Below are 57,500 nucleotides of genomic sequence, written 5' to 3'. Positions count from 1 at the left end.
GCAGGAAATTTGAGAGGAGCTGTCCTTAGTACGAGAGGACCGGGATGGACGCACCGCTGGTGCACCAGTTGTTCCGCCAGGAGCACAGCTGGGTAGCCATGTGCGGACGGGATAAGCGCTGAAAGCATCTAAGCGTGAAGCCCCCCTCAAGATGAGATTTCCCACAGCGTAAGCTGGTAAGACCCCTTATAGATGATGAGGTGGATAGGTTCGAGGTGGAAGCGTGGCAACACGTGGAGCTGACGAATACTAATCGGTCGAGGGCTTAACCAAAGATAGACTGGATGTCCTGTGCGTCATGTTTCTTTTGATTCAGTTTTCAAGGTATAATAGAAAAACCCCCTTATCCAATCCAATTGCAAGCTGGATAAGGGGGTTTTTGTTACTAAGGGAAAGTTTATGTAGAATACAAACCGATTCCCTGTCGCTCATATTTAATAACGTACGATTTTTTTTCGTTTTTCCATTTCTGTATACGTAATACTGTAACGATCCGAGGTATACTAAGCGTAATATGGTAACTGAGCATTAAAAAGCCGTATTGTACGCTCCACCATGCTGTAACCAACAAGCTGACAGCCGTGCCGATAGAGAAAAACATCCACTCAATTTGCTGGTAATTGGAGATGGATAAAGGTAATTTTGTCCTCCATCCGCCCCAAGGAGATAAAAACCCATCAATGTGCCAACACATTGGAAGCGATGAGACAAAGCAGTAAAGGAAGAATGAAATTCCCTGAAGTATCCATATGATTATAAAATATCCAAAGGAATATAATAGGTGCTGGCTTGTAGCATTAAAGTATCGTTCGGCGACAAAAAGCAGGAAAAATATAAGTAAGGCCTGTAAAATCATCATGGACGGCTTCCAACGGTAGCGGTAATGAAGGGTATGGCTGTAGATTGTTGACTTTTCCTTTTCCAGTCTTCCTTTATCATTTTTTTCCTGTATCAATTCTTAATACCTTCCTTAAATAATGTACAAATTCTTGCTGAAGATAAGCAGGCTACTATTTTCTTTATCGGAAAAGGAGTGGGGATTTTGTATGATAAAATAGACCCCGAGATTATTGTACCTTTAGCTACCCCTGACGGTATTAAGGCCATCATTTTAGGAGTAAAAAGTATTCGTCCAAAAGAAGTAACACGGTTGCGACGTTCTTTAAGCAGAATGAATGTGCCTTTGCTTATGATGCCGGTTAAAGAGGCCCAAGTAGTAAAAAATGTATATTGTTTTTATCGCCTTGGTCTTTTGCAGGAAACGGAATTATATCAGCACTGCCAAGAACACGGGGCTGATTTTATTATGGTGCGCAGGGCTTTGGGGTTAGATCCCGCTATTGGACAGACAAGGGAACAGGAGAATGGAGAGTTGATTCTTAATTGGTTATTGAAGACCGCTTCCTTATTTTTTGCTTTTCGAATTGAGCGTGATTTTAACAAAAAAAGTGTTGGAAACGTTTCGTTAGGTGTCTGGGGAAATGCGGAGACTCCATTCGTGTATGAAGCGGTTACATCCTTACACTTCTTAGGGGCTGATATTCATTTATTTTCTATGCATGATGAAGATAAAGACGACATGAAATTTCCCTGTATTTTGTATCAGGACAAATGGAGGGCGCTTCAAGGAGTCGATGCGCTTATCATTTTAGAAAAACAGCAAGCTTTCGTTTCGATACCTGTTAAAGAATGGTATATAAGAAGAAGTTTGATGAAACAAAACATTGTAATTGATGTTTGTAATTTATATGAGCCGGAGGAAATGGAGCAAATAGGGTATCAATATATTAGTTTTGGCCGTTTTTATGTATAAAAATAAAAAGAATAGGGAAAAATAGCTGAAAAAAGATGAAGGTGATAATTGATGACGGAGCAGGAAGACCATAGCTGCATTGTATGTGGTCATGAGGAAGAACGAGGAATCTTTATTTTTCGATCATTTGTCTGCCATCGGTGTGAACAGGAGATCATAAAAACAGATGCTTCCGAAGATAGATATCATTTTTTTATTCGTCAAATGCGAAGAATATGGTTGAAACAAAACGCGTAAGCCCTTCTTGAAATCAAGGAGGGTTTCTTTTATGGTGAGAATTGGGACAGACGAAGGGGGAAATCATGATGAACCATACAATTGCGCCGCTATACGCAGCGCTTTGCGCATACGAGAGAAACAGGCATATATCACTGCACGTACCCGGACATAAAGATGGGAACGTATTTGATAAGGAAGCGGACAATCATTTCTACTCCATTTTAAAAATAGACGCAACAGAAGTGAGCGGGCTTGATGATCTTCACCATCCTGCCGAAGTTATTGCCGAGGCACAGGAGATGGCTGCGGATGCTTTCGGTGCCGCTGAAACATTTTTTCTTATCGGAGGCTCCACGGCGGGCAATCTTGCCGCTGCTCTTACGCTATGTGCTCCTGGAGATACGATCCTTGTCCAGCGCAATGCTCATAAATCGATCTTTAATGGTTTGTTGCTGGCTGGCGCGCGCCCGGTGTTTATTACGCCTTATACTGAACCGGATACACAGGTAGCGACAGGAATCAGTGCAACACATGTAAAAGTAGCCCTTAAGAAATATCCGAGTGCCAAAGCGGTCTGGATTACCAATCCTAATTATTACGGTATGGGACAAAATGTGGCAGAAATTGCGGAAGCTTGCCATCAAGCGGGAATCCCGCTCATTGTAGATGAAGCGCATGGTGCCCACTTTAGTCAGGCATTGAATGTTCCAGATTCTGCTTTAAAAGCAGGAGCTGATTTGGTCGTTCAATCAACGCATAAAATGCTTCCTGCCATGACTATGGCGTCCATGCTGCACATACAGGGAACCCGCATTCCACGAGAAAAATTGAAACGGGTACTTTCAATGATACAGTCAAGTAGCCCTTCGTATCCGTTGATGGCTTCGCTGGATGTGGCACGCCGCTATCTTGTGACAAAAGGAAGGAAACAATTAGTCGCTACAGTAGAAAAGCTTGAACAAGCACGGCTCGATCTTACTAGGAAACTTGAGTATCTTTTTATCTGGTCCGAAATAGATGGGAAAACGGTATATACTCGTGACCCGTTAAAATGGGTGCTGACAAGCCGCCATTTTAACGTTACCGGGTACCAGTTACTTGAATGGCTGGAGGAAATGGGGATTGTAGCTGAGATGGCAGATCTGCGTAATGTTGTCCTTGTTTTTCCCATTCATAATGAGGTGACTCAAATAGAAAAGGTCATAAACGCCGTTTTGCAACTTGAAAAGAAGCTGGCTAACATGCCGGGAGAAAGACGGACACGGAACCGTACCAACGCTTTTTTTACGAGACCTGGGCGATTGGTTAAGCCATCGATCTCTTTGCAGGAAGCCTTCCATTTCCATAAAAAACGCGTGCCGCTTGAACAAGCCATTGGATGGTGCAGCGCGGAAATGGTCATTCCTTACCCGCCTGGTGTTCCGCTGCTTGTACCCGGGGAAAAAATTACCGAAGAACATGTTAATATCATACAGGAGATAAAATGGGCAGGAGGGTATTTTCAGGGGACGTCCGATGAAACAGTAGAGGGAATCTTTGTACTGGTCAGCCTGTAGTTTTTTGTATATGATAACATCATACGAAATAAGGGAGGAGTGCGCCGTTGAAGGGTTGCTTTGTCACATTTGAAGGGGCTGACGGAGCGGGCAAGACTACACAAATTAAGCTATTGTACGAGTTTCTCCGTGAACAGGGCCACAATGTTCTACTGACCCGGGAGCCTGGGGGCACAGGCATTAGCGACAGCATCCGGGCGCTGCTCTTAGATCCGAAAAACAGCGAGATGAGGCACCAAACTGAAGTGTTGTTATATGCTGCGTCGCGGGCTCAGCATGTCCGTGAAAAAATTATTCCGGCGCTGGAAGAAGGAAAAATTGTATTATGTGATCGATTCGTTGATGCCAGTCTAGCGTATCAAGGCTACGGCCTTGGGCTGCCGCTGGAAGAAATCATAAATATTAACCAGTTTGCTACTGGTGGATTGACACCGGATATAACGTATTTTTTGGATCTACCAGCAGAGATTAGCCGCGAGCGTTTAAAGCAGCGTTTTGCAGCTTATAAGGGACCGGATCGTATTGAAAGTAAACCGGCTGAATATCATCAAAAAGTAAGACAAGGGTTTGCGGAAATCTGTCGTAAATACGCGGATAGAATTGTAAAAATCAACGCGGCGCGCAGCATTGAGACAATACAGAAAGAAGTGCGCGATCATTTTCTGCATTATCTGACAAATAGACAGTAACGCTTTCCCTTTTCACAATAGGCCAGCGGAAAAAGCTGATTTAGTAGTAACAAATAAAGTAAAGAAAAGGGTGGATTTCATGCGAATTGGGGAAAATATGCCGCTCGACAAAATACAGGGGGTTGAACCGAAGCAGAAGGTGTTGCCTCAGTATTACGTCGAATTTGACGAGGTTATGCAGTTCCAAAGCGGACAATTGGACATAGAGAAATTCAACAGACTCATCGAAAAAATTGACAGGCAGGGAGAACGGTTAGCCCGTTCCCGCACGATTAAAGATTTGAAAGAATATAAAGCGCTTGTCAAAAGCTTTATGGAAGAGGTGGTCAAACACGGGGTCGCGTTGGAAGAACGCCACGGTTTTAACCGTCGCGGCCGCAGCAAGGTATATAAAATGATTACCGAGGTTGATAAAAAGCTTACGGAAGTAACGGATGCCGTATTGAAAAAAGAGAAGAAGAGTATCAGCATTTTAGATACAATAGGCGAAATTCGGGGCCTGCTTATTAATATGTACATGTAAGCAAACCAAACGAAAGAAGTGTGGATTGGTACCATGTGGAGCGAGTTTCCAGCGCAAAAACAGGTCGCTGAACTATTATATCGCAGCCTAAAACATAATCGTTTATCGCACGCATATTTGTTCTCTGGCCCTAAAGGGGCGGGCAAAAAGAAAGTGGCTAAACATTTCGCCAAGGCTATTTTTTGTCTGAAGCAGAATGGAGATAGTTGCGGCATATGCAAAAATTGCCGTTTGATTGAAGAAAGAAATCATTTTGACGTCCATTGGATTGAACCGGAGAGAAACATCATTCGAATTAAGCAAGTTGAGGACTTGCAGAAAAAATTCTCCTACAGGGCGGCAGAGTCCAGCCATAAAGTATATATTATGGATGAAGCCGACAAAATGAACCAGGAAGCCACCAACAGAATGCTGAAATTTCTCGAAGAACCTCCGCAGGGGGTTGTTGCCATTCTATTAACCAGTCGAATACAGGATATTCTTCCTACTATTCTTTCCCGCTGTCAGATTATTACATTTGCAGCTCCCTCGCCTGAAATCATTGCCAAAGAACTCGAGCAAGCGGGCGTAAAGCCTGGTCTGGCTCGCGCTGCAGCGCAGATCGCCAACGATGTTGAAGAGGCACGTAGACTTTGTGAAACAGAATCGTTTGCGCAGTTGAGAAGCCTAGTGATACAATTAAGTGAGGACATCCTTGAAAGGGGCACATATGCCCTTGTCACCATTCATGATAAGTTTCTCAAACAAGAGAAGGCGACTGACAAAATCGACCTGTTTCTTGATTTGTTTTTGCTCTGGTTTCGTGATTTGTTGTTTTTTTCACTGGGAAAAGAATCCCAGATTACGAATAAAGATCAGATGGAGCCCATTCAGAAACAGGCACTGCGTATGAGTCAGCGTAGACTTGTGGATGGAATGGGGACAATCCTGGTAACAAAAAACAGGCTTACGCATTATGCGAACCTGCAGTTATCCTTGGAAGATATGGTGCTTCGTCTGCAGGAGGGATAACATTTTGTTTGATGTTGTAGGTGTCCGCTTTAAAAAAGCGGGGAAGATATATTATTTTGATCCTGGTGATTTCTCGATTGAAATCAACGATTTTGTGATTGTGGAGACCGCGCGAGGCGTGGAGTATGGGCAGGTGGTTATCGGGCGTAAGCAGGTGGACGAAAATGATGTTGTCCTACCACTGAAAAAAGTATTGCGCATTGCTGATGAGCAGGACCGTTTTCAGGTGGAAGAAAACAAGCGGCTGGCAAAGGAAGCGTTTGGCATCTGTCAGGAGAAGATTGCTGCGCACAACCTAGAAATGAAGCTGGTCGATGTGGAATATACGTTTGACAAGAACAAAATCATCTTCTACTTTACGGCAGAAGGACGTGTCGATTTTCGTGAACTCGTCAAAGATTTAGCCGCTATTTTCCGCACGCGTATTGAGCTCCGCCAGATTGGTGTTCGTGATGAAGCGAAGATGCTTGGCGGAATAGGGCCTTGTGGTCGCATTCTCTGCTGCTCCACGTTTCTCGGCGATTTCGAACCGGTGTCCATCAAGATGGCGAAAGACCAGAATTTGTCGCTGAATCCTGCGAAGATTTCCGGTTTGTGTGGACGGCTTATGTGCTGTCTCAAATATGAAAGCGATAACTATGAGAGCGCGAAAGAAGAGCTTCCGGACATAGGAAAAGAAGTGGTGACAGCGATGGGGTATGGTCGTGTTGTCGGTCTTAACATCTTGGAGAAAAAAGTTCAGGTGGATCTATATGAAGCGGAGCGAATTATGGAACTGCCTTTTGAAGAGATTAGCGTAGTGGAGAAGGTGCAGTAGAGAACAACTGAGGTGGGGATTGTGAACAAACAAAGCATGTTTCACCAGCTCGCTTTGATTGAGGAAAAGGTCGGAGGGCTATACGAGGAGATCGGCCACTTGAAGAACGCGATGCTGGAGCTTATGGAAGAAAATAAAAATCTCTTGCTCGAGAATCAACACCTTAGGGAGCGGTTGCAGCAGCGGGAAATCGAACTGGAAAAGAAGGAAAAGCTCCAGAGCAGTGTCATAAAGACGCGAAAGGATAAAAAGAAAAGGTTGGTTGTCGGTGAAGGATATGATAACCTGGCACGTTTGTACCAGGAAGGTTTCCATATCTGCAACGTGCATTACGGAAGTGTACGCACGGATGGAGATTGCTTGTTTTGCCTAGCTTTTTTAAATAAACAAGGATAACGGAAACGACCCGAGTTGTACGCGGGTCGTTTTTTAAACACTTTTCATTTTTGGCGAGCATAAGCCTCCGAATTTTTCTCATTCATAGAAAGGAACTCTTATGGTAGAAAATGTAAGGTTGTATTCGGATGAACGAATTGATGATTTGCTAACCAAAGATATGAAAATTATTCAGAGTAAACAAGTATTCTGCTTTTCGCTTGATGCCGTGCTGCTGGCCCGCTTTGCTTCTCTTCCGATAAAAAGGGGTCGGATTATTGATTTATGTACCGGCAACGGCGTCATTCCTCTGTTGTTAAGCGTGCGTACAGAATGTCCGATTGATGCCGTAGAGATACAAGAGAGGCTTTACGATATGGCCAAGCGCAACGTGGCGCTGAATGGGTTAGAAGACAGAATTACAATTTATCATGGGGATGTAAAAGAGGCACTCACATTTCTGCGGAATGGGAGTTATGACGCCCTGACATGTAATCCACCGTATATGCCGGTTGTTGGTGGGGAGAAAAATAAAAGCAGCCATGTAGCAATCGCACGCCATGAAATCTTACTGACGCTTGAAGAAGTGATTCGCATAAGCAGCAAGCTAGTTCGCCCAGGCGGAAAAGTAGCATATGTACACCGTGCCGGACGTTTGGGAGATTTAATGACGTTGATGCGTAAATACCGTATCGAACCGAAACGGATTCGGCTCGTCTATCCAAAACCAGGGATGGAAGCCAACATGGTATTAATTGAAGGAATTCGGGACGGAAAACCTGATGTAAAAGTACTTCCACCATTGATCGTTTATAAAGAGAACGGGGAATACTGTGACGAAATTCATTCGATTTATTATGGCGACAGGAAGGAGGAGTAGGTATGTTTGTACAGAAAAGCTTTGCTTCCGGCGATCATGACGGAAAGGGCAAGCTATATCTTGTAGCAACTCCTATAGGCAATATGGATGATATGACCATTCGTGCCATTCGCGTGCTTCAGGAAGTGGATATTATCGCAGCGGAGGACACCCGGCAGACACGCAAGTTGCTTAACCATTTTGAAATTGGGACGCGACTTATTAGTTATCATGAACATAATAAAGCAGCTAGTGGGCCGGAAATTATTCGCTTATTAAAAATAGGAAAATCGATAGCGCTTGTAAGCGACGCTGGGCTTCCGGCGATCTCAGATCCGGGGCAAGAGTTGGTTCGAGATGCGGTTGACGAATCCATTCCTGTAATCCCCGTACCGGGAGCAAACGCCGGGCTGTCCGCGTTGATTGCCTCCGGACTGTCGACAGATCGTTTTTTGTTCCGTGGTTTTCTTCCGCGTGATAACAAGGAGCGCCGGAAGGAACTAGAGCGACTTCGTTCATATCCAGAAACGCTTATTTTCTATGAAGCGCCGCACCGTATCATTAAAACTTTGGCTGAAATAAGGGAAGTGCTTGGTGAACGCAAAGTGGCGCTAGGGAGAGAATTAACGAAGCGCTATGAAGAATTTGTGCGGGGAGAGATAATGGAAGTGCTTGATTTTCTGAACGAGCAGGAGGAAATCCGCGGCGAATTTACCGTTATCGTAGAAGGAAATGAAGGAGAACAGGGAGCAGGCCAGTTAGAGCAATGGTGGCAAGGACTCGACATTGTATCCCATGTAGATGTTTATATTGAAAAAGGGTTGACGAAGAAGGAGGCGCTGAAGCAAACAGCAGAAGAACGTGGACTTCCTAAGCGGGAAGTGTACAACGCTTATCATCAGAAAGAAAAATAAGCTTCCCGATTGTTAGGAAGCTTATTTTTCTTCATTTATGTTATGCTTTTTGCGTGGGTATTTCAGATATGCAGGAACCACAGATAATTTTTCCTTTGTACGTTATCGTATTTTCTGTGCTTCCACAGAAGATGCAGGCTGGCTCGTATTTTTTTAACATGATGCGTTCGCCGTCAACATAAATTTCAAGAGCGTCTTTTTCTCCAATACCCAATGTACGACGGAGTTCGATTGGAATTACGACACGACCTAATTCATCTACTTTTCTTACAATACCAGTTGATTTCATGTTTACTATATCTCCTCTCGTAATTACCCGAATTTATTCATTATTTTTATCGTCAAAATTCGACATACTTTCTTTATCACTATCCTAACAGCATTTTTCGATGAGGTCAACCATTTACTGGGATTATACTATAAAAAAATCTCAATATATGTAAAAAAATACTAATAAAGGAAATATAGTGTTTAAAATGTAATATATGTATAAAATATATAACAGTATATAAGACTGAATTTATTTTAAATTTATACCTTATTTTAAAATAATACAAAAATATTCTGTGAAATAGATAAATCTTGATGCAGATTTTTCGACAAAAACACAAACACTCGTAGTTATTAATTCGACAAAAAAGGGAATAAAAGGATAATATAGTGAGGGATTAACATAAGACTTGACGAAGACTGACAGGTAAGGTATAGAATAAAAGGAAAAGGAAATCATATATTATGGATAATATATGCAAAACGATGATGGGAAGAGTAATCGCGTGTACTTTTTACAGAGAGCCGGGATGGGTGGAAACCGGTAAAAGGAGCGGGATGAAGATGGCCCCGGAGTTTTTGCTTTCGAGCGCATGATGCGTTAGGGGGCAACGTTTCCCGCGTTACGGGATTGAGCCTGTCTTCTTTTGACTGGAAAGCTAGGAAGACAGGGAATTTGGGTGGTACCACGAGAGCTTCTCGTCCCATATGGGGATGGGGAGCCTTTTTTCATAGAAAGCGAGCGGGCAGTGCTCGCAAGTTTTCTTCCTCATTTTTTTGGTGAAAGGATGAGTAAGATGAGTAAACCAACGTATTACATTACATCACCGATTTATTACCCGAGCAATACGCTTCATATCGGAAATGCTTATACGACAATCGCCTGCGACGCGCTGGCCCGTTATAAGCGTTTACGTGGATACGACGTGTTTTATCTCACAGGCACGGACGAGCATGGACAGAAGCTGCAGCAACGCGCCGCGCAGGAAGACAAGCAACCGTTGGAATTTATTGATCCGATTGTTGATTGGATTAAGGACTTATGGGAACGCCTTGATATTTCCTATGACGATTTCATTCGTACTACCCAGAAGCGTCATAAAGATGCCGTGCAGAAGATCTTCCAAAAGCTTGTTGATAAAGGCGATATCTACCTAGGCGAATACGAAGGTTACTACTGTGTGCCTTGTGAAGCGTTTTGGACGGAGCATCAGTCGAAAAAGGATGGAGAACATATTTGTCCAGATTGTGGACGCCCAATTTCGCTTGTGAAAGAAAAAAGTTATTTCTTTCGTATGTCGAAATACCAAGATCGGCTTTTGAAATACATCGAAGAGCATCCGGAGTTTATTCAGCCAGAGTCCCGCCGCAATGAGATGGTAAATAACTTCCTTAAGCCGGGTCTGGAAGACTTGAGCGTATCCCGCACATCATTCGACTGGGGCATTAAGTTGCCGAACGACCCTGAGCACGTTATCTATGTCTGGATTGATGCGCTGACGAACTATATTACCGCGCTAGGATATATGAGCGAAGATGACACGAAATTTAACAAATATTGGCCGGCTGATGTCCATATGATCGGTAAGGACATTCTTCGCTTTCACACGATTTATTGGCCAATTATTCTAATGGCGCTTGACTTGCCATTACCGAAGAAGGTATTTGGTCATGGTTGGCTGCTTATGCCAGATGGAAAAATGTCGAAATCGAAAGGCAATGTTATCGATCCAAAATTTTTGATCGAACGTTACGGTTCCGACTCGATTCGCTACTTCCTGTTGCGTGAAATTCCGTTCGGTCAAGATGGCGTATTCACGCCGGAAGCATTTATCCAGCGTTTGAACTTTGATCTAGCGAATGACCTTGGCAATTTGGTGAGCCGGACGGTAGCGATGATTGAGAAATATTTTGAAGGCGTGCTTCCGGCTCCGACCGCGCCGGAAATGGTGGATGAAAACCTGCGCAATGTGGCGCGTCAAGCAGTTACTGGTCTCGAAGAGCACATGGACGAAATGCGGTTTGGCGGTGCGTTGAACAGCCTATGGGATCTGGTGAGCCGCACAAATAAATATATTGATGAAACAACGCCATGGGTGCTGGCAAAAGATGAAGCCAATAAAGAACGCCTTGGTACAGTTATGTACAATCTGGCGGAAAGCATTCGTATTATTTCTATTGCTTTGCAACCGTTTATGACACATGCACCGCGCAAAATTTGGGCGCAGCTGGGTATTACGGGAAATGAAGATATTACAAGCTGGGAGTCGGCAAAAGAGTGGGGAGCGCTTCCGGCCGGCATAAAAGTAAACAAGGGTGATGCGTTATTCCCACGCCTTGATCTGGAAAAAGAAATTGCCGTTATTGATGAGACAACGGCAGCAGCGCGTAAACAGGCGGAAGAAAATAAGAAAAAGAAGGAACAGGCGCAAGCTAAAACAGAAGAGAAGCCAGCCGTACCCGAAATCAATATCGATGACTTTATGAAAGTGGAATTACGCGTGGCGCAGGTTATCGAAGCGGAAAAAATTCCGAAAGCAGATAAATTGTTGAAGCTGCAACTGGATCTCGGCTATGAAAAACGCCAGGTCGTATCCGGTATTGCCAAGCATTACAGTCCGGAAGACCTTATCGGCAAGAAAGTGATCTGCGTCACTAACCTTAAACCGGTAAAGCTGCGTGGTGAAATGTCGAATGGAATGATTTTGGCCGCATCTGAAGGAGACAAACTCACTCTTGCGACCGTTCCTGACAGCATGCCGAACGGGGCGATTGTAAAATAGGTGTCTGGACCCAAAAGGAGGCTGTTATAGTGCTGTTTGATACACACGCCCATTTGAATGATGAGAAATTCAATGAAGATAGGGATGCCACAATTACCCGTGCACGGGAAAGCGGTGTTTCTTACATTTGCAATATCGGGTACAACCGGGAGACGATTCGTACGTCTCTCGAGTTGGCCCATAAATATGACTTTATCTACACTGCCATTGGCTGGCACCCTCAGGATGCCAAAACGTTGACAGATGAAGATCTTGAATGGATTGAGAACTTGGCACGCGAAGAGGAAAAAGTGGTAGCTATCGGCGAAATTGGGCTGGACTATTATTGGGATACATCACCGAAAGATGTGCAGCAGGAAGTATTCCGCAAGCAGATTCGCCTTGCCAAAAAATTGCAGCTTCCAATCATTATTCATGATCGGGAAGCGCATCAGGATATTGTTCATATTTTGCGTGAGGAAAAAGCGGAAGAAGTAGGCGGGATTATGCACTGCTTTTCTGGTAGCTCAGAAATGGCCCGGCAATGCATAGATATGAATTTCTACATTTCGCTTGGTGGGCCGGTTACGTTCAAAAATGCTAAGAAGCCAAAAGAAGTGGCGGAATGGGTGCCGCTTGACCGGCTATTGATTGAAACGGACTGTCCGTATTTAACGCCGGAACCATACCGCGGCAAGCGCAATGAGAGTGGATATGTACGGTATGTCGCCGAAAAAATCGCAGAGATCAAAAATATTTCTTTCGAAGAATTAGCTCAAATTACGACAGAAAATGCTAAAAAATTATTCCATATTCAGGAATAGTCGAAGCATTTCTAAGATTTTCTGCCTCAAGTATATCAACGGTTGAGAGATTTTTTTGGATCTTTTATCCCATTGAAATTCTGCAAGATTTGTAGAATCTCATGTAAAAAACTGGTTTGACAAATTTTCAGAGGATCGTCTACAATGACTCTCAACCGTTTAAGGAGGCAGATAGACTTTGGAACAAAATCATATTCAGTTGGATTTTTGGAAGAATCGTATGTGGATTCTTCTGGCCGCTGTTGCGATGATTGTTATCGTAAGTCTTGTGTTTTTGTTTAATTCATGGAAAACAAAGAAGATTACTTTCATAAATGATGGCAAAGTAATGACCGTAAAAACCAAATCTAAAACGTTGGGAGATTTTCTGGCTGAGAAAGGGATAACGCCGGGGAAGTTCGATGAATTGAATTTCGGAATGGAGACGGTGTTGACGGATGGTATGGAGGTAAAATACATACCGGCAAGAAAAGTAACAATTAACGTAGCGGGTCAGAAGAAGCAAGTGATGACGGTAAAACGCCAGGTCAAAGATATTCTGGCGGAACAAAAAATCAGGCTTGGGCCGCTGGACAGAGTAGAACCGGCGTCTGGTCAGGCTGTAAAAGAGAACCAAACAGTGACGGTCACAAGAATCACCAAGAAGATCGTGAACAATGAGAAAACGGTAGCCTTCAGTACAAAAGAGCGTAAGGATAACACAATGCCGCAGGGAGAGCGAAAAGTTATCCAACAAGGCCAGCAGGGAAAAATTTTGGAACGGTATGAGGTTGTTTATGTCAATGGCAAGCTGGCTTCTAAGAAGCTTGTCGATTCCGAGGTGCTGCGCGACTGGAAAGACCATATCGTAGCCGTTGGAACGATGCGGATGATAGCTGCGTCACGTAGTGGCTCTAGACTGGAGGGAGGAGACTTTACTCCACGCAGAACGCTGCGCGTTAGAATGACTGCATATTCGCCGCATGCATCTTCAACCGGCAAGAATCCGGGCGATGCGGGATACGCGATTACCGCCACGGGAGCGACCGCGGAAGAGGGAAGAACCATTGCAGTAGACCCGGATGTCGTACCTCTTGGCTGGTGGGTTTATATTGAAGGGTACGGTTTTCGTAAAGCTGAAGACACTGGGGGCGCTATCAAAGGCAACCGTATGGATTTGTTTTTTGAATCCGAACAGGAAGCCCAAGACTTTGGCGTCCAGTACAAAACGGTGCATGTTATCGGTCCTAAAAAACCAAATTAATTGTATGATACAAGCAGGGGAAAACGGGTTTTTCCCTGTCTTTTTTGTGAAAAGAGGAAATAGATGTGATGATTAAAGAAGTCATTGTAGTTGAAGGCAAATCTGATACTGTTGCGATTAAACGAGCGGTTGAGGCGGATACAATCGAAACGGGCGGTTCGGCTATTCCTGAGCGGGTAATTGACCGAATTCGCAGAGCGCAAAAGACAAGGGGCGTCATTATTTTCACTGACCCCGACTATCAGGGGGAGCGGATTCGCAAAATTATTAGTCAGGCCGTTCCCGGCTGCAAGCATGCGTTTATTAGAAAGGCCGACAGCCAGGGCAAACGGAATTTGGGTGTAGAGTACGCGTCACCGGAAGCGATCCGCAAAGCGCTGGCGAAGGTACGTACAGAAGCGGAGGCGCCTAAAGAACAAATCACAATAGAGGATATGATTGATGCTGGCTTGATCGGTGGTGCACAGGCAAAGGAACGTCGCATACTGTTAGGAGAAAAACTGGGGATTGGCTACGCCAATGCCAAACAGCTTCACAAGAGGCTTTTAATGCTGCAAATTACGCGGGAAGAATTTGCGGAAGCGCTGGCTTGGGTGGAGGCACAGGAGGAACGGAAATGACCATACGCGATATTGCAACACCAACAAGAACCAAAGAAATTCTGAAAAAGTACGGATTTTCTTTCAAGAAAAGCTTAGGACAAAATTTCTTAATCGATTTAAATATTCTGAGTAAAATTGTGGCTGCGGCCGAGCTTACGAAAGAAAAAGGCGTACTCGAAATCGGCCCCGGTATTGGTGCATTGACCGAACAGCTTTCCCGGCAAGCGGGACAAGTGGTGGCGATCGAAATTGATCAGCGCCTGCTACCGATTCTGAAGGACACGTTGTCTTCATATCCACATACGGAAGTCATTCACGGTGACGTACTCAAAATGGATGTAAAGTTGTTAATCAAAGAAAAATTTAAAGAGCAAAAAAAGGTTAGCGTTGTGGCGAATTTGCCGTACTATGTCACTAGTGCGATTTTGATGAAGTTACTGGAAGAGAGGCTGCCGCTTGAAAATATTGTCGTAATGGTTCAAAAGGAAGTGGCAGAAAGAATTTCCGCGTCTCCTGGTAGCAAAGCGTATGGTGCGTTGACCGTGCTGGCACAGTTCTACGCAGAAGCGGAAATAATTACCGTTGTGCCACATAGCGTCTTTATTCCGCAGCCAAATGTCGATTCTGCGGTATTGCGCCTTCGCATTCGGGAACGGCCAGCTGTTGAGGTGGTAAGCGAAGCAATATTTTACCGCGTAGTGAAAGCAAGCTTTGCGCAACGTCGCAAAACTCTTTCGAACAACCTTATGAACAATTTATTTGGCAAAGATAAGAAAGAGAAAATGCTGCAGGTGCTTAAGGAAGCGGGAATTGATCCGGCAAGACGCGGGGAAACGCTGTCGATTGAGGAATTTGCCCGGCTAAGCAACATCATAGCCCATGCGTTTGAGGGGCAATAAAAGGCGAACCCTTTTTCCCGGCAAGCATACGATGTGAGGAAAAGGGGGTTTTTTATGTTTCCCAGTCAGAAATTGCGTGTCGGGGATATTGTGGCTCGGAAGTCGCACGGATGTGATTTATTGTTTCAAATTGTTGATATTAATCAGGAAAAAGGCACATGCTCGCTCATTGGTTTGGATTACCGTCTGATGGCAGATGCACCGCTCAGCGATCTTGTAAAGGTAACAGAAGAGGAAATCGCAAAAATACGGAGCAAATCTGAGCAGAAACATATTGAAGCAATGCGAATGATTGAGCAAGAACGACGCTCTGCACGTGAGAGGAATATGTGGCGCCAGGTAAATTATATAAAGGAAATGGGTGGTTCATTTGATTGGCCGGGCAAAGTGCTTCATGTTGATGGAGACAAAAATTATTTGAAGAAATGTTTAACTGTATATGAGCAATTAAAAGTACCTGCTGTCGGCTATCATATTCCAGAAAAAGATTTCCCTCAACAAATTATTTCTATGCTGGAAAAGCACCAGCCGGATATTTTGGTGCTAACCGGACATGATGCTTTACAGAGCAAGCGCGGGCCGGCGGATGATTTGAATAGCTACCGTAATTCCAAATATTTTGTCCAGGCGGTAGAAAAAGCTCGGATGTTTCAGCAGGGCAAAGACAGCCTTATCATCTTCGCGGGAGCTTGCCAGTCCTATTTTGAAGCTATTTTAAACGCGGGCGCCAATTTTGCCAGTTCACCCAAGCGTATTAACATCCATACTCTCGATCCTGTATACATAGCCGAAAAGGTGGCGTATACATCGATTCAGCAATCCGTAAACATATTTGAGATGGTCAAGAATACGATTACCGGAATCGAGGGTGTAGGAGGTATCGAAACAAAAGGTTGCTTTCGTTTCGGGATTCCGAAGCCGCATTAACACTCCATACGCCTGAAATTATAGGATTATTGGGTCGTTAGCGTCCATCTTTCATCCCACGATGAAAACCGTGGGATGAAAGAAAGCGTTGCTTTATAAAGCACAACCTTTTTCTTATTTTTTTGATTTTTAAGATTTATAAGCGCTTTCTTGATAAAAAATTGTTGACAGCTTTTCTGTAGTCTTGCTATAATTTTCAATTTATTTGACATACTATAATGGTGGTGATATACTTACATATAGTGAGGTGGTCTGAATGGCGAGAAATACGTTACACGATATAAAACGTAGTTTAGATAATCACATTGGAGAACGGATTTTACTCCGTGCCAATGGCGGACGTCGTAAGACCGTGGAAAGAACGGGTGTACTGGAAGAAACATACCCGTCAGTGTTTATTGTGAAGTTGGATGAGGACAAACATGCTTTTGAGCGTGTGTCATACAGTTATGCGGATGTGCTTACAGAGACGGTGGAACTTACCATTTGCCGTAACAATGAACATATTCGCATTTCGCTTGAACAGTAATATACAGTAGGATTTTATATCCTGCTGTTTTTTATTTTGCTTTCTTACGTATACTATGCGTACGGGAAATAAAGGGGGCTGTATGTACATGGCACGCAGACGAGGGATTATGTCGGACAGACTCAAGTATGAGTTGGCTAAAGACCTTGGATTTTATGAAACGGTTCAGCGGGAGGGCTGGGGCGGCATCACGACCCGCGACGCGGGGAATATGGTGAAGCGGGCCATCCAGCTGGCCGAAGAAGCGCTTGCAAAACAGAATCCCGGCAAATAACATTTTTCCCGACTAAGGCCAGGCAATGTATGCCTGGCCTCTTCATATTATGCGTATTATATTGCTTCCACGTGGAAAAGGGAAGCGATTAATGCTAAAATAAGCAAAGCATAAAGTGGAAGGGAAGAAAGAATTGGTGAACGATGTTTACCTTATGATAAAAGCTCCGGCAAAAATTAATTTAACGCTGGATGTATTGGCAAAGCGTCCGGACGGCTACCATGAGATTGAAATGGTAATGACGACAATCGACTTAGCCGATCGATTGACCATTTACCCGCGGAAGGAAGACAAAATTACGCTTGATTGTAACGTAAGCTACTTGCCTCTTGATGAGAGAAATCATGTATACCAGGCAGCCCGGCTGGTAAAAGAACGTTTTGGCATTAAGCGTGGGGTTCATATTTATATTGACAAGCAGATTCCGATTGCAGCTGGCCTTGCGGGCGGAAGCAGCGATGCGGCAGCTACTATCAAAGGATTGAATCGCTTGTGGAATCTGAATATGAGCATGGCGGAGATGGCCGAGCTAGGCTCGCATATTGGTTCTGATGTTTCTTTTTGCGTGTATGGAGGAACTGCATTGGCACGTGGGCGAGGCGAGAAAATTGAACCGTTGCCGTGTCTGCCCCCTTGCTGGGTCATTTTAGCAAAGCCGCCTATTGGTGTATCAACCGCAGAAGTGTACGGAGCATTACGGGTGGAGGAACTGAAAGAAAGGCGAAAGTCCAGTGAAATGATTGCGGCGATTCGTCAGGGGGATTTTGTCGGTGTATGTCGCGCGTTGAACAATCATTTAGAAGCAGTGACGCTGAAAATGCATCCTCAGGTACGTCAGATTAAAGAAAGAATGTATCGTTTTGGTGCAGATGGTGTTTTAATGTCGGGAAGCGGTCCAACGGTGTTTGCGCTGACGGAGCATGAATCGCGCATGAACCGGGTTTATAATGGACTGCGTGGTTTTTGTAAGGAGGTATATGCCGTGCGTATTTTAGGAGAAAATAACGGGTAGCACTTGCGTAAATCCGTACATAAGTGGTATATTCACTTCATAATATTCGGTTTTTAATACGGAGGAGCGTACGTAGATGAAAAAGTTAAGGAGAAGTGCACGGCTGGTAGATATGACGCAGCACTTGCTGGCTCGTCCCCATAAATTAATTCCGCTAACTTTTTTCGCGGATCAATACGGAGCTGCAAAATCATCAATTAGCGAGGATTTGTCAATCATTAAAGAATTGTTTGAGTTAGAAGGAGTCGGACTGCTAAAGACAGTTGCAGGAGCAGCGGGCGGAGTGAAGTACATTCCGATGATGAACGCTACGGAAGCACGAACTGTTGTAGAGGATTTGTGCGAAATGCTGAAAAGTCCGGGCCGTTTGCTGCCAGGTGGCTATCTTTACATGGCTGATTTGCTAGGGGAGCCGGAAGCATTGTCCAAAATTGGTAAAGTATTTGCTTCCGTTTTCGCGGAAGCGGAGGCCAATTATGTGATGACAGTGGAAACAAAAGGAATTCCACTGGCATATGCCACAGCACATTACTTAAACATTCCGGTTGTGATTGTACGCCGTTATAGCAAGGTGACTGACGGCTCCGTAGTAAGTATTAACTATGTATCCGGTTCAAGCAAACGCATTCAGACGATGTCTCTTGCCCGCCGTGGATTGCCTGAGCATTCTAAAGTTCTCATTATTGACGACTTCATGAAGGCTGGTGGCACCATTCGGGGAATGATGGATTTGTTGGAAGAATTTAAGGCTGAAGTAGTAGGTGTTGGCATTTTTATGGAGACGGCTAATGTAAAAGAGCGTTTGGTGGATGATTATATTTCGCTGCTGCGGATGACGGAAGTAGATGTGCGCGATAAAGAAATTCGTCTTGAATTAGGAAATTATTTTAAAAAAGAAATATGAATGAATGTTGGAGGGATCTTCATGGAACAAATTTCTACTAATCAAGCTCCAGCGGCCATTGGCCCTTATTCTCAAGCCGTGAAGGTAGGAAACTTTATTTATACGTCAGGCCAAATTCCGTTAACACCCGAAGGCGAATTAGTAACAGGTGACATTGTAGCCCAAACGCATCAAGTATTCGCTAATCTGAAGGCTGTGCTGGCGGCAGCTGGCGCTACGTTGAATAATGTAGTAAAGGTAACCGTTTTTGTGAAAGACATGAACGACTTTGCCACTATTAACGAAATTTATGCAGAATACTTCGGCGAGCATCGTCCAGCTCGTTCTCTCGTTCAAGTAGCACGGTTGCCAAAGGATGTTTCCCTAGAAATTGAAATGATAGCAGCAGTATAAGATAAATAACATGTCAATAGGGTAAAATGCTGAAATTGTAAAAAACTTAAAAAATTTTTGTGGATATAGAAGGATTTTTTTCCACCTTTGTTGAATTACAGTTATCAAGCTTCTGATAATTGGTAAAAGGTGGTGAGCAGACATGGAAGTGACGGACGTAAGACTTCGTCGCGTAAACACGGATGGTCGCATGAAAGCGATTTGCTCAATTACGATTGACAATGAGTTTGTTGTGCATGACATTCGTGTTATCGACGGAAACAACGGTATGTTTGTGGCCATGCCGAGCAAACGTACTCCAGAAGGAGAATTTCGCGACATCGCGCATCCTATCTCTTCGTCTACTCGCGAGAAAATTCAAGCTGCCGTATTGGCTGAATATGAGCGTGTAGGGAATAATAATACAGAAGAACTCGTGGAAGAAGGAGCTTAATTTTATGGTTTCAAAGGGGCCTTGCAGAGAGGGGCCCTTTTTCTTGTGGTATAGGAAAGTATATGTTTGGAAACTGGTAATCCCCCAGGAAAACAAATAGGTTGCAGAGGCAAGATAGGTACGACTACTCGCCTATTCCTTGAAAGGAAAAGGACGGGCTTGTTTTTGTCCCTCTTTTTCTCTGTATCTTGAAATAGGAAAGCAATTAAGATATAGTCATTGTGGAACTTATCAAAATGGGAGGATACCATGTCGGATAAATTTGCGGTTGTATTAGCTGCTGGTCAAGGAACACGAATGAAGTCGAAGCTGTACAAGGTACTGCATCCCGTTTGCGGTAAGCCAATGGTTCAGCATGTAGTTGACAGCCTTAAAGAGCTGGACATGGCTCGTATCGTTGTCGTGGTGGGGCATGGAGCTGACAAAGTAAAGGAACAGCTGGGAAATGCAGTTGAGTATGCAATGCAGGAAGAACAGCTGGGAACCGCTCACGCCGTGATGCAGGTAGCTCCAATTTTAAAAGGAAAAAAAGGAACGACGCTTGTTCTGTCCGGTGACGAGCCGCTAATCAGCTCTGAAACACTTTCTGCTCTGGTAGCTCATCATGAGGCAAAACAGGCTGCCGGAACAATTTTAACCAGAATTATGGACAACCCTACGGGCTATGGCCGCATTATTCGCGGTGAGGACGGGGCTGTGGAACGAATTGTCGAGCAAAAGGACGCGAATGAAGAGGAACAGCGCGTGAGAGAGATCAATACGGGCACGTATTGTTTTGATAATGAAAAGCTGTTTTCCGCTCTTGAGAAAGTTGATAATAATAATACGCAAGGCGAGTACTACCTAACCGATGTAATCGAGATCCTTAAAAAACAAGGCGAGCGTATTGAAGCATCTGTAACGGAAGAAATAACCATTGGTGTTAATGATCGGGTAGCGCTCGCAAAGGCGGAAGCGCTTATGCGAGAGCGCATTCTTACTAAACACATGAGAGAAGGCGTTACCATCATCGATCCATCCAGCACATATATTGAAACGGATGTGGTGATTGGGCGCGATTCTGTGATTTACCCGGGTACGTTGATTGGCGCTGGCACCGTTATCGGTGAGGAATGTATAATTGGTCCGCATAGTCAATTGAAGAACTGCCAGGTGGGCGACCGCGTGGAAATTAAGCACTCTGTGCTGATGGATAGTCGCGTGGACAGCGATGCCACGGTGGGTCCGTTTGCATATATTCGCCCGCATTCCCATATTGGTGAAGGGGCGAAAGTGGGTGATTTTGTCGAAATTAAGAATACGTCTCTGGGCAAAGGAAGTAAAGTTTCCCATCTTACGTACTTAGGTGACGCCGAAATCGGAGAGAATGTAAATGTTGGTTGCGGTACCGTTACAGTAAACTACGATGGTGTAAACAAGTACAAAACGATTGTTAAAGATCGTTCGTTCATTGGATGCAACGTAAATCTTGTAGCGCCGGTAACGGTAGGCGAAGGCGCGTATATAGCGGCGGGCTCCACAGTTACGACAGACGTTCCGGATGGGGCGCTGGCAATTGCCCGCGAACGCCAGATTAATAAAGAAGATTACGCAAAGAAAATTATAAAGAAATAAGTTATGAAAGGTATGGAGGTTTAACAGGAGTATGGCGAATTATCGCGACCCAAAGTTAAAGGTATTTACTTGTAATTCTAATCCGGCTTTGGCGAAAGAAATCGTAGATCATATTGGTCTTCCAATGGGAAATGCGCAAGTTGTTCATTTTAGCGACGGTGAAGTACAGATTAAACTGAATGAGAGTGTACGTGGTGCTGACGTATTTGTCATTCAATCCACCTGCGCGCCCGTAAACGAACATGTGATGGAACTTCTTGTTATGGTGGACGCGCTGAAGCGTGCTTCAGCAAAGAGTATCAACGTGGTCATGCCTTATTATGGATATGCCCGTCAAGATCGCAAAGCGCGGGCGCGTGACCCGATTACGGCAAAATTAGTGGCGAATTTGATTGAAACGGCCGGAGCGCACCGCGTGATTACAATGGACCTCCATGCCACGCAGATTCAGGGATTTTTTGATATTCCAGTGGATCATCTGCTTGGGGTGCCGATCCTTGCTAAGCATTTTATTGAGAAAAAACTGGAAGATATCGTTGTTGTATCTCCAGACCATGGTGGTGTGACGCGTGCGAGAAAACTTGCTGAGCGTCTAGAGGCACCAATCGCCATCATTGACAAACGCCGCCCGGAACCGAACGTAGCGGAAGTAATGAATATTGTCGGTAATATTGAAGGTCGTACAGCAATTATTATCGATGACATCATTGATACAGCAGGAACCATTACGCTGGCGGCGAACGCTTTGATGGAAGCGGGAGCCAAAGCGGTATATGCTTGCTGTACGCATCCGGTATTATCTGGCCCGGCCATTGAGCGCATTCAAAATTCCAGCATTAAAGAACTGATTGTAACGAACACAATCCCGCTTGGATCTGAAAAGCAAATCGATAAAATTAAAGTACTATCTGTAGCACCGATTATCGGAGAAGCGATCATTCGCGTACACGAAGAATTATCGGTAAGCAAGCTGTTCGATTAATTTTTTCCTTGTTTTGTGATTGATCCCTTCTTTTATTGGGTAAGGTAGATAATGATATTGCTATGAACCTTACAATAGGAGGGGATAATAATATGGCAATGGAATTGAAAGCTCAAAAAAGGAAATTGGGATCGCACTCGATTCTAACAGAGTTACGCGGCAAAGGCCAAATTCCTGCCGTCTTATACGGAGATGGTAAGGAGAGTGAGCCGATTGCGGTTGAAGAACGTGAATTTATCCAGATTGCTAATCGTCAGGGATTACATCACGTCATCAAGCTAAATGTAGATGGAATTTCTTACAATGTCATGGTTAAAGACGTACAGAGCGACCCAATTAAAAATAAAGTGCTCCATTTGGATTTCAACAAGATAAATATGAACGAAAAAATTGACACCACCGTGGTGGTTGTCCTCGAAGGAGAGGCCGAAGGCGTAAAGAACGGCGGCGTCTTACAGCATATGTTGCGTGAGCTAACGATCAGTTGCTTGCCTAGCGAAATTCCGGATAAAATTACCTTTAATGTTGAACATTTGCAAATTGGCGATTCGGTGACGGTAAGCGATCTTACTGTCCCAGATGGTATCGAAGTGAAGCATGAAGGTGATGAAGTGGTGCTGAGTATTGTGCCGTCGCAGGCTCAGCCAACAGACATAGCCGCTGAAGAAGCCGAAGCGGACGCAGGAGCGGCGGATAGAACCGATGCAGAGAATAGCTCCGGCGACACGGCGCCGGATAGAGGATAAACGTTGCGAAAAAGCGTAACCGGTCGGTTGCGCTTTTTCAATGTTATAAAATAAGGGGAGAATGGTATGAAAATAATCGTGGGGTTGGGAAATCCGGGCCAGCAGTATGAAATGACCAGACATAATGTTGGCTTTTGGGCCGTTGATCTTCTTGCGGAAGCGTGGGATATTCCGTTAAGAGAAGGAAAGTTCAAAGGATTGATTGGCGAAGGCAGGGTCGGAGGCGAGAAAGTGCTTCTTGTCAAGCCCTTAACATATATGAACTTGTCCGGCGAATGTGTTGGTTCGCTTATAAGTTTTTACAAGGTTGATCCAAAGGAAAGTTTGTTGGTGATTTATGATGATCTCGACTTACCATGCGGGAAAATTCGTCTGCGTACCAAAGGAAGTTCAGGCGGACATAACGGGATGAAATCGTTGATTGCTCATCTGGGCACAGAAGAGTTCAAGCGTATTAAAATTGGTATCGGACGCCCTGCCCCAGGAAGAAAAGTCGCAGACTATGTGCTTTCCACATTTCCACCAGAGGAACTGGCCGAAGTGCAGGAAGCGGTTAAGAAATCAGCGGAAGCGGCGAAAACATGGATGGGTATGTCATTTTTGCGCGTGATGAATCAATTCAATTAATGAATCTATAAATGCACTGTATGTCACACTTACCTTCTGGAAAGAATAAGAATGAGCATATCGTATTTCCGGGAGGCATAAATATGAAGATACGATACATTTGTCCGCATTGCGGTATGTTGTATGCGGCCATCGACCATCCCGAAGCAACAGAAGAGCGCCTGGGGTTTCATTCCTTGACCCCCGATGAGAGGAAACATATAATTAGCTATGAAGCAAACGGGGATATTGTGGTAAGCATAACATGTGAATATTGTAGTGAAGCCATCCACCGTTATCCTGAGCTTACGTATCCTTTGCAATAAAGCAGACAGGGCCTTGGCTTTTGCGCTAAGGCTTATTTTTGCATTGATTTTATTTGTAATTTCTTATAAGGAGAGGAGGAAGGGTGATTGCAGGGTCTGGTAGAAAGATTTAAGCGTGACAGCGAATTCGAGGCGATTGTGGAAAGCTTCGAAAAAGGGTTGCGCGAACAGTTAGCATCCGGGTTAAGTAACTCGGCCCGTCAGATATTTTATGCCGCACTTTATCAGAAAATGGAGCAACCTCTGGTAATTGTGACGCACAATATGTTCCAGGCTCAGAAAGTATATGATGATATGAGCCAGTTGATTTCCCCTGATGAGCTATGGCTGTATCCGGCTAATGAAATGGTTATCTCAGAAGTATCCATTTCTAGCCCGGAGACGCTTAGCCAGCGAATTGAAGTATTGAACGCTCTTTCCGCAGGAAAAAAAGGCGTGCTTATTGTTCCATATGCCGGAGTGCGCCGTTCGGTCGTGCCTGTAGATGAGTGGAGGCAAGCCCAGTGTTCCATTAAAGTTGGAAGCGAAATTGAATTGGATAGTTTTCTAGCAAAGATGGTAGCGCTTGGATATGAGCGGGTAGAAATGGTAGAAGCGCGTGGCGAGATTAGCGTTCGTGGGGGAATTATCGATATTTTCCCCGTATACACGGCAAATCCGGTTCGGATCGAATTGTTTGATGCGGAGGTTGACTCTATCCGGACATTTGATATTTCCACCCAGCGTTCCATTGAAAATTTATCCGAAGTGGTTATCGGCCCAACCCGGGAGGTCTTTGGCGATAAAGCGGTGTTTAACCGAGCGGCGGAAAGGCTTGAAGAGCATATGAGCCGTGCATTGCCCAAGGTAAAAGACATTCAGGCGAGAGAGAAAATTTTGGAAAAAGTCGGATGGGAGATTGAACAGCTTCGTCAGGGTCATTCATTTACGGGAATCTATAAATATATTTCTTTTCTTTATCGGACAAATGAAACACTGATAGATTATATGTCATGTTCTCCGCTTGTCGTGATTGATGAGCCTTCCCGTATTGTAGAGGCGGCCGCTCAATTGGAAAAAGATGAAGCAGAATGGAAGACGACATTAATACAGCAAGGGGAATTTCTTCCTGATATTGAATTATCTCATTCACTGGAAGACATTATTGCGCCGAAAAAATGGAAGATTCTTCATGCCTCACTTTTTTTGCGTCAGGTGCCGAAAACGAATCCACAGAACGTTGTGAACTTTAACTGTAAAGCGATGCAGAATTTCCACGGTCAGATGAATGTGCTTAAAACGGAAATGGAACGTTGGAAGAAAGCCAAGGCCACCGTAGTATTCTGCGCGGCAGATGAAGAACGGGCGCGCCGTTTGGAGCGCGTATTTCATGACTATGATATTGAAGCGGATATTATCCTTTCACCGGAAAAAGCGCTGGAAAGTGGAAGACCGGTTATTACCCTTGGCAATCTGCAAAGCGGATTTGAACTTCCGATGCTGCACCTCGTAGTGATTACAGAAACCGAAGTGTTTACCCAGAAGCAGCGCAAAGCAGCAAAGACGCGGAAAAATTTGAGCAATGCTGAGCGCATTAAAAGCTACACAGAGCTTCGGGTTGGAGATTATGTTGTGCACGTAAATCATGGTATCGGAAAATATTTGGGGATTGAAACGCTTAAAATTAATGGTATTCATAAAGATTATCTTCATATTAAATATGCTGGCAATGATAAGCTATATGTTCCGATTGAACAAATCGATCAGGTACAAAAGTACATCGGCAGTGAAGAAAAAGAGCCGAAAGTATACAAATTGGGCGGAAGTGATTGGAAAAAAGTTAAGAGTAAAGTCCGCGCTTCTGTGCAGGATATTGCCCAGGACTTGATTCGTTTGTATGCGGAGCGTCAGCAGGCAAGAGGATACGCCTTTAGCAAAGATGGAGAAGAGATGCGTGAATTCGAAGCGATGTTCCCTTATGAGGAGACGGAGGATCAGCTTAGGGCGATTCGTGAAATTAAAGAAGATATGGAGAAGCCGCGTCCCATGGATCGTTTGCTTTGCGGTGATGTTGGCTATGGGAAAACAGAAGTGGCTATTCGCGCCGCATTTAAGGCCGTCATGGATGGAAAACAGGTAGCTGTGCTTGTTCCAACGACGATCCTCGCTCAGCAACATTATGAGACGTTCCGGGAAAGATTTGCCGATTACCCGGTTAACATCGCAGTTATTAGTCGGTTCCGTACCCGGAAAGAGCAGAACCAGACGATCAAGGGATTAAAAGACGGAACGGTTGATATTATCATCGGTACGCATCGTTTGTTGTCTAAAGACGTGGCATTCAAAGATTTAGGCCTGCTTATTGTCGATGAAGAACAGCGTTTTGGTGTTACACACAAGGAAAAGTTGAAGAAGTTAAAGACAAATGTGGATGTTTTGACATTGACAGCGACTCCGATTCCGCGTACACTGCACATGTCGATGCTTGGCGTGAGGGATCTGTCGATCATTGAGACGCCGCCGGAAAACCGTTTCCCGGTACAGACATACGTTATGGAATACAGCGGTGCGCTTGTACGGGAAGCCATTGAACGCGAATTAGCGCGTGAAGGACAGGTTTATTTCCTTTATAACCAAGTTCAGGGTATTGAACAGATGGCAGACCAAATTCGCATGCTTGTTCCGGAAGCGCGAGTGGTGGTTGCCCATGGTCAGATGAGTGAAACGGAACTTGAATCTGTCATGTTGAGTTTTTTGGAGGGCGAGGCCGATGTCCTTGTCAGCACAACCATTATTGAGACAGGTGTGGACATTCCAAATGTAAATACGCTTATTGTAACAAATGCTGACCGTATGGGACTGTCACAACTGTATCAGTTGCGCGGGCGTGTGGGTCGCTCCAATCGGATTGCGTATGCATACTTCACATACCAGCGTGATAAGGTGTTGAATGAGGTTGCAGAAAAGCGTTTGCAAGCGATTAAAGAGTTTACGGAACTAGGCTCTGGGTTTAAAATCGCGATGCGTGACCTGTCTATTCGTGGCGCGGGGAACTTGCTTGGAGCGGAGCAACACGGCTTCATTGCATCCGTTGGTTTTGATTTGTACAGTCAGATGCTGAAGGATGCGATTGAGGAACTGAAAGGTGAGCCGAAGAAAGAGGAAGAAGTGCATCCGGAGATTAATTTGACGATCGATGCATTTATTCCGTCCGACTATATTCAGGACGGAAAGCAGAAAATCGAGATGTACAAGAAGTTCGCGGCCGTTTCTTCTTTTGAAGAAATTGATGAATTAACAGAAGAACTGGAGGATCGCTTTGGTGATATTCCGCAAAGCGTTCGGAATTTGTTGCTGGTGTCCAAACTGCGCGTGCATGCGAGAAAACATCGTATTGTGGAGATCAGCCAAAAGGGAGATACGATTCAACTTGTCTTCCACGAAGATCAGAGTACTAAAGTGGATTGGGGTGACCTCTACGAAATTAAGGGGCCTCTTCTGCGGAGAATTACGCCCTCGCGTCAAGGGCAACAGGTTGTGGTCGGCATAAAGGTCAAAGGGCTAAATCATGAAGAAAGTATTGAGCTTGTGGAGAATTTCCTCATGCAATTCGATGAATTAAAAAAGAAACAAGAAGGCGAGGCAGTAGCTGATGTGGCCAACTAAAACGTACGGGAGGTTGATTGCGGTAGGCGTTCTGACACTAACTGTACTTGCAGGATGCGGAAAGAACGACCCCGTTGTCGCCAAATATGACAACAACAAAGAAATTACGGAATCGGCATATAAGAATTACGTAGAAGTGATCAAAGCCATTGATCCGGGTATGGCGGGGGTGATTGACGCGGGAGATAAAGAAGCGTTGACATCAGTGCTTCATTACCAGATCATGAGCAGGCATATTGCTGATCAGGTGAAAGAGACTGATGAAATGAAAAAAGAAGCGAACCAGAATTTTTCTCAATTTGAGGAATTTGCTAAGCAGCAACTTGCACAATCGGAGAAAATGGATCAGTTCTACGCCAATCACAAAGTAACGGAAGAAGAGTTGAAGGATTTTTTCCTTGATCAGGTAAAAATGATTTCTTATTTTTCCAAAGATATTAAGGAAGAAGACAAGAAAAAGGAATATGAACAGGCAAAAAAATTGGGATACCTAACCCAGGTAGATGTACGCCATATTCTGATTGGCACGGACAAACGCTCTAAAGCGGAAGCGAAGAAAAAAGCGGAAGAGCTTGTGAAGCAGCTGCGAAATGGTGCGAATTTTGCCAAACTGGCGAAGGAAAATACGGACGATCCGGGCAGTAAAGAGACAGGCGGTCTATATCAATATCCGATGCCTGATGGGACTACCTTAGAGCAGACGGCAGAGCCGTACAAAAGGGCGGCCATGACGCTACCACTCAACAAAATCAGCGATCCGATTGAAACGAAATTCGGATATCATATCATGCGTGTTGAAAAGCGAAAAGTGCGGACATATGATGAAGTGAAAAAAGATATTACCTACATGCTAGCGCAGAAAAAAGAGGGTGAATTCTTAACGACAAAAGTAAAAAGTATCATCAAGGAAGAAAAAATTCCGGCATCCATGATTAAAGAGCAGCCGAAACAGTCTGCCCCAAGTGCACCGGGACAGCCAGGTCAGCCTGTGCCGAGCACGCCTGCACCGAATGAACAACCGGCTCCGGTGCAACCGAATGGCGACCAGACATCCCAGAATAAATAATTCTTTACACTCAGGCCTTGCGAATTCGCAAGGCTTTTTCTTATTGTATAAGAAGTATATTCTGCTTTACAGTGATAAAGCGACATGTGCTTTCTTTCCATGTGGAAAAAGGACTAGGCATAATCCCGCGAGTTTTTCTTGAGGAATACAGGTATGCGGATTGAACAAGAGATGGTGAATATTCTCCCGTCAGGAGATAAATACTACAAGCAAGCTAATCATATGTTGCAGTCATTTAACCACTTTAAGAAAGCGAGGCATCAAGAATTATGAAGGCAACTGGTATTGTGCGCCGAATCGATGATCTAGGGCGTGTGGTAATTCCGAAAGAAATTCGCCGTACGCTCCGCATTCGCGAAGGTGATCCGCTGGAGATTTTCGTCGACCGTGATGGAGAAGTGATTCTGAAAAAGTATTCGCCGATTGGAGAACTCGGTGACTTCGCCAAAGAATACGCTGATTCGTTGTATGAAAGTACGAGTCATATTACGCTAATCAGTGACCGCGACACCGTTATAGCTGTATCTGGCGCTTCCAAGAAAGAATACTTGGACAAGCCGATTGGTGAAATTGTGGAAACCTGCATGGAAGAACGGCGCTTACATCTGCAAACGAACGCAGGCGAATATGAGATCATTCGTGACCATGAAGAACAGTATTCTTCGTATGTCATCGCTCCGATTATTGCCGGCGGTGATCCGATTGGCTCCGTCATTCTTCTGACGAAAAGTGATCAGGCCAAGATGGGCGACCTAGAAGTGAAGCTGGTTGAAACCGCAGCCGGTTTTCTGGCAAAGCAAATGGAGCAATAGGAGAAGTATTAGGAATGTGGAAAGCTCCCTGGCAAAATATTTTGCCAGAGAGCTTTTTTATTGTAAGGAAAGTTCGCCCTCTATCCGGCATAAGCTATTTCAGGAGGGCAAGCTTGACAGGCCCCGCTCTGACGTTTTTTTGTGATATAATATCCGAGAATTTACTGGGAAAAGAGAGGGAAATCTATGTCTAAGACTCAGGGAGCCTCTTTTTTGAAAGGAGCTGCCATACTGGGAGCGGGAGCGCTATTATCAAAGATGCTTGGCGTTGTGTATCGCATTCCGTACCAGAACATTACAGGCGACCTTGGTTATTACGTGTATACTCAGGTATATCCGTTATATAGCGCGCTCCTTATCCTTGCAACGGCTGGATTCCCGATTGCCATTTCAAAATTTGTGGCTGAAAAGCTTGCGGTTGGCGATGTGTACGGAGCGCGCAAAATTTTTCGTGTATCTGCGGGTGTATTGACGCTAACTGGTTTTTTGTTTTTCCTTCTGCTTTGGTTTGGGGCACCGGCGCTGGCACAGTTCATGAAAGATGAAAAGTTAGTCATGCCGATTCGAAGCGTATCGTTTGCTCTGCTTATTGTACCGGTAATGGCGGCAATGCGAGGATATTTTCAAGGCCATCATAACATGGTGCCGACCGCCGTTTCACAGATTGGCGAACAGTTCGTGCGGGTGGCTACCATTATTGTCTTATCTTACTGGTTTATGAAGACGACCGGAGATGTGTACCTTGCCGGTGCAGGTGCCGTATTTGGTGCGGTAACAGGAGCATTTTTCGCGTTTATTCTTATGCTGGTTTTCTGGCAACGTAACCAGAGCGTGCAGCGGCAGGTTTGGGAAAGCGCAGGGAAGCATTCATACAGGAAGGAAACGGTTGGAGAAATCGTACGTAAATTATTTTATTACGCAATTCCGATATGCCTTGGTTCCCTTGTGCTTCCGCTGATGCAGCTTTCTGATTCATTTACTGTTGTCAGCATGTTGATGCGGGGAGGAAATACGGCGGAAGCGGCGTATCAGTTAAAAGGAGTTTTTGATCGCGGCCAGCCGCTTGTGCAGTTTGCCGCCTTCTTTGCCACAGCACTTTCCCTGTCGCTTGTCCCGGCAATTGCCGAAGCGCAGGCGCTTAGGCAACACCATTTGATCGCTGCGCGTACGGAGCTGGCGCTTCGCTTGACTTTTTTATTTGGCTTGCCAGCTTCCCTCGGTTTGGCTATTGTTGCCGGTCCAGTAAATGTAATGCTGTATGAGAATGGAAATGGAACATTGACATTAATGGTACTTTCGTTTACAACCATTTTCTCAACGCTCGGCATTACATCAGCTGGAATCCTACAGGGGATGGGTGAGGTAACCCTTCCGGTGCGCAATTTGTTTATTGGCGTGGTCATCAAACTTCTATTAAATATTTTGCTGATTCCACTTTTCGGGATTACCGGTGCGGCGCTTGCCACCGTATTTTCTCATATTGTTGCTACGATTCTTAATTTATGCGCGGTATCTCGTTTTACAGGCGCAAGATTCGGGCTTCGTTCCTTCTTTGCTAAACCATTTTTGGCGGTCACGGTGATGGGGCTTGCTGTATTTGTTGCCCGGCAGGCAGCGGAACGCGGACTGGCAGGCGTGTTTGATTCTGAACGACTGTATTTTACCGTAGTAAGTCTGATCGCCGTTAGTGCGGGTGTTATTATGTATGCTATCGCCCTGCTCTTATCGGGAACGGTACGACGCGCCGATTTAGCAAGCACGGAAGCGGGCAGAAAAATCATTCCGCTGTTGTTAAAATTGCGGCTTCTGCATGATTAATTAACGAAAGGGGACGAAACCATTGAACAAAATTACAGTTATCGGACTCGGCGCGGGAAATCTGGAAGGACTTCCTCTTGGGATTTACCGCATGTTAAAGCAGGCGCAACATCTGTATATCCGTACAGAAAAACATCCTGTAGTCGCCGAACTTGCCGTGGAAGGCATTCTATACGAAAGTTTTGATGAAGTATACGAAGCGCATGACCAATTTTCGGACGTGTACGAAGAAATCAGCAAACGCTTGCTTGAGCTTGCGACGAAAAAAGGAAACATTACATACGCCGTACCCGGTCATCCGTTGGTGGCGGAGCGTACAGTGCAACTTTTGTTGGCGAAAGGGAAAGAACGTGGGATCGAGATTGAAATTAAAGGCGGGCAAAGTTTTCTTGAACCGGTATTTTCTGCGCTTAAGGTGGATCCGGTAGAAGGCTTTTCCTTGTTGGACGCGACCGATTTGCGCGACTACCATATCCAGCCTAAGATGCATCATTTGATTTGTCAGGTATATGACGCGTTTGTCGCTTCTGATGTAAAATTAACGTTAATGGAAGTATATCCGGACGATTTTCCGGTTACCGTCGTGACCGCCGCAGGTGTTGCCGGGCAAGAGAAAATTACGACCGTCCCATTGTATGAATTGGATCGCCTGAACGAGTACAGCAATTTGACAATCGTTTATGTTCCACCGACGGAAGAGGATCAGACGTTAAACCGCCAGTTCTGGCGGTTACGGGAAATCGTTGCTATTCTGCGCAGTCCGGAAGGATGTCCGTGGGATCGGGAGCAGACTCACCAATCCATTCGGAAAAACTTAATTGAAGAAACGTATGAAGTGCTTGAGACGATCGACGATAATGACCCGGAAGCGCTGTGCGAGGAAATGGGCGACTTGCTGCTGCAAATTATGCTTCACTCACAGATGGCAGAAGAAGACGGGTATTTTACGGTTCGAGACGTTATTGAAGATTTAAATAAAAAGTTGATCCGCCGTCATCCGCATGTATTTGGAAACTCTGAAGCGGAGAATGCGGAAGAAGCGCTGCAAAATTGGAAGGATATCAAAGAAAAAGAAAAAAGAGAAAAAGGGAAAGAAGTAGCATCTCTGCTTGATGGGGTGCCGCGTGATTTGCCTGCCCTTTATAAGGCGTATAAGTACCAGAAGAAAGCGGCAGAGGTTGGATTTGATTGGGACAAGCTTTCCGATGTTCTGGATAAGGTAAAAGAAGAGTTAGAGGAATTGAATGAGGCACAGACGCTGGAACACCGTCGGGAAGAGCTGGGCGATTTGTTGTTTGTCATTGTGAACGTAGCTCGCTTTATGAAGATTGACCCGGAAGAAGCGCTTGCGTTGACAAACAAGAAGTTTTACTCTCGTTTCTCGTATATTGAGGAAAAACTACGGGAAGCAGGCAAAACGTTTGCCGATACCACGCTAGAAGAAATGGAAAGCTGGTGGCAGGAAGCGAAAACAAAGAAGAAAGAGGAGATATAGATGCGGTTGGATAAATTCTTAAAAGTTTCTCGGTTAGTCAAACGTCGCACGCTGGCGAAAGAAGTGTGTGATCAAGGCCGGGTCACTTTGAACGGTCAAGTGGCCAAATCAAGCTCTGCTGTCAAAGTGGGGGATGAGTTAACCATTCGTTACGGCAACAAGCTCATCACTGTCAAAATCGAAAAAATCCTCGATACAACTAAAAAAGACGAGGCAGCCACAATGTATACATTAATTAATGAAGAATATCTTCCCCGCGATAACCGGGAAGAAACCGATATTTCTATTTGGTGACTTCATTGATGATCTGTAATTGGCGAAAAGGATAGCGAGGGAGCATGAGCTGGGTTTCTTTTTCCTGCCCAGCGTCCATGCTTCCTCGCTTTCTTTGTTCTAATTATGGCTTGCCCTCCATAGGATGGTATAAAAAGGAGGGTGGGTCGAGATGATGGAAACGAATCCGAAGAAGACAATTCGTCACGAACTTGTGATGGTTAATCGCAAAAAACTCGATATAACAGGCGTGCTCAAGGTAGAAAGTTTCGATCATGAAGAATTCCTGCTCCAGACAGAGGCGGGGTTTCTTACGATAAAAGGGAAAAATTTGCATATGAAGAATTTAAGCCTTGAGACGGGACAGGTATCGATTGAAGGACTGGTCTTTGCGATGGAGTATATCGATGAATCTTATCAGGGAGAAAAAGCCAGAGGACTATTTGGCCGGATTTTTAAGTGACGCTTACCGGACAGGCAGCGACGATGATGTCAATGGTGTTGTGCGGACTGGCCATGGGCATACTATATGATACATACCGGACAATGGAGCGGAAGTGCCGTCTTGCCCGTTGGCTGGTATGGCTTTGCGACTTTTTATTCTGGATAAGTTGTATATTTCTTGTATTCGGTACACTCTTGCGCGTCAATGAAGGGATTGTAAGAATTTATATTTTCCTTGGTCTTGCCGTAGGTGTGGTATTATATTTTCTTCTATTTCAGCGTACGTATCTATACATTTTGAACAAGCTTATCTTTTTTTCTTTATGGCTTTACCGGGTCACACTTCGCACCGGATATTATCTGCTGGTCGCTCCGGTTCTTTTTTTGTATCGTATCCTGCTATCGACGGCACTTTTGCTGTTCTCTGTTATTTTCAGAATAGGAAAATGGATTTTGCTGCCATTTAGATTTTTAGGGCATAAGCTGTGGGGGTGGATGTGGCACTTTCTACAAAAACCGCTAGGAAGAGTAAGAGAAAAGGCAAGAAAAAGGTGGCAAGCCTTGACGAGTTGGATAAAAGGTAAGAAAATGTAAAATAATCAATCAAGAAAGGTGAACGATATGCAGAAACCGCAATCTTTGCCACCAAACTACGGACGGAAGCGCCGCATGCGTCTTTTGCAGATTATTGTCATTTTGTTTTTGTCATGGGCTGGATATACGTATTATTCACAAAGCCAACAATTGAATGCAAAACAACGTGAGCTTGTGGATTTACAGCGTCAGGTGGCTGAAGTACAGCAAGAGCAGAAACAGCTCGAATTACAGGTAAAAAGAATGTATGATAAGGATTATATTAGTGAACTGGCGAGGAAAAATTTCTTTTTTTCCAAAGAGGGAGAGATTATTTTCATAACCCCGGATGAGAAAAAGAAAAACCAGTAGTGGCGCGGACGAAGGAGCTTTTCGCTCCTTTTTTTACGCGCTTTTTTTCTTTTCACCACGTTCGCAAGAAAATCGACACTTGTGTGAAAATTCGGCGTTAGTTGTCGGAATTTTTTTAAATCCTATCTTCCAATTTTGACAAAATTTAATTTCAGAATGTGCTTATAATGGGAATCACAAAAATTAGATTAGGTGGTGCTTATGTATGATGCAGAACAAATCGATGGCGATAGCGGGGGGGATGACCGCTCCGGTTGGGAAGGCGGGAAAAAAAGGTGGAAAATGGTTATACGCAGTATCGTACCAGTGGAGCCTGCTCCATTTGCTGATGGGTTTTTTATTGGGAAGAGCGGTCATTTTTCAGGAACTTTCTCCGTTTGCTATTCCTTTTTTCGCGGTGATGTACTTTTTAAAGAAAAATCGGCTGCTTCTTGTTATGTTTTCGGTTATGGCTGGAAGCGCAATGCAGTCGATAAGTATCGCTTCAGCAAATTTTTTGGGGATGGCCATGGTGCTCGTCATACTGAGCCTATTGGAGAAAGGCAGAAGGATAGAGTTGAACTATGCTCCGTTGGTTTCATTTCTCGCGGTCCTCCTCAGCAATATGGCGGTTGACTATATCATGAACCAATTGACTTGGCACACGTTATTTATGAACGGTGTAGCGGCGGTACTCGGCTTGATTTTAACTCTTATTTTCGTGCAGGCGATCCCGATTGTGACTACGAAGCGTAGTCAGCAGCATTTGCAGACAGAGGAAATCATTTGTCTAATTATTCTTTTGGCATCCGTGATGACGGGAACGGTTGGCTGGATTGTGCAGGATGTATCAGTCGATAATGTGCTTGCGCGCTATCTTGTTCTATTATTCGCCGCCGTGGGTGGAGGAACGGTGGGTGCCGCTGTTGGTGTAGTAACCGGGCTTGTACTTAGCCTGGCTAACATAGATGCAGTCTATCAAATCAGCTTACTAGCATTTTCTGGCTTGCTGGCTGGTTTGCTTCGTGAAGGTAGAAAAGTAATGGTGGCGCTTGGCCTTCTTATCGGTTCTGCGATTTTGACCATATATGTAGGCGAACAGCGGGAAATTTTGCAATCTTCGCTGGAAACATTCGCAGCTGTGCTGTTTTTTTTGATTACACCGCGCTTTGTGCTCGATAAAATCGCAACGTTTATTCCAGGCACGGAAGAAAATGCGTTTTCACAGCAGCAATACTTAAGAAAGGTGCGTGATGTAACAGCTGGTAAAATGGAGCAGTTTGCACAGCTTTTCACTAAGCTGTCCGAGACCTTTGCTGGTCCCGATTTGGCGAAGCCAGATGAAGCGTTACAGAAAGATTATTTTTTAAGCGAGGTGACGAAAACGACGTGCCAGCGCTGCTGGAAAAAAGATCAGTGCTGGAGCCGGGATTTCGATAATACGTATGAAGCATTAACTCAGATGGTACACGCTATGAAACAGGAAGGTGGAGTAAACCTGAATGAAATGCCGAAAGAATGGTTGCGCAAATGCGTGAAGCAGGATCGTGTTTTGAGTAGTATGGAGCAGGAGTACATGCGCTGGCAAACGCAGCTGCATTTAAAGCAGCAAATTGCTGAAAGCCGACGGCTTGTGGCCGAGCAGCTGGCGGGAGTATCGCGTGTGATGCAAAATTTTGCTCAAGAAATCCAAAAAGAAGGCATCCACCTTCATGTGCAGGAACAGCAGATTTTAAGCGCATTAGAAGGAGTAGGGTTGTCCATACGAAACGTCGATATTGTGAATCTGGAAGAAGGGAAGGTAGATATTGAAATTACGCAGCCGTCATGCCAGGGCAGAGATGAATGCTCAAAGATTATCGCGCCGCTGTTAACCGATATTCTGGGAGAAAAAATTACGGTAAAAAATAAAAACTGTCAAGCGTTTGAAGATGGCCTGTGCCACATGTGCCTAGGTTCGGCACAAGATTTTGAAATCGATACCGGCGTGGCTGGCGCCGCAAAAGGAGGACAACTGCTATCCGGCGATTGCTTTAAAATTATGGAGTTTGGCAGCGGCAAAATGGCATTGGCGATAAGCGATGGTATGGGCAATGGAGAAAGGGCATATGTAGAAAGTTCTTCTACGCTGGAACTGTTGCAACAATTGCTCGAATCCGGCATGGAAGAAACATTAAGCATTAAATCCGTGAATACGGTTCTTTCGCTTCGATCTCCTGACGAAATATTCGCCACGGTAGATCTTGCCTTGATTGACCAGCATACTGGACAGGCAAAATTTATCAAAACCGGCTCCACTCCAAGCTTTATTAAGCGCGGCAAAGAAGTGATTTCGATTTCGGCTAATAATTTACCGATTGGCATTATTGATGACATTGACGTCGACGTCGTGAGTTGTCAATTAAAACCGGGGGATTTGCTCATTATGATGACAGACGGTATCTACGAAGCGCCGCGTGTCGAAAATAAAAACTTGTGGATGAAACGGAAAATTTCTGAACTGAAAACCAATGACCCGCAAGAGGTCGCGGATTGCCTGCTCGAATTGGTTATCCGACACCATTATGGCGAGATTCATGACGATATGACAGTAATGGTGGCTAAGATTGACCATTATATGCTCCCGTGGGCAACGATTCCTGTACCAAACGCCCCGAAAATTGATCGCCCACGTTATGTCAGCTAAGAAAAAATGGCGCCTGCCCTGTCCGGACATAGTCGGATTGTTGGGACAGGGCTGTTTTTTTTGTTATAGTGAGCGTTTTGCAAAATAGCAATTTTCACCGAAAGTGAAAAAGCGAATACGATACTAAAGTTGATTTTACTTTATTTTTTAAAGTTGCTTCCTGATTTAAAAGCTGTTCAAGGACATGCGGGCAGAATTTTTTGTTCTACTTTTTATGCACAACGTTGGCGTACAGACGCTTTAGACATAGCCAAGGCTGAAGCAAGTAAAATACAGAGGTTCAGAAAAACTTGCGTTTTTACTTTTTGAATACCACGGATATGAAGTTGATTTACCGTTAGATTTTCTTTGAGTCTGGCAAAAACGCGTTCTACGCTTGTTCTCTTGTTATAAAGTTCTTTCCAACGTTTCGTATCCCGATGAGGAATGCTAAAACGACGCAAGTCGTCATTTGGATTCACTTTAACAACCATTCCGTAATCAGAAGGAGAGCACCAGGCAGAACCATGTGGGCAGTCAACTTTCCTAACGGTATGAGGACAGCGAAACTTTAGGTACCGTTTGTCTGCTCCCCAATATACCATATCAAAACCCATGGAGCAGCGTGGTGTTCCGTTAGAGGAAAATCCTGTCGGTGGTTCTTTTTCATTTCGTAAATTAAGCGGAATAATGGCTTGTGCGTTCAGTTCATGGGCAGCTTCATAATTCTTTAGCTGGTCATAGCCAGCATTCATCATGATAAATTCGATGTCGATATCTGAAACTTCAGCCGCTTTATTCATCAATGCGGGTCCCATGTCGCCGTCATTTACATGAGCAGGCGTGACTTCTACAGCAATGGGAAGCTCACTTTCCGTATCCACAGCAAGATGAATTTTGTAGCCAAACCAGGTGATTTTGTTGCCATACGTATCAAACTTGGCACCCCACGTGGCATTTCCTGTGGTTTCAGACTCCTTCTTCGGCTGTTTTCGTTCATACGCTTCAATCGCTGTACTATCAATAGCAAGATGCTGTGTGATCATCAGACCTTCGGTCTGACAGGAAGAAACCAAGTCGTGAAATAACTGCTCAGCTATTTGCTTTTCCACCATATCCGCGAATACACGACTAAATGTAGCGATAGATGGAGCATCCTGATCTAGACGAAAGCCACATTGATAACGAAAGCGTAAGTCTGTTTGTAAGCGACGATGCAGCATGGTAAATGTCGTAATGCCTTCCATAGGTGCAGCCAGAAAAGCGCGTAGAATGGCTTCGCGGCAATATCCTGGTGCTCCTTGAGGGGTATGACTTTTTAATTGTTTGGCATATGGACGTAAGTCCAAAGAAGAGAAAAAAAGTTCTAATCGCTCTTTTGATTCAAGTTTTAGCCATTCTTCAAAGGAAAATAGCGTTTCTTGTAGAATATACACAGTGGACTTCCTCCTCTTTAGTGGAATGGGTTTGGTCACCTGTACTCTTCTACAAGTTGGGGTGAAGTCCTTTTTTGTGACTAAAAAAGCCTTGCGGCTCTAAGAGCGAAAATTATGCAAAACGCTCATAGTAAAAAACAAAATAAATTTTTGCAACCAAAATGCTATATTTTACGTACAAGTAAATAAGCCGGACTGCTGGCTAATGAAGTGAAGGTGGAAATTTTGCTTGGGCAAATACAAAGAACGATACAAACGTATAGTTTGTTAGAAATAGGGGATAAGATTGTTGTTGCTATCTCAGGCGGTCCTGATTCGGCTGCGCTCCTACACGCACTGGCCCAAATGCGGAATCAATATAACTGGAGAGTTGTCGCGGCTCACTTGAACCATCAATTCCGTGGCGAGGAAGCCGAAGAAGATAGCAGATATGTACAACGCTTATGTGAGCAATTATCAGTTCCTTGTTTTGTTGAAGCGGCAGACGTACCTGGAATGATTGCTGAAACCGGTTTGAATCCACAGGAGGCAGCCCGACAGGTGCGCTATCGTTTCTTAAGGAAAGTGGCTGAACGGATGGGAGGGGCTAAGCTGGCCACTGCTCACCATGCCGATGATCAATTGGAAACAATACTTATGCGCTTTGTAAGAGGAACGGGAGCCGAAGGGCTGGCGGGAATTCCATTGCGCCGGGTTGAACAGGGGATTGAGATTATTCGACCTTTGCTTGAGGTGACACGGGAGCAAATTGAGCGTTATTGTGTGGAACACAGTCTTATGCCGCGCCAGGATCGAAGCAATCTTAGTGATAAATACTTTCGAAATCGGGTTCGCAGGCACTGGATTCCGCTTATGAAGAAGGAAAACCCCCATCTGACTACCGCTGCCGCTCATTTGGCAGAGGTGTTACGGGAAGAGAATGACTATCTTCAGCGTGAAAGTGAGGGAAAACTAGCCTCCATCATAGAAGAGCAAAACGTGAATACAATAGTTATAAGACAAAAAGATTTTCTTAGGCATCACCTTGCTTTACAAAGAAGGATGATTAAACTAATATTAAGTTATCTGCTGAAAAGCGACGTAAAGGAAATAGGGTATGCGCATATTGAAAATATACGGCAAATTATCAAAGAGGCTCATCCTTCAGCCAGCCTTTATTTGCCTGGAAGCTTGCAGGTGCGAAGAGAGTATCAGAGGGTAATTTTCTCAACGAGCGAAGAAGCACCTTCCATTCCCCCCTACATATATTCTTTGGACATTCCCGGACAGGTTTACATTCCAGAAGTAGATCGGATCATTCGCTGTTTTTACGGAAACAGGGAAGCGGAGAAACGCCTGGCGGAAGGGACGTACGCGGTGTTTGATCCGGCGGGTGTTAAGGGAAGGCTATATGTAAGGCAAAGACGTGCGGGAGACCGTATGACGCCTCAGGGTATGAGCGGAAGCAAGAAGGTAAAGGATATTCTTATTGATATGAAGATTCCTCGTCTTGCGCGAGAGCGTATTCCTCTGCTGACGGATGGTGAGCACATTCTTTGGATTCCCGGCGTTAAACGTTCGAATAAATATTTGCCTCCAAAGGAAATGGATATTGTACTATATGTAGTACTCGAATAGTCGCTTTTTCATATACTGTTCTTTTATGATGCTGCGGAGAAAATCGGCAGTGGCTGGCAATTTGTTGGCGTGTTGAATAGCAGGAGGTTTGTCATGGACAAAGACATTGAAAAAGTGCTTTTTACAGAAGAAGAAATTGCGGAAAAAGTTCGCGAGTTGGGACGTATTCTTTCTAAGGAATACGAAGGAAAGAACCCGCTCGTTATTTGTGTTTTACGGGGCGGAGCTCCGTTTATGACAGATTTGGTACGCCGCATGGATATTCCGCTGGAGATGGATTTTATGGCTGTATCCAGCTATGGAGCTTCCACGCAGTCTTCAGGAGTTGTCCGTATTATGAAAGACTTGGATACGTCTGTTGAAGGCCGCCATGTTATTATTGTCGAGGATATCATTGACAGCGGTCTTACGCTAAGCTATCTGATCGATATTATTCGACGCCGCAATGCGGCTTCAGTGAAAGTGGTGACGCTTCTTGACAAGCCAGCGCGTCGTACGGTGGACTTGAAGCCTGACTATTGCGGGTTTGAGATTCCGGATGCTTTTGTAGTTGGATATGGGCTAGACTATGCGGAAAAATACCGGAATCTGCCTTATATCGGTATTCTGAAGCCTGAGGTGTACAGCTGAGCCCTTAAGTTGTGAACGCCGGGTTTCATGTGGTAAAATAATGTAGGTGTTTGAGCGCGAGAGGAGGTAAGGAATGAATCGGTTCTTCCGCAATACAGGATTTTATCTGCTAATTATTTTAGTAACGGTTGGAATCGTTAATTTTATTACCAACCAAGGTACGGATACATCAAAAATCCCGTATAACGAGTTCCGACAGTACCTGAATCAGGGCAAAGTGGCTGAGTTGCGGATACGTCCTGAACGGGGTACGTATTATATCGAGGGTAAGTTGAAGGACCAGACTATCTTCTATACAAACGGGCCTCTTTATGATAATGAGAAGTTGCTCCAGCAGATAGAAGAAGCAAATCTGGCTAAAGAAGAGTATCTTGAACAAAAGGGTGACTCTGTTTGGTTAACTTTTCTTACATCGATTATCCCTTTTGTTATTATTTTTATCCTGTTCTTCTTCCTGCTGAATCAGGCGCAGGGCGGCGGCAGCAGGGTTATGAACTTTGGCAAAAGCAAAGCCAAGTTATATAATGACGATAAGAAGAAGGTGACGTTTAACGACGTAGCCGGTGCGGATGAAGAAAAAGCCGAATTGGTCGAAGTTGTGGAATTCCTGAAAGATCCGCGCAAATTTGCGGCACTTGGCGCCCGTATTCCAAAAGGGGTGCTACTCGTCGGTCCTCCGGGTACCGGTAAAACATTGCTGGCTCGTGCGGTCGCAGGTGAAGCAGGTGTGCCGTTCTTTAGCATTAGCGGTTCGGACTTTGTGGAAATGTTCGTCGGTGTTGGCGCGTCCCGCGTACGTGACCTGTTTGAAAATGCGAAGAAAAACGCTCCATGTATTATTTTTATTGACGAGATTGATGCCGTTGGTCGTCAGCGCGGCGCAGGTCTCGGTGGTGGGCACGATGAGCGTGAACAGACGCTCAACCAGCTGCTTGTTGAGATGGATGGGTTTGGCGCGAATGAAGGAATTATTATCATCGCTGCGACGAACCGTCCTGATATTCTTGATCCAGCGCTGCTTCGCCCAGGGCGTTTTGACCGCCAGATTACGGTGGATCGTCCAGATGTGAAGGGACGAGAAGAAGTATTGAAAGTCCATGCACGTAACAAGCCGTTAGCGGAAGGCGTCGATTTGGATGTTATCGCTCGTCGCACACCTGGCTTTACGGGCGCGGATCTTGAAAACTTACTCAATGAGGCGGCGTTGCTTGCAGCGCGGCGCAATAAGCGGAAAATCGAGATGACTGAAATCGACGAAGCTATTGACCGTGTTATTGCGGGTCCGGCGAAGAAATCCCGCGTGATTAGCGAAGATGAAAAAAGGCTTGTGGCTTACCATGAAGCTGGTCATACAATTTGTGGTTACTTTTTGAAACATGCCGATATGGTTCACAAGGTAACCATTATTCCGCGTGGTAGCGCGGGCGGGTATACTGTTATGCTTCCTAAGGAAGACCGGTACTTTGCTACGAAAACGGAATTGCTTGATAAAATTGTTGGTTTGCTTGGCGGTCGTGTAGCGGAAGAACTAGTGCTGAAAGAAATTAGCACTGGTGCACACAACGATTTTGAACGTGCAACAAACATCGCACGTCGTATGGTTATGGAGTTCGGCATGAGCGCGAACCTTGGTCCGATGCAGTTCGGCCAGAGTCAAGGCCAAGTGTTTCTGGGTCGCGACTTTGGTCATGAACAGAATTACAGCGACGAAACAGCGCGTCAAATCGACCAGGAAATTCAAAACATTATCCGTGATTGCCATCAACGTTGCACTGATTTGCTAACGGAGCATATGGATAAGCTGGAAGCGGTCGCGCAGGCATTGCTTAAACACGAAACGCTAGATGCAGAACAAATCAAGAGCATCATTGAAACTGGCTCCATCGATGGTGATGTTGGCGAGGTAAAAGAAACGACGACTGGTGATGTAAAGGTGCAAATCACCGGAAAATCGGAAAATATGGCCCAGGCACCGGGAATTGACACAGAAAGAAGAGACGAAACTGATACGTAGGAATAGAGAAGCCTTCTCAATAAGTGGGAAGGCTTTTTGTTTTTATCGATTTGTCTTATTAAAATCAGGTGCAAACCTGTGAAATCATTGCCATACATTTCTTTTTTACGGGCGCTTTTGATTTTTGGATTTCTTTTGGGTGTGTACAATTTTTCAGTTTAACGGTATCATACAGGTATTCAGTTGCCCGGAAGGCACATATCATTTAAGGATTCTCATGGAGGTTGCTCAAATTGATGGAAGCGTTAGCTTTAGCGAAGAAAGAACAGCGTAACCAAGAGCTGCGGGAAAAGATTATGCGTCTGAAAAAGGAACGAAACGCCATTATTCTGGCCCACTACTATCAGCGCCCGGAAATTCAGGAAATTGCGGATTTTCTGGGAGATTCTTTCGGGCTTGCGCAGAAAGCGGCAACAACGGATGCAGATGTGATTGTATTTTGCGGTGTTCATTTCATGGGTGAAAGCGCTAAAATCCTTAATATGGAAAAAGTTGTTCTGATTCCTGATGAGCGCGCAGGCTGTCCGATGGCTGACATGGTAAACGTAAACGGACTGAGAAAATTGAAAGCCCAGCACCCAAATGCAAAGGTTGTGGCTTATATTAATACTTCGGCCGATGTCAAAGCGGAAACAGACATTTGTTGTACATCTTCGAACGCGAGGAATGTTATCCAATCGATCGATGCAGAGGAAATTATTTGGGTGCCGGATAAAAATCTTGGACATTGGGTTTCCCAGTTCACCGATAAGAAAATGATTATCTGGGAAGGATACTGCAATACACATGACCAGTTGACAGTAGAAGACGTTTTAAAGCTAAAAGAAGAGCATCCGGACGCCCAATTCGTTGTTCATCCGGAATGCCGTCCGGAAGTTGTGGCGCTTGGGGATTTTGTTGGCAGCACAACGGGTATTCTTAAATATTGTCGTGAAACAAATCACAAGAAGTTTATTGTGGGTACAGAAGATGGAGTAGGTTATAAATTGCGTCTGGATAGCCCGGATAAAGAGTTTATCTTTGCTTCAAAATATCTTGTTTGCCCGAACATGAAGGTCAACAACCTAAAGAAAATTGCGGATTGTCTTGAAACTATGCAGCCGCAGATTCATGTGCCCGAAGAAATCGCAGAGAAAGCACGCTTGTCTTTGGAGCGAATGCTGGCTGTTGAAGCCGTGCAATAAGCGGCTTAGCCAGGAAAGAAGGATTGAAGCGAGATGGTGCCACGCTATGTCATTGATTTTAAGCTAACCGAACTTGAAACGTATAAAACGGATGTTTTGGTGATAGGCTCGGGTATTGCCGGGCTTTATACTGCTTTGAAAGTCAGCGAACAATGTGATGTAATTTTGCTCAGTAAAACGGATTTAATGCAGAGCAACACTCGTTATGCGCAGGGCGGTATCGCGGCGGTTACGGCAGAGACGGATTCGCCGGAACTGCACCGGCAGGACACGCTAATCGCCGGGGCCGGCATTTGTTCGAACGAGGCCGTCGAAGTCCTGGTTCATGAAGGTCCTTCCTGCATTGAGGATTTAATTGAATATGGGACAAAGTTCGATAAGGAAGATGGCGCCCTCGCTCTGACGAAAGAGGGCGCCCACAGTCGACGACGCATCCTTCACGCACAGGGCGACGCCACAGGCGCGGAAATTGTGCGAGCGCTTTCGGAACGTGCGCGGGAAAACAAACGGATTACTATCTGGGAAAATCATTTCACGTATGATTTAGTAACCCATCAGGGCGAATGTACTGGAGCACTTGTGCGTAAACCGGATGGAAGCACTATATATGTACGAGCGAACGCAACGGTACTTGCAACTGGAGGAGCCGGGCAGCTTTATCGCTATACCACCAACCCGGAAATTGCCACGGGTGACGGACTGGCCATAGCATATCGGGCTGGAGCCTATATTAAAGATGTGGAATTTATCCAGTTTCATCCGACTGCTTTATGCTATCCAGGCGCTCCTCGTTTTCTTATCTCCGAAGCGGTGCGAGGTGAGGGAGCAGTCCTGCGCAATATGAAAGGGGAGCGCTTTATGGAAAAATATCATTCTCTTAAGGAGTTGGCGCCCCGGGACATTGTCGCGCGCGCAATAGTGTCTGAAATGGAATCAACCGGTTCAACGTTTGTTTACTTGGATATTACCCATGAATCGGAAGAGCGAATCAAGCATCGTTTTCCTAACATTTACAAAGTTTGCTTGCGCTATGGCCTTGATATGGTTACAGATTGGATTCCGGTTGCACCTGCCGCCCATTATATTATGGGGGGAATTAAAACCGATTTGTATGGTGAAACCGCGACAAAGAGGCTTTTCGCCTGCGGGGAGGTGTCCTGTACCGGGGTGCATGGCGCGAATCGTCTGGCGAGCAATTCTCTAGCGGAAGCGCTTGTGTTTGGAAGGCGTATTGCTGAGCGGATAAAAACGATGCCGGATATTGGAAATGAGGTTCCTGCCATTTCTTTTTCACTAATGCGCCAGCAGACAATGAGCAGCGATACGATAATGGAGCGTAAGCTTCGTTTGCAAAAACTCATGCTAACGCATGTCGGCCTAAAACGAAATGAAAAAGGATTAACGAAGGCAGTGCGTGAGCTTGAACGTTATGTAAAGGCGTTTCGTATGAAGATAGACAGACCGGAAGAAGCAGAATATTTGAATCTGTTGACATGCGCCTGTTTGGTCGCAAACGCAGCGTTGCTCAGAGAAGAGAGTCGGGGAGGACATTATCGGGAAGACTTCCCGAAGCGGGATGATCTCGTATGGCGCAAACATATTGTACAGTCGATTGAAGATGGGGTTTTAGAGGAGCGAAACACGAATGAAAATGAATGAGCGATTGCTGGACAGGCAAATTGAATTGTGGCTTGAAGAAGATATCGGGTTTGGAGATGTGACCAGCCTTTCGACCGTGCCGGATGAACTGGAGGGAGTCGGCATTCTGTATGCAAAACAGGAAGGAGTGATCGCCGGCCTTGAAGTGGCGGCCCGTGTATTTGCTTTTGTAGATTCCTCGCTTGTATTTTCGCCAAAAGTGGCGGAAGGCTCTTTTGTTGGGAAAGGAGCGGTGATTGCGCAAGTGGAAGGGCGCGTCCAAAGCATTCTGAGCGGAGAACGTCTTGCGCTGAATCTGTTGCAGCGCCTCTCGGGTATTGCTACTGTTACCCGGAAGTATGTGGAAGTGGCGCGGACTGCAAGTGAAAAAGTTCGTATTGTTGACACACGTAAAACGACGCCAGGTCTGCGTATGCTGGAGAAATATGCGGTTGCAGTCGGCGGTGGACATAACCACCGTCTCGGCTTGTTCGACGCAGTCATGATTAAAGATAATCATATTAAGGCAGCGGGTGGCATTGGCCCAGCAGTTGAGCGCGCACGGGCGGCGGTTTCCCATACCATGCGTATTGAGGTGGAAGTGGAAACGTTGGAGCAGCTGGAAGAGGCGATTAAGGCGAAGCCCGATATTATCATGCTGGATAATATGGAGCCGGAGATGATGAAAGAAGCTGTGCGCCGCATTAATGGACGAATAATTGTTGAAGCTTCCGGAGGTGTCAATTTAGACACGGTGGCTGAGATTGCAGCAACCGGCGTCGATGTCATTTCGGTGGGAAGCCTGACACATTCCGTTTCGGCGCTTGATATTAGTCTTGACTTAAACGAAAGAAAACGATAGGCAGGGATACGATGTTATTTGTTATTGATGTAGGAAATACGAACATTGTGCTTGGCGTTTATGAAGGTGACGAATTAAAGCATAATTGGCGCATCGGCACTGACCGGAGTAAGACAGACGACGAATTCGGCATACTAATTAAAAGCTTGTTCGCTGACAAGGGTCTTACGTTTGGTGATATTGAAGGCATTATTATTTCATCGGTAGTTCCGCCGCTCATGTTCCCGCTGGAGAAAATGTGCCAGAAATATTTTAACATCAAGCCGATGGTCATTGGCCCTGGTTTGAAAACAGGTTTGAACATTAAAACCGATAATCCTCGGGAAGTGGGAGCAGATCGAATCGTGAATGCGGTAGCGGCTATTCATTACTACGGCACTCCTTTAATAGTCGTTGATTTCGGTACAGCTACTACATTTTGCTTTATCGACGAAGAGGGTGGATATCATGGTGGAGCGATTGCTCCCGGTATCGGCATTTCCACGGAGGCGCTATACAGCCGTGCCTCCAAGCTGCCGCGTATCGAACTTGTTAAGCCGCCGAGCGTTATTGGACGCAATACGATTCATGCAATGCAGTCTGGGATTATCTATGGATTTGTTGGCCAGGTGGACGAGCTTGTGCGTCGAATGAAGCAGGAGTCTGTGAAGACGCCAAAAGTAATTGCGACAGGTGGGTTGGCTGAACTTATTGGCAGCGAATCGAACGAGATCGATGTTGTTGACCCATGGCTAACGATCAAAGGTTTGCAGCTTATTTATAATCGCAATAAAAAATAGGAGAAAGGCGGGCTTGTGCCGCCTTTCTCGTTTTTGCGGCCTGTGGGTATTGTGGTAAACTAGTTTTTGTAAGTACGGTCATAACCCGTTATTTTAAGGAAGAAAGAGGCTAGAAGATGAAAGATTATTTAATCCGAGGAATGGCATATGATGGTCATGTCCGTGCGTTTGCAGTACGCACTACAGATACAATGAGAGAAATCCAAAAACGCCTGGATACGTGGCCGATTGTCAGTGCAGCGCTTGGGCGCACGGTGTCGGCGGCCGCGATGATGGGAGCGATGCTGAAAGGCGACGAGCGCTTGACGGTTATCGTACGTGGGAATGGCCCGGTCGGCCAAATTGTAGCGGATGCCAACGCCAGAGGTGAAGTGCGTGGCTACGTTCACAACCCGCATGTGCACTACGATGAGAAAAATGCACAGGGCAAGTTGGATGTGCGTCGCGTGGTCGGAACGGAAGGCAGTATTATTGTGACGAAGGATTTAGGTTTAAAAGAGCCATATCAGGGTACGAGTCCTATTGTATCCGGAGAAATCGGCGAAGATATTACGTATTACCTGACTGTCTCTGAGCAGGTACCATCTGCGGTTGGTGTAGGCGTCCTAGTAAATCCGAATAACACCATTAAAGCATCCGGTGGTTTTATTATTCAGCTTATGCCTAATACACCAGAATCTATTATTGAAAAGCTGGAGCAGAAGCTCGCTGTTGTCCGCCCCGTTTCTACTATGATTGATGAAGGGATGGCGCCGGAAGAAATTTTGAAAGAAGTACTGGGCGCAGATTTTATGGTATTGAATAAGATTGATATCGTATTTAGCTGTCATTGTTCGCTTGAGCGAGTACAGAGAGCACTTATTAGTCTAGGCAAGGAAGAGCTGGACGCGATGATTAATGAACAGGGTGAAGCGGAGATTACATGTCATTTTTGCAATGAAAAATACCATTTAAACAAAGAAGATTTAGAAAATCTTCGTGCAAACCTGTAGAGGACAATTGACGCTTTCATAGTTCGATTGGTATAATATAAATAAAACCTATTTACTTGGTAGGAATTCGGTGAGGAGGATTTCCGATGCGGGTAGCTCAATCTATTACTGACTTAATCGGATATACACCTTTGGTAAAGCTAAATCGAGTGACGGAAGCGGATGAGGCGAATATTTATTTAAAATTAGAGTTTTTCAATCCTGGAAGCAGCGTGAAGGATCGAATTGCTTTAGCGATGATTGAAGCCGCAGAAAGAGAAGGCGTGTTAAAAGAAGGTATGACGATTGTTGAACCTACGAGCGGTAACACGGGAATCGGCCTAGCGATGGTGGCGGCAGCAAAAGGGTATCGTGCATTGCTTGTTATGCCGGATACGATGAGCATGGAGCGGCGCAACCTGCTCCGTGCGTATGGTGCGGAGTTGGTATTGACGCCTGGAGCGGAAGGAATGGGCGGCGCTATCCGTAAAGCGGAAGAACTTGTCCGTGAAAACGATGATTACTTTATGCCTCAGCAGTTCAAAAACCCGGCCAATCCACAAATCCATCGGGAGACGACGGGAAAAGAACTGTTGGAACAGGCTGAGCAAATCGGTGGCGTACACGCGTTTATTTCTGGCGTAGGCACAGGCGGAACAATTACCGGAGCCGGTCAGGTGCTAAGAGAAAAGTACCCTGACGTTCATATCGTAGCCGTGGAACCGGCAGCATCACCTGTATTATCCGGTGGCAAGCCGGGACCGCATAAAATCCAGGGGATCGGGGCCGGTTTCATTCCAGATACATTGGATACGGATATTTATGATGAAATTATTAAAGTAGAAAACGAAGAAGCATTTGCCATGGCCCGTCTTGTGGCGAGAAAAGAAGGCATTCTTGGCGGTATCTCTTCCGGCGCGGCGATTCATGCAGCCAAGAAAGTCGCCAAAAAATTGGGGCCGGGCAAGAATGTGATCGCCATTATCCCGAGCAACGGTGAAAGATATTTAAGTACCCCTCTTTATCAATTTGATGAGTAATGAGTATAATAAAAAGCGTAAGCTCTTGTCCTCTTGGCGGCAAGGGCTTGTTTTGTGCAAGGGAAAATAGACGGAGGGACGCGAGTGAAGCGAGCAGAAGATTGGGTCAACGAATGGCTGGAACGATACGAGCGAGTGCCGTTCTGGCGGAAAGTAAAATGGGAAAATGAAAGTCCTTGGATGTTGTATAAACAATTGCGTGCGAACAGCGAATATGCATTTATTTTGGAGAGTGGCCGAAATGGTCGTTACACGTATGTAGGAGCGAATCCGACTGCGGTCCTGGCGTATAAAAACGGGCAGGTAAGCGAGAACGGTACCTCTTTTGCGCCGGTTGTGTCTGATCCGATGACGTTTGTGCGGCGCTGGATGGGTCATGAGTTTTCTCCGGCCGCAGAGGAAACGGCACAGGTGGGACTGCCGGAGTGGATAGGAGGAGCGGTAGGTTATATCAGCTACGATACGGGCCGCTATTATGAAAACTTGCCTTGCATAGCAAAAGATGATTTGCGGCTTCCTGATGTGTATCTTATGATGATGGAGGAAGTATATGCATTTGATCATGAAGCGCGGGAAATCACCGTTATAGTTTACATTGGATCGAAAGCGAAACTTCACGGTTTGGATGAGGGAGCGGAGCGCCTGAAAAGCATGCTGGATGTTCTTGCGGACTTGCCCGTCGGCCCGGGAGAGAATGCGCTTCTGGAAGGTTTGGAAGGAGCGCCACTCGGTAACCTTTCTACTTCGTTTGATCAGGCCGGGTTTGAAGAAGCAGTCAGACGGGTGCAGGAGTATATTGCGGCTGGAGACGTTTTTCAGGTCAATCTCTCCGTTCGGCAAACAGGGACGACGGAATGTGGAGCGGAAGAGATTTACGAAGTGTTGCGCGCCATCAATCCTTCGCCGTACATGGGTTTGCTTCGGTTTCCGGAGTTTCAGCTTGTGTCCGCTTCGCCGGAGCTTTTACTTCGCATTAAGGATAAGACGTTGAGCACACGTCCAATCGCCGGCACGCGCCGCCGCGGCCGGAATGCAGAAGAGGACGCCGCGCTTGTCCGCGAATTGCTGGATAACGAAAAAGAAGTTGCTGAGCATATTATGCTTGTTGACTTGGAGCGGAATGACCTAGGGCGTGTAAGTCGGTTTGGTTCGGTGCATGTGGACGAACTAATGGTAGTGGAGAAATATTCGCATGTCATGCATATTGTTTCTAATGTCAAAAGCGAATTGGACGAGAATAAGGATATGTATGACGCGGTTATTGCTGCGTTTCCGGGTGGGACGATTACTGGCGCGCCAAAAGTGCGGACGATGGAAATCATTGAGGAGCTTGAACCCGTTACGCGTGGGCCGTATACCGGTTCAATATGTGCGTTCGGCTTCGACGGCAATGCGGTTTGCAATATCATCATTCGTACGATGATTTTGAAAGATGGGCAGGCGCACGTGCAGGCGGGCGCAGGAATAGTGATTGACTCCGTGCCAAAAGCAGAGTATTATGAATCATTAAAGAAGGCGGAAGCATTGTGGAAGGCGCTTTCTTTGGCAGAAGCGAAAAGAAGAGTCGAGAAGAGGAAAAGAGAGGAGAGTCGAGCATGATTTTAATGATTGACAACTATGATTCGTTTACGTACAACCTGGTTCAGTATCTAGGAGAACTGGGAGAGGAATTGCAGGTCGTACGCAATGATCGCATTACTTGCGAGGAGATTGCGGAATTGTCTCCTTCCTACCTGATGATTTCACCTGGGCCATGCACGCCGAACGAAGCGGGTATTAGCTTGGAAGCAATTAAGCGCTTTGCAGGAAGCATCCCGATTTTTGGCGTATGCCTAGGCCATCAGTCCATCGCCCAAGTTTTTGGAGGGCGTGTCATTCGTGCGGAGCGTCTTATGCACGGGAAAACATCGGACGTATACCATAATGGGGAAGGAATTTTTGCCGGATTACCTTCACCGTTCAAAGCGACTCGCTACCATTCGCTGATTGTGGAGCGGGAGACGTTGCCGAATTGTCTAGAAGTTACGGCTGAAACGGCGGAAGGAGAGATTATGGCGCTTCGTCACCGTAGGTTGCCAGTAGAGGGAGTACAGTTTCATCCGGAGTCGATTATGACCGAGCACGGAAAGCAGCTGTTGCGCAATTTTTTGACGCGCTACGCTTCCTCGCGAGATATAGAAAATAAAAAGGAGCGGACCGACTGTGAAAGTTTTTCTTGACGGGCGCATTGTAGACGCTGAAAAAGCTGTGATCTCGCCGTTTGATCACGGCTTTCTTTATGGTCTTGGTTTATTTGAGACAATGCGGGTATACGGAGGGCATATTGCACTTTTAGAAAAACATTACGAACGTTTGCGAAAGGCAGCAGAAGAGCTGGGAATTGTGGTCACAATGACGCGCGAAGAGTTGCGCTTCGCCATTTTGCAGACGTTAAGTGCCAATGGTTTGGAAAATGCGTATGTTCGGGTAGATTTGACGGCCGGGGACAAGGGGCTTGGTGCGTATGCCGGGATTTACGATGAGCCGCGCTGGCTTATTTTCGCCAAGCCGCTGCCGGATTTTCCGTCGTCTTTGTATGAAAAGGGGAAAAGGTTGCAAATTCTGACGCGTCCGCGCAATTCTCCTGAAGGGGAATGGCGGTTTAAATCGCATCATTACATGAATAATCGTTTCGGTAAAATGGAAATTGGGAATGATCCGAACGTAGAAGGACTGTTTTTGACAGAAAGCGGCTGTATCGCTGAAGGTATTGTGTCTAATGTATTTTTCGTTTCGGAAGATACCCTTTATACACCGGACGTAAAAACCGGGATTCTGCCTGGAACAAGACGTGAGTTTGTGATGGAGTTGGCCGAAGAATGTGGGATTGCTGTTCGGGAAGGATGGTATTATATTGAGCATTTAATGGTTGCTGATGAAGTTTTTATTACGAACGCGATTCAAGAGATTGTTCCGATTCATGCTGTAAATGAGAAAACGATCGGAGAGGGAACAATAGGGGCGGTAACCAGGCAATTGCTCGAATTGTACCGCCAGCGTATTATTTAGTTTGCTAAATCAACAAGAAAAACTGTGACGGGATATTTTGAAAAAGAAGAGAGGGGAAAAAGATGCGGCGATTGCAACCGATACAGGCTGGACGCTATGAACTGCCTGTTCACCAGCGTACGCTGGTCATGGGAATTCTTAACGTAACACCGGATTCTTTTTCGGATGGTGGTCATTATCAAACGGTTGAAAAGGCGCTGGCCCATGCTAGGAAAATGGTGGAAGACGGCGCAGATATTATTGATGTAGGGGGGGAATCAACACGTCCTGGGCACGATCCAGTCAGTGCCGAGGAAGAACTGGAACGGGTAATTCCGGTTATTGAAAGGTTATCGCGTGAACTTGATGTTCCGTTGTCGATCGATACATACAAAGCCCAGGTGGCACGTCAGGCGATAGAAGCCGGAGCTCACATTATCAACGATGTTTGGGGAGGCAAGGCGGATCCGCGCATGCCCGAAGTAATGGCTGAAATGGACGTGCCTGTGATTTTGATGCATAACCGTGATAATACAGATTATGTTGCGTTTATTGATGACGTATTGCGGGATATGGAAGAATGCATTGACTTAGTTAAAGCAGCTGGGGTAAAGGATAACAAAATTATTCTTGATCCTGGCATTGGGTTTGCTAAGAATTACGAACAAAATTTGGAAATGATGTATCATCTGGACAAATTAACCGCGCTGAATTATCCTGTGTTGCTTGGGACTTCGCGCAAGTCATTTATTGGCCGTGCGCTTGGCGATTTGCCGGTATTGGAGCGCATGGAAGGAACCGCGGCAACAGTGGCGCTTGGTATTGAGCGCGGTTGTTGTATGGTCCGCGTCCATGACGTAAAACCAATCGCACGTGTATGCCGGATGATGGATGCAATGCTTTTTGGCTGGCAGCAGGGGAAGGAGTAAAGAGCTATGGATAAAATTTTGTTTAATAGAATGGAGTTTTGGGGCTACCACGGTGCCTTTAAGGAAGAGAACAAACTTGGACAGCGCTTCTTTGTCGATTTGGAATTGTATCTTGATCTGTCAAAAGCGGGACACAGTGATAAACTGGAAGATACCATAAATTACTCTGACATTTATCAAACAACGCAGCAGGTTGTTGAGAAAGAAAAGTATGAGCTGGTGGAGGCTGTTGCTGAACGTTTAGCAGCCAAAATTCTTGACAGCTATCCTCTGATTGAAGAAATTCTTGTTCGCGTAACGAAGCCGAACCCACCGATTCCCGGACATTATGAGTCTGTGGCGATAGAAATTAAACGCAGACAGGCGAAAAATAATGAGTAGACAGTCAACACAGGTTTTTCTGGGGCTTGGTTCCAACATTGGCGACAGAGAAAAGTTATTGATTTGTGCTATTCGTATGCTTGATGCTGTACCAGGTATAAAGGTTACGTGCGTGTCTTCCTTATATGAGACTGACCCGGTCGGGTATACGGAACAAGACACGTTTTTAAACCTTGTCGTAGAGATCGAAACAACATTATCTCCGGCTGTACTCCTGGCAAACACGCAGCAGATTGAAGCGGAATTGGGCCGTGTTCGCACGATTCGCTGGGGGCCGCGAACGCTTGACATCGATATTCTTTTGTATGGAAAGCAGTGGATAAGGGATAAAGGATTGGAAATCCCTCACCCGCGCATGTTGGAACGAGCATTCGTTATTGTTCCGCTTGCCGAAATTGCGCCTGAAATTGAAATTCCTTATAAGCAGGATGAGTGTATTCGGTTTTTTCAAGTAAAAGAAGTTGAACCTTATACGCAGGGTAGGGAGGGCGTTCGGAAGTTGAAAAGGCTCGGTTGGAAAAAGATATAAATTAACTGGAAAGATGAAAACAGTTGAAATCAAATGAGCCTATGATAAAATAGTGGAATAATTAACGGCGTTTTTTCCTATGTAGGAGAACGGGTTATGTTTTTATACAAAGTATATGTGGAAGGTGGAAGTATGGCTAACCTTAGAATTGGTAATGTCGAACTCAAGAACAACGTAGTGCTTGCCCCCATGGCCGGCGTATGCAATCCGGCATTTCGCCTGATTGCCAAAGAGTTCGGTGCGGGACTTGTATGTGCTGAGATGGTTAGCGATAAAGGGATTGTTCATGGCAATAAGAAGACGATGGAGATGTTGTACGTAGATGAGAGGGAAAAGCCGTTAAGCCTGCAAATTTTTGGCGGGGACAAAGACACGCTAGTAGAAGCGGCCAAGTATGTCGATAAACATACGAACGCCGATATTATTGATATAAACATGGGATGCCCAGTTCCTAAAATCGTAAACTGTGATGCGGGAGCACGTTGGCTGCTAAATCCGAATAAGATAGAAGAGATGGTTTCCGCCGTCGTGGAAAGCGTTTCGAAGCCGGTAACGGTTAAAATGCGCATCGGCTGGGACGAAGATCATATTTATGTGGTAGAAAATGCGAAAGCGGTAGAGCGCGGTGGAGGTAAAGCCATTACCATACATGGTAGAACGCGCGTGCAGATGTATCAGGGCAAGGCAAACTGGGATTATATCCGTCAGGCCAAGGAAGCGGTCAGCATTCCGGTGATCGGAAACGGAGATGTTATGACTCCGGAGGACGCGAAGCGGATGATTGACGAAACAGGCTGTGACGGTGTTATGATTGGTCGTGCGGCGCTGGGGAATCCGTGGATGCTTTACCGGACGGTGGAATACTTGACCAAAGGCGAGCTGCCGCCTGAGCCGACACCGCGCGAGAAAATTAATATTGCGCTTCTGCACCTTGATCGTCTCATTAAGGTTAAAGGTGAAAAAGTTGGTGTGCTGGAGATGCGTAAACATGCAGCTTGGTATTTAAAAGGCTTGCCAGCATCGGCGCAGGTTCGCGATGAAGTCAACGTGCAGGAAACACGTGAAGGAATGGCGAATGTCTTATTATCCTATCTGGAACGAATTGAGGCGAGAGTCGCCGAACGTGCGGCGAAACAGCAGGAAGAGAAGGTAGAAGCAGTTCACTAAATGTAATTTGACATTCGCAGGGGACTACCATATAATACCTTCATATCTGCATACCGGACTGCCAGTGTTTCACTGGCAGTTTCATAATATATCAACCATTTGCATAAAAAATACAGTTTTATCATACACTCTACGATACATTAGCTATAGGAAAAGAATAGAAGTATGGGGGAATGCCAAGATGTCGGAAAAAGAAGTAATCCTAACAGCTGCGGGTTTGCAAAAGCTTGAAGAGGAATTGGAACAATTGAAAACGGTAAAACGACGTGAAGTTGCGCAACGCATCAAGGAGGCAATCAGCTATGGGGATCTCTCTGAGAACTCCGAGTATGAGGAAGCGAAAAATGAACAGGCTTTTATTGAAGGGCGTATCATTACGCTTGAAAAAATGCTTCGCAATGCCCGCGTAATCTCCGGCGATGAATTGGATACCGGTATTGTTAATGTCGGTTCTACCGTAAAAGTAAGAGATCTTGAATTTGATGAAATTATGGAGTTTAAAATTGTTGGTTCCGCGGAATCCGATCCGACGCAGAACAAAATTTCTAATGAATCTCCCGTGGGGCTGGCGCTGTTGGGTAAATCCAAAGGCTCCATTGTTGACGTAAATGTTCCCGCAGGCGTTGTACGCTATGAGATTCTTGATATTAAAGTCGATTAATGTTGTGTTTGCCAAGCTCCTTCGATTTCGTGGGAGCTTTTAGCTGGTTTTAGGCTATAGATGAAAGTAAAAGGTTTCGAGGAGTTGAACGCAGGAATGTCCCGACACGAAGAATTAAGCGAACTAGAGCAAATTCGGCGAGAGAAGTTGCATACATTGCGCGAAAACGGAATTGATCCGTTTGGCAAGAAGTATGAGCGTTCTCATTCTGCTAAACAAATTCTTGATCAATATGGTAATTTGGAAAAAGAAGTCCTGGACGAGAAAGCAATTGAAGTGTCGATTGCAGGGCGGATGATGGCGAAACGTGGTCAGGGAAAAGCAGGTTTCGCACATTTGCAGGATCAAAGCGGCCGCATCCAGATTTATGTACGTCAGGATCAGGTTGGAGAGAAAATGTATGATATGTTTAAGCTTTGCGATATTGGTGATATTCTGGGTGTGAAAGGCGTTATTTTCAAAACGAAAACTGGCGAGACGAGCGTGAAAGCGAAGGAAGTTACGCTTTTGAGCAAATCCCTGCGCCCTTTACCAGAGAAGTTCCACGGTTTGAAAGATGTAGAAACTCGCTACCGCAAACGTTACTTGGATTTGATCATGAATCCAAACGTAAAAGATACATTTATCGCCCGCAGCTTGATTTTGCAGTCCATGCGCCGGTATCTTGACGAACGTGGATATCTGGAAGTGGAAACGCCAACGATGCATAGCATTCCAGGCGGTGCAGCTGCGCGTCCTTTTATTACTTATCATAACGCGCTTGATATGCGCCTTTATATGCGTATCGCTACTGAGCTGCATCTGAAGCGTTTAATTGTAGGCGGTTTGGAGAAAGTATACGAAATCGGACGTATTTTTCGTAACGAGGGAATTTCTACCCGTCACAACCCGGAATTTACTTCGATCGAGTTATATGAAGCGTACGTTGATTATAAAGATATTATGTGCTTAACGGAAGATTTAATTGCTCATATCGCGAAAGATGTATTCGGCACGACGGTATTCCATTATCAGGGACATGAAGTGGACTTGCAGCCGCAATGGAAGAGGATCCATATGGTTGATGCTATCAAGGAGATAACCGGTGTTGATTTCTGGCCGCAGATGAGCGATGAAGAGGCGATTGAATTGGCGAAGAAGCATAATGTTCCTGTGCCTCCGGGAGCTAAGTATGGTCATATCGTCAACGAATTCTTTGAGCAGTTTGTCGAAGAGACGTTAATCCAGCCAACATTCGTGTACGGACATCCGGTTGAAATTTCTCCGCTTGCGAAGAAAAACGAAGAAGATCCACGGTTTACGGATCGCTTCGAACTGTTTATCGTGGGTCGTGAGCATGCGAACGCGTTTACCGAGTTGAACGATCCGATT

Annotated in this window: 58 protein-coding genes, 1 rRNA gene and 1 other annotated feature (2 of these 60 running past the window's edge); of the genes, 56 read left to right on the top strand and 3 right to left on the bottom strand. The window is 45.3% G+C overall.

Annotated elements, in window-relative coordinates; genetic code table 11:
- Positions 1–273 (top strand): 23S ribosomal RNA (locus ACH33_RS18380); it begins 2,663 nt to the left of the window's first position.
- Positions 274–397: 124 nt separating this feature from the next.
- Here the strand turns inward: ACH33_RS18380 and ACH33_RS18375 are convergent.
- The gene (locus ACH33_RS18375; protein WP_057897159.1) at positions 398–955 is read right to left on the bottom strand and encodes a hypothetical protein; all 558 of its coding nucleotides are present in this window, start codon (positions 953–955) and stop codon (positions 398–400) included.
- An 87-nt stretch (positions 956–1,042) separates the two neighbouring features.
- On the opposite strand from ACH33_RS18375, the gene ACH33_RS18370 reads away from it, so the two are divergent.
- The 10 genes from ACH33_RS18370 (at position 1,043) to rsmI (ending at position 8,776) form a co-directional block, all read left to right on the top strand.
- Positions 1,043–1,813 carry a hypothetical protein gene (locus ACH33_RS18370; RefSeq protein WP_057897158.1) on the top strand — a complete coding sequence of 257 codons (771 nt, stop codon included), beginning with the start codon at positions 1,043–1,045 and terminating at the stop codon, positions 1,811–1,813.
- Between the two features lie 51 nt (positions 1,814–1,864).
- Entirely contained in the window at positions 1,865–2,050 is a 186-nt protein-coding gene (locus tag ACH33_RS18365; RefSeq protein ID WP_057897157.1) for a sigma factor G inhibitor Gin, read from the top strand.
- Positions 2,051–2,115: 65 nt separating this feature from the next.
- A complete protein-coding gene (locus ACH33_RS18360; protein ID WP_082706139.1) occupies positions 2,116–3,588 on the top strand; it encodes an aminotransferase class I/II-fold pyridoxal phosphate-dependent enzyme in 1,473 nt (490 codons plus the stop codon).
- Positions 3,589–3,635: 47 nt separating this feature from the next.
- A complete protein-coding gene (gene tmk / locus ACH33_RS18355; RefSeq protein WP_057897155.1) occupies positions 3,636–4,277 on the top strand; it encodes a dTMP kinase in 642 nt (213 codons plus the stop codon).
- A 79-nt stretch (positions 4,278–4,356) separates the two neighbouring features.
- On the top strand, positions 4,357–4,800 hold the full coding sequence (locus ACH33_RS18350; protein WP_236781930.1) for a YaaR family protein: 444 nt from the start codon (positions 4,357–4,359) through the stop codon (positions 4,798–4,800).
- A gap of 18 nt (positions 4,801–4,818) precedes the next feature.
- The gene (gene holB / locus ACH33_RS18345; RefSeq protein WP_236781929.1) at positions 4,819–5,811 is read left to right on the top strand and encodes a DNA polymerase III subunit delta'; all 993 of its coding nucleotides are present in this window, start codon (positions 4,819–4,821) and stop codon (positions 5,809–5,811) included.
- 4 nt (positions 5,812–5,815) lie between these two features.
- Positions 5,816–6,628, top strand: a complete 813-nt coding sequence (locus tag ACH33_RS18340; RefSeq protein WP_057897153.1) for a PSP1 domain-containing protein — start codon at positions 5,816–5,818, stop codon at positions 6,626–6,628.
- Between the two features lie 21 nt (positions 6,629–6,649).
- On the top strand, positions 6,650–7,024 hold the full coding sequence (gene yabA / locus ACH33_RS18335; protein ID WP_057897152.1) for a DNA replication initiation control protein YabA: 375 nt from the start codon (positions 6,650–6,652) through the stop codon (positions 7,022–7,024).
- Positions 7,025–7,124: 100 nt separating this feature from the next.
- Positions 7,125–7,883 (top strand): tRNA1(Val) (adenine(37)-N6)-methyltransferase, encoded by a 759-nt coding sequence (locus tag ACH33_RS18330; protein WP_057897151.1) that lies wholly within the window; start codon positions 7,125–7,127, stop codon positions 7,881–7,883.
- A gap of 2 nt (positions 7,884–7,885) precedes the next feature.
- The gene (gene rsmI / locus ACH33_RS18325) at positions 7,886–8,776 is read left to right on the top strand and encodes a 16S rRNA (cytidine(1402)-2'-O)-methyltransferase (protein WP_057897150.1); all 891 of its coding nucleotides are present in this window, start codon (positions 7,886–7,888) and stop codon (positions 8,774–8,776) included.
- A 40-nt stretch (positions 8,777–8,816) separates the two neighbouring features.
- Here the strand turns inward: rsmI and ACH33_RS18320 are convergent, their stop codons facing one another.
- Complete coding sequence (locus ACH33_RS18320) at positions 8,817–9,065, bottom strand: AbrB/MazE/SpoVT family DNA-binding domain-containing protein (RefSeq protein ID WP_057897149.1); 249 nt, start codon at positions 9,063–9,065, stop codon at positions 8,817–8,819.
- 458 nt (positions 9,066–9,523) lie between these two features.
- Positions 9,524–9,756: a binding site (T-box leader), on the top strand.
- 87 nt (positions 9,757–9,843) lie between these two features.
- On the opposite strand from ACH33_RS18320, the gene metG reads away from it, so the two are divergent.
- The 27 genes from metG (at position 9,844) to spoIIE (ending at position 37,285) form a co-directional block, all read left to right on the top strand.
- A complete protein-coding gene (gene metG, locus ACH33_RS18315; RefSeq protein ID WP_409359907.1) occupies positions 9,844–11,829 on the top strand; it encodes a methionine--tRNA ligase in 1,986 nt (661 codons plus the stop codon).
- 29 nt (positions 11,830–11,858) lie between these two features.
- On the top strand, positions 11,859–12,632 hold the full coding sequence (locus tag ACH33_RS18310; protein ID WP_057897148.1) for a TatD family hydrolase: 774 nt from the start codon (positions 11,859–11,861) through the stop codon (positions 12,630–12,632).
- Positions 12,633–12,810: 178 nt separating this feature from the next.
- Positions 12,811–13,875: a resuscitation-promoting factor gene (locus tag ACH33_RS18305; protein ID WP_057897147.1), complete on the top strand. Its 1,065-nt coding sequence runs from the start codon at positions 12,811–12,813 to the stop codon at positions 13,873–13,875.
- Positions 13,876–13,943: 68 nt separating this feature from the next.
- Entirely contained in the window at positions 13,944–14,495 is a 552-nt protein-coding gene (gene rnmV / locus ACH33_RS18300; protein ID WP_269465348.1) for a ribonuclease M5, read from the top strand.
- Positions 14,492–15,376, top strand: coding sequence for a 16S rRNA (adenine(1518)-N(6)/adenine(1519)-N(6))-dimethyltransferase RsmA (gene rsmA / locus ACH33_RS18295; protein ID WP_057897145.1), 885 nt, complete (start codon positions 14,492–14,494; stop codon positions 15,374–15,376). Before rnmV ends, rsmA begins: the two co-directional genes overlap by 4 nt.
- A 54-nt stretch (positions 15,377–15,430) precedes the next feature.
- Entirely contained in the window at positions 15,431–16,303 is an 873-nt protein-coding gene (gene yabG, locus ACH33_RS18290) for a sporulation peptidase YabG (protein ID WP_057897144.1), read from the top strand.
- Positions 16,304–16,559: 256 nt separating this feature from the next.
- Positions 16,560–16,832: a biofilm formation stimulator Veg gene (gene veg / locus ACH33_RS18285; protein ID WP_057897143.1), complete on the top strand. Its 273-nt coding sequence runs from the start codon at positions 16,560–16,562 to the stop codon at positions 16,830–16,832.
- 88 nt (positions 16,833–16,920) lie between these two features.
- Positions 16,921–17,106, top strand: coding sequence for a small, acid-soluble spore protein, alpha/beta type (locus ACH33_RS18280; RefSeq protein ID WP_057897142.1), 186 nt, complete (start codon positions 16,921–16,923; stop codon positions 17,104–17,106).
- 154 nt (positions 17,107–17,260) lie between these two features.
- A complete protein-coding gene (gene ispE / locus ACH33_RS18275) occupies positions 17,261–18,118 on the top strand; it encodes a 4-(cytidine 5'-diphospho)-2-C-methyl-D-erythritol kinase (RefSeq protein WP_057900179.1) in 858 nt (285 codons plus the stop codon).
- 76 nt (positions 18,119–18,194) lie between these two features.
- Complete coding sequence (gene purR, locus ACH33_RS18270; protein ID WP_057897141.1) at positions 18,195–19,022, top strand: pur operon repressor; 828 nt, start codon at positions 18,195–18,197, stop codon at positions 19,020–19,022.
- A gap of 21 nt (positions 19,023–19,043) precedes the next feature.
- Positions 19,044–19,415: a RidA family protein gene (locus tag ACH33_RS18265; protein ID WP_057897140.1), complete on the top strand. Its 372-nt coding sequence runs from the start codon at positions 19,044–19,046 to the stop codon at positions 19,413–19,415.
- A 142-nt stretch (positions 19,416–19,557) separates the two neighbouring features.
- Entirely contained in the window at positions 19,558–19,848 is a 291-nt protein-coding gene (gene spoVG / locus ACH33_RS18260) for a septation regulator SpoVG (RefSeq protein WP_057897139.1), read from the top strand.
- Between the two features lie 249 nt (positions 19,849–20,097).
- Complete coding sequence (gene glmU, locus ACH33_RS18255; protein ID WP_057897138.1) at positions 20,098–21,462, top strand: bifunctional UDP-N-acetylglucosamine diphosphorylase/glucosamine-1-phosphate N-acetyltransferase GlmU; 1,365 nt, start codon at positions 20,098–20,100, stop codon at positions 21,460–21,462.
- 31 nt (positions 21,463–21,493) lie between these two features.
- Positions 21,494–22,444: a ribose-phosphate diphosphokinase gene (locus tag ACH33_RS18250; protein WP_057897137.1), complete on the top strand. Its 951-nt coding sequence runs from the start codon at positions 21,494–21,496 to the stop codon at positions 22,442–22,444.
- A gap of 62 nt (positions 22,445–22,506) precedes the next feature.
- Positions 22,507–23,190 carry a 50S ribosomal protein L25/general stress protein Ctc gene (locus ACH33_RS18245; RefSeq protein ID WP_082706137.1) on the top strand — a complete coding sequence of 228 codons (684 nt, stop codon included), beginning with the start codon at positions 22,507–22,509 and terminating at the stop codon, positions 23,188–23,190.
- Between the two features lie 66 nt (positions 23,191–23,256).
- Positions 23,257–23,817, top strand: a complete 561-nt coding sequence (gene pth / locus ACH33_RS18240) for an aminoacyl-tRNA hydrolase (protein ID WP_057897135.1) — start codon at positions 23,257–23,259, stop codon at positions 23,815–23,817.
- Positions 23,818–23,900: 83 nt separating this feature from the next.
- Entirely contained in the window at positions 23,901–24,122 is a 222-nt protein-coding gene (locus tag ACH33_RS18235) for an anti-sigma-F factor Fin (RefSeq protein WP_057897134.1), read from the top strand.
- An 87-nt stretch (positions 24,123–24,209) separates the two neighbouring features.
- Positions 24,210–27,767 (top strand): transcription-repair coupling factor, encoded by a 3,558-nt coding sequence (gene mfd / locus ACH33_RS18230; RefSeq protein WP_057897133.1) that lies wholly within the window; start codon positions 24,210–24,212, stop codon positions 27,765–27,767.
- The gene (locus ACH33_RS18225) at positions 27,754–28,833 is read left to right on the top strand and encodes a peptidylprolyl isomerase (RefSeq protein ID WP_082706136.1); all 1,080 of its coding nucleotides are present in this window, start codon (positions 27,754–27,756) and stop codon (positions 28,831–28,833) included. Before mfd ends, ACH33_RS18225 begins: the two co-directional genes overlap by 14 nt.
- 269 nt (positions 28,834–29,102) lie before the next feature.
- Positions 29,103–29,645, top strand: coding sequence for a stage V sporulation protein T (spoVT, locus tag ACH33_RS18220; RefSeq protein ID WP_057897131.1), 543 nt, complete (start codon positions 29,103–29,105; stop codon positions 29,643–29,645).
- A 186-nt stretch (positions 29,646–29,831) separates the two neighbouring features.
- On the top strand, positions 29,832–31,463 hold the full coding sequence (locus ACH33_RS18210; RefSeq protein WP_057897129.1) for a putative polysaccharide biosynthesis protein: 1,632 nt from the start codon (positions 29,832–29,834) through the stop codon (positions 31,461–31,463).
- A gap of 22 nt (positions 31,464–31,485) precedes the next feature.
- Entirely contained in the window at positions 31,486–32,958 is a 1,473-nt protein-coding gene (gene mazG / locus ACH33_RS18205; RefSeq protein WP_057897128.1) for a bifunctional methyltransferase/pyrophosphohydrolase YabN, read from the top strand.
- Positions 32,959–33,252, top strand: coding sequence for an RNA-binding S4 domain-containing protein (locus ACH33_RS18200; protein ID WP_057897127.1), 294 nt, complete (start codon positions 32,959–32,961; stop codon positions 33,250–33,252).
- A 151-nt stretch (positions 33,253–33,403) separates the two neighbouring features.
- A complete protein-coding gene (yabP, locus tag ACH33_RS18195; protein WP_082706135.1) occupies positions 33,404–33,694 on the top strand; it encodes a sporulation protein YabP in 291 nt (96 codons plus the stop codon).
- Complete coding sequence (gene yabQ / locus ACH33_RS18190; protein WP_057897126.1) at positions 33,691–34,269, top strand: spore cortex biosynthesis protein YabQ; 579 nt, start codon at positions 33,691–33,693, stop codon at positions 34,267–34,269. Before yabP ends, yabQ begins: the two co-directional genes overlap by 4 nt.
- A gap of 27 nt (positions 34,270–34,296) precedes the next feature.
- Positions 34,297–34,620, top strand: coding sequence for an FtsB family cell division protein (locus ACH33_RS18185; protein ID WP_057897125.1), 324 nt, complete (start codon positions 34,297–34,299; stop codon positions 34,618–34,620).
- 205 nt (positions 34,621–34,825) lie between these two features.
- A complete protein-coding gene (gene spoIIE / locus ACH33_RS18180) occupies positions 34,826–37,285 on the top strand; it encodes a stage II sporulation protein E (RefSeq protein ID WP_057897124.1) in 2,460 nt (819 codons plus the stop codon).
- Positions 37,286–37,497: 212 nt separating this feature from the next.
- Here the strand turns inward: spoIIE and ACH33_RS18175 are convergent, their stop codons facing one another.
- On the bottom strand, positions 37,498–38,700 hold the full coding sequence (locus ACH33_RS18175; protein ID WP_057897123.1) for a transposase: 1,203 nt from the start codon (positions 38,698–38,700) through the stop codon (positions 37,498–37,500).
- A gap of 210 nt (positions 38,701–38,910) precedes the next feature.
- Here ACH33_RS18175 and tilS point away from each other — a divergent pair, with 210 nt between their 5' ends.
- The 18 genes from tilS to lysS all read left to right on the top strand — a co-directional run.
- Entirely contained in the window at positions 38,911–40,317 is a 1,407-nt protein-coding gene (tilS, locus tag ACH33_RS18170; protein ID WP_082706134.1) for a tRNA lysidine(34) synthetase TilS, read from the top strand.
- A 93-nt stretch (positions 40,318–40,410) separates the two neighbouring features.
- A complete protein-coding gene (gene hpt, locus ACH33_RS18165) occupies positions 40,411–40,947 on the top strand; it encodes a hypoxanthine phosphoribosyltransferase (RefSeq protein WP_057897121.1) in 537 nt (178 codons plus the stop codon).
- 73 nt (positions 40,948–41,020) lie between these two features.
- Entirely contained in the window at positions 41,021–42,961 is a 1,941-nt protein-coding gene (gene ftsH, locus ACH33_RS18160) for an ATP-dependent zinc metalloprotease FtsH (protein ID WP_057897120.1), read from the top strand.
- 236 nt (positions 42,962–43,197) lie between these two features.
- Positions 43,198–44,145: a quinolinate synthase NadA gene (nadA, locus tag ACH33_RS18155; RefSeq protein ID WP_057897119.1), complete on the top strand. Its 948-nt coding sequence runs from the start codon at positions 43,198–43,200 to the stop codon at positions 44,143–44,145.
- Between the two features lie 33 nt (positions 44,146–44,178).
- Positions 44,179–45,804, top strand: coding sequence for an L-aspartate oxidase (gene nadB / locus ACH33_RS18150; protein WP_057897118.1), 1,626 nt, complete (start codon positions 44,179–44,181; stop codon positions 45,802–45,804).
- Positions 45,791–46,645 carry a carboxylating nicotinate-nucleotide diphosphorylase gene (nadC, locus tag ACH33_RS18145; protein WP_057897117.1) on the top strand — a complete coding sequence of 285 codons (855 nt, stop codon included), beginning with the start codon at positions 45,791–45,793 and terminating at the stop codon, positions 46,643–46,645. Before nadB ends, nadC begins: the two co-directional genes overlap by 14 nt.
- A gap of 11 nt (positions 46,646–46,656) precedes the next feature.
- Entirely contained in the window at positions 46,657–47,424 is a 768-nt protein-coding gene (locus ACH33_RS18140; RefSeq protein ID WP_057897116.1) for a type III pantothenate kinase, read from the top strand.
- 116 nt (positions 47,425–47,540) lie between these two features.
- The gene (gene hslO, locus ACH33_RS18135; RefSeq protein ID WP_057897115.1) at positions 47,541–48,416 is read left to right on the top strand and encodes an Hsp33 family molecular chaperone HslO; all 876 of its coding nucleotides are present in this window, start codon (positions 47,541–47,543) and stop codon (positions 48,414–48,416) included.
- 86 nt (positions 48,417–48,502) lie between these two features.
- Positions 48,503–49,435: a cysteine synthase A gene (gene cysK / locus ACH33_RS18130; RefSeq protein WP_057897114.1), complete on the top strand. Its 933-nt coding sequence runs from the start codon at positions 48,503–48,505 to the stop codon at positions 49,433–49,435.
- Positions 49,436–49,615: 180 nt separating this feature from the next.
- On the top strand, positions 49,616–51,034 hold the full coding sequence (locus tag ACH33_RS18125) for an anthranilate synthase component I family protein (protein ID WP_082706215.1): 1,419 nt from the start codon (positions 49,616–49,618) through the stop codon (positions 51,032–51,034).
- Positions 51,031–51,654 carry an aminodeoxychorismate/anthranilate synthase component II gene (pabA, locus tag ACH33_RS18120; protein WP_057897112.1) on the top strand — a complete coding sequence of 208 codons (624 nt, stop codon included), beginning with the start codon at positions 51,031–51,033 and terminating at the stop codon, positions 51,652–51,654. The genes ACH33_RS18125 and pabA overlap by 4 nt, the downstream gene beginning before the upstream one ends.
- Positions 51,638–52,483: an aminodeoxychorismate lyase gene (gene pabC / locus ACH33_RS18115; RefSeq protein ID WP_057897111.1), complete on the top strand. Its 846-nt coding sequence runs from the start codon at positions 51,638–51,640 to the stop codon at positions 52,481–52,483. The genes pabA and pabC overlap by 17 nt, the downstream gene beginning before the upstream one ends.
- 62 nt (positions 52,484–52,545) lie before the next feature.
- Positions 52,546–53,391: a dihydropteroate synthase gene (gene folP, locus ACH33_RS18110; RefSeq protein WP_057897110.1), complete on the top strand. Its 846-nt coding sequence runs from the start codon at positions 52,546–52,548 to the stop codon at positions 53,389–53,391.
- A 6-nt stretch (positions 53,392–53,397) separates the two neighbouring features.
- Positions 53,398–53,772, top strand: a complete 375-nt coding sequence (gene folB / locus ACH33_RS18105; RefSeq protein ID WP_057897109.1) for a dihydroneopterin aldolase — start codon at positions 53,398–53,400, stop codon at positions 53,770–53,772.
- Positions 53,765–54,301: a 2-amino-4-hydroxy-6-hydroxymethyldihydropteridine diphosphokinase gene (gene folK, locus ACH33_RS18100; protein ID WP_057897108.1), complete on the top strand. Its 537-nt coding sequence runs from the start codon at positions 53,765–53,767 to the stop codon at positions 54,299–54,301. The genes folB and folK overlap by 8 nt, the downstream gene beginning before the upstream one ends.
- Before the next feature lie 96 nt (positions 54,302–54,397).
- Positions 54,398–55,468: a tRNA dihydrouridine synthase DusB gene (gene dusB / locus ACH33_RS18095; protein WP_236781928.1), complete on the top strand. Its 1,071-nt coding sequence runs from the start codon at positions 54,398–54,400 to the stop codon at positions 55,466–55,468.
- Between the two features lie 181 nt (positions 55,469–55,649).
- The gene (greA, locus tag ACH33_RS18090) at positions 55,650–56,129 is read left to right on the top strand and encodes a transcription elongation factor GreA (protein WP_057897107.1); all 480 of its coding nucleotides are present in this window, start codon (positions 55,650–55,652) and stop codon (positions 56,127–56,129) included.
- 96 nt (positions 56,130–56,225) lie between these two features.
- Positions 56,226–57,500: the 5' portion of a lysine--tRNA ligase gene (lysS, locus tag ACH33_RS18085; RefSeq protein ID WP_082706133.1), read on the top strand. It continues 273 nt past the right edge of the window; only the first 1,275 of its 1,548 coding nucleotides appear in the window; it begins with the start codon at positions 56,226–56,228; its stop codon lies beyond the right edge, outside the window.

Origin of the sequence: Aneurinibacillus sp. XH2 (assembly GCF_001439585.2) — a bacterium.
Classification (GTDB): Bacteria; Bacillota; Bacilli; order Aneurinibacillales; family Aneurinibacillaceae; genus Aneurinibacillus; species Aneurinibacillus thermoaerophilus.
The sequence above is the reverse complement of the archived record's forward strand: the minus strand, read 5'-3'. Positions and strand labels throughout refer to the sequence as shown.

Excerpts from the sequence above, each read along its gene's own strand:
- ACH33_RS18365 (WP_057897157.1), top strand. The coding sequence starts at position 1,865 with ATGACGGAGCAGGAAGACCATAGCTGCATTGTATGTGGTCATGAGGAA.
- ACH33_RS18360 (WP_082706139.1), top strand. The coding sequence starts at position 2,116 with ATGATGAACCATACAATTGCGCCGCTATACGCAGCGCTTTGCGCATAC.
- ACH33_RS18350 (WP_236781930.1), top strand. The coding sequence starts at position 4,357 with ATGCGAATTGGGGAAAATATGCCGCTCGACAAAATACAGGGGGTTGAA.
- ACH33_RS18330 (WP_057897151.1), top strand. The coding sequence starts at position 7,125 with ATGGTAGAAAATGTAAGGTTGTATTCGGATGAACGAATTGATGATTTG.
- rsmI (WP_057897150.1), top strand. The coding sequence starts at position 7,886 with ATGTTTGTACAGAAAAGCTTTGCTTCCGGCGATCATGACGGAAAGGGC.
- ACH33_RS18320 (WP_057897149.1), bottom strand. The coding sequence starts at position 9,065 with ATGAAATCAACTGGTATTGTAAGAAAAGTAGATGAATTAGGTCGTGTC.
- metG (WP_409359907.1), top strand. The coding sequence starts at position 9,844 with ATGAGTAAACCAACGTATTACATTACATCACCGATTTATTACCCGAGC.
- rnmV (WP_269465348.1), top strand. The coding sequence starts at position 13,944 with ATGATTAAAGAAGTCATTGTAGTTGAAGGCAAATCTGATACTGTTGCG.
- rsmA (WP_057897145.1), top strand. The coding sequence starts at position 14,492 with ATGACCATACGCGATATTGCAACACCAACAAGAACCAAAGAAATTCTG.
- yabG (WP_057897144.1), top strand. The coding sequence starts at position 15,431 with ATGTTTCCCAGTCAGAAATTGCGTGTCGGGGATATTGTGGCTCGGAAG.
- veg (WP_057897143.1), top strand. The coding sequence starts at position 16,560 with ATGGCGAGAAATACGTTACACGATATAAAACGTAGTTTAGATAATCAC.
- ACH33_RS18280 (WP_057897142.1), top strand. The coding sequence starts at position 16,921 with ATGGCACGCAGACGAGGGATTATGTCGGACAGACTCAAGTATGAGTTG.
- ispE (WP_057900179.1), top strand. The coding sequence starts at position 17,261 with ATGATAAAAGCTCCGGCAAAAATTAATTTAACGCTGGATGTATTGGCA.
- purR (WP_057897141.1), top strand. The coding sequence starts at position 18,195 with ATGAAAAAGTTAAGGAGAAGTGCACGGCTGGTAGATATGACGCAGCAC.
- ACH33_RS18265 (WP_057897140.1), top strand. The coding sequence starts at position 19,044 with ATGGAACAAATTTCTACTAATCAAGCTCCAGCGGCCATTGGCCCTTAT.
- spoVG (WP_057897139.1), top strand. The coding sequence starts at position 19,558 with ATGGAAGTGACGGACGTAAGACTTCGTCGCGTAAACACGGATGGTCGC.
- glmU (WP_057897138.1), top strand. The coding sequence starts at position 20,098 with ATGTCGGATAAATTTGCGGTTGTATTAGCTGCTGGTCAAGGAACACGA.
- ACH33_RS18250 (WP_057897137.1), top strand. The coding sequence starts at position 21,494 with ATGGCGAATTATCGCGACCCAAAGTTAAAGGTATTTACTTGTAATTCT.
- ACH33_RS18245 (WP_082706137.1), top strand. The coding sequence starts at position 22,507 with ATGAACCTTACAATAGGAGGGGATAATAATATGGCAATGGAATTGAAA.
- pth (WP_057897135.1), top strand. The coding sequence starts at position 23,257 with ATGAAAATAATCGTGGGGTTGGGAAATCCGGGCCAGCAGTATGAAATG.
- ACH33_RS18235 (WP_057897134.1), top strand. The coding sequence starts at position 23,901 with ATGAAGATACGATACATTTGTCCGCATTGCGGTATGTTGTATGCGGCC.
- ACH33_RS18225 (WP_082706136.1), top strand. The coding sequence starts at position 27,754 with ATGTGGCCAACTAAAACGTACGGGAGGTTGATTGCGGTAGGCGTTCTG.
- spoVT (WP_057897131.1), top strand. The coding sequence starts at position 29,103 with ATGAAGGCAACTGGTATTGTGCGCCGAATCGATGATCTAGGGCGTGTG.
- ACH33_RS18210 (WP_057897129.1), top strand. The coding sequence starts at position 29,832 with ATGTCTAAGACTCAGGGAGCCTCTTTTTTGAAAGGAGCTGCCATACTG.
- ACH33_RS18200 (WP_057897127.1), top strand. The coding sequence starts at position 32,959 with ATGCGGTTGGATAAATTCTTAAAAGTTTCTCGGTTAGTCAAACGTCGC.
- yabP (WP_082706135.1), top strand. The coding sequence starts at position 33,404 with ATGATGGAAACGAATCCGAAGAAGACAATTCGTCACGAACTTGTGATG.
- ACH33_RS18185 (WP_057897125.1), top strand. The coding sequence starts at position 34,297 with ATGCAGAAACCGCAATCTTTGCCACCAAACTACGGACGGAAGCGCCGC.
- spoIIE (WP_057897124.1), top strand. The coding sequence starts at position 34,826 with ATGATGCAGAACAAATCGATGGCGATAGCGGGGGGGATGACCGCTCCG.
- hpt (WP_057897121.1), top strand. The coding sequence starts at position 40,411 with ATGGACAAAGACATTGAAAAAGTGCTTTTTACAGAAGAAGAAATTGCG.
- ftsH (WP_057897120.1), top strand. The coding sequence starts at position 41,021 with ATGAATCGGTTCTTCCGCAATACAGGATTTTATCTGCTAATTATTTTA.
- nadA (WP_057897119.1), top strand. The coding sequence starts at position 43,198 with ATGGAAGCGTTAGCTTTAGCGAAGAAAGAACAGCGTAACCAAGAGCTG.
- nadB (WP_057897118.1), top strand. The coding sequence starts at position 44,179 with ATGGTGCCACGCTATGTCATTGATTTTAAGCTAACCGAACTTGAAACG.
- nadC (WP_057897117.1), top strand. The coding sequence starts at position 45,791 with ATGAAAATGAATGAGCGATTGCTGGACAGGCAAATTGAATTGTGGCTT.
- ACH33_RS18140 (WP_057897116.1), top strand. The coding sequence starts at position 46,657 with ATGTTATTTGTTATTGATGTAGGAAATACGAACATTGTGCTTGGCGTT.
- hslO (WP_057897115.1), top strand. The coding sequence starts at position 47,541 with ATGAAAGATTATTTAATCCGAGGAATGGCATATGATGGTCATGTCCGT.
- cysK (WP_057897114.1), top strand. The coding sequence starts at position 48,503 with ATGCGGGTAGCTCAATCTATTACTGACTTAATCGGATATACACCTTTG.
- ACH33_RS18125 (WP_082706215.1), top strand. The coding sequence starts at position 49,616 with ATGTTGTATAAACAATTGCGTGCGAACAGCGAATATGCATTTATTTTG.
- pabA (WP_057897112.1), top strand. The coding sequence starts at position 51,031 with ATGATTTTAATGATTGACAACTATGATTCGTTTACGTACAACCTGGTT.
- folP (WP_057897110.1), top strand. The coding sequence starts at position 52,546 with ATGCGGCGATTGCAACCGATACAGGCTGGACGCTATGAACTGCCTGTT.
- folB (WP_057897109.1), top strand. The coding sequence starts at position 53,398 with ATGGATAAAATTTTGTTTAATAGAATGGAGTTTTGGGGCTACCACGGT.
- folK (WP_057897108.1), top strand. The coding sequence starts at position 53,765 with ATGAGTAGACAGTCAACACAGGTTTTTCTGGGGCTTGGTTCCAACATT.
- dusB (WP_236781928.1), top strand. The coding sequence starts at position 54,398 with ATGTTTTTATACAAAGTATATGTGGAAGGTGGAAGTATGGCTAACCTT.
- greA (WP_057897107.1), top strand. The coding sequence starts at position 55,650 with ATGTCGGAAAAAGAAGTAATCCTAACAGCTGCGGGTTTGCAAAAGCTT.